Origin of the sequence: Amycolatopsis sp. La24, assembly GCF_029087445.1 — a bacterium.
In the GTDB taxonomy this organism is placed as follows: domain Bacteria; phylum Actinomycetota; class Actinomycetes; order Mycobacteriales; family Pseudonocardiaceae; genus Amycolatopsis; species Amycolatopsis nivea.
Window position 1 is genome coordinate 1 of record NZ_JARACH010000050.1, and the last position, 56,835, is coordinate 56,835.

Here is a 56,835-nt window from a genome sequence, read left to right on the forward strand (position 1 = left end):
GAAGCTTGATTGTGCTGACGGTCTGAGGGTGCTTGTCAAGGCGGGAAAGATGCCTTGACAAGCACCCTCAGACCGCAGGAGAGCTTCGTATCGGGGTGCGGGGGTGGTGTGGGTGCACCGACAGTTGAGTGCACCGGCTGCGGCTTCGTCCGCGGCGGGGCTTGCGCCCCAATGTGGCATTGGGTGCATGCGACGCACCCAATGTGGCGTTCGGTGCATCTGACGCACCCAATGCCGCATTGGGGCGCTTCCCGAGCAGGCAGCGGACGGGCGCGGGGTCGGCGAGCGGGTCGGGAGGGGAACCCTCACGGAATCAGATTCCCTCAGGGCGACCCTCACGTACGCCAAAAAGCCGTGAAGGGCTCCTTCAGGGAATCTAAGTCCCTCAAGGAGCCCCTCACGGACCGGCCGCGGGGAATCAGCGGCTGTGAGGGTGGCCCTCACGGAACGCTACGGAACCGGTTCACCTTCGAGTTCGGGGCCGGACATCTTGACACCAAACACCCGGTACAGCAGGCTTTTCTCACGCCGCCTAGTTAGGAAAGTTTACTAACAAGGAGACCCCGAAAATGCCCGCTTCCCGGAAGGTGGCGTTGTTCGCCGCCGCTTCCGTTTCGCTTACTGCTGCGTTGGCTGGTGCTGGGCCTGCCACTGCGGCTTCCGTCGCGCGTCCGTTTCCGGCGCACGTCACCTATCAGACTGGTGTCCGGCCTTCCGTCAGTCAGGCTGAGCAGGACAACGCGGTCAAGAGACAGTACGACTCCTGGAAGAAAACTTACCTCCGCCAGGCTTGCGGCGGTTACCTCGTCTGGGCGACCGACGACGCGCCCAACAAGGGCACGGTTTCCGAGGCCCAGGGCTACGGGATGAACATCGTCCCGTTGATGGCGGGCTACGACGACCAGGCCAAGACGATTTTCGACGGGATGTGGAAGTTCGTCCAGGACCACCGGGACAGCAAGGGGCTCTTCCAGTGGGTGATCGACGGCAAGACCTGCAAGTACGCCGACGACGGCACCCCTGACTCGGCCACCGACGGCGATCTCGACGTCGGCTACGGGCTGATTCTCGCGGACAAGCAGTGGGGCGGCTACAGCGCCGCCGCCAAGGACTGGCTTGCCAAGATTTACAAGTACGACGTCGCGTCCGACGGGCATCTCAAGATCGCCGACGACGCGGGCAACGACGACACCCGGCCCTCCGACTTCATGCTCGACCACCTGCGGGCGTTCGCGAAGTACGACACCGCGCACGACTGGAACAAGGTCGTCACCCGGACCGAGCAGCTGATCACCCAGTTCACCAGCAAGTATTCGCCGAACGCGAATCTGCTGTCCGACTTCGTGGTCGGTGCGAACACCAACAGCCCGAAGCCCGCGCCCGCGGATCATCTGGAGAACCAGCCGGACAACATCGTCGGCTACAACTCCGTTCGGGTGCCTTGGCACATGGGCACCGACGCGCTGCTGTACGGCGGCAAGGTCGCGACCGAGGTCGCCAAGAAGGAATCGGCCAGCTACAAGAGCCACTCCGGCGCCAACCCGGCCAAGATTTACCCGCACACCAAATTGGACGGGACGCCGACCAAAACCAGTGATCAGTCCGAGGTCGCGGCGAATCCGGTGGGGGTCGCGGCGATGGTCGCGGGCGACCAGGCGTGGACCGATTCGCTGTGGAAATACATGGCGGGCAATCCGTACGACGACACTTACTACGGCGAGACCATCAAACTGCTGGTCTACCTGGTGATGTCCGGCAACTACTGGGCCCCGTGACCCCAGCCGCCCGTACGGACGTCAACCGGCGGCGTCCGTACGGGTGGGCGGGCAGGTGCCGCCCGGGGTGGTCAGCAGTTCGAAGTGCCACATCTCGTTCGCGTACACCTGGCACAGGCCGTATTTCGCGCCGTGCTGGATGAGCCAGTCGTCGGCCCGGGTGGGGGCGACGTCGACCGCCTTGCCGGACACGTGCGTCGATTGTTCCGGCGTGTTCACATACTTTCGTGCCTTCTCCAGGCTGCCGTACTTTTCGATGCCAGCGTCGAGCAGTTTCTGCTGGTACTCCTTCGTCCGCCAACCCGACGCGATCTGAATGTCCACATTGCGCCGACGCGCGTCCGTTGCCGCCTCCTGCAACGCTTTCCGCAACGCCGGATCGAGATTCCCGACGGCCGGGTAGCTCGTGTCGGACGGCCTCAGCGTGACGCCTTCGGGAGCACCGCCTTGAGCCGGGTCGTGGTCCGGATCGCCGTCGAGCACCGGGAGGCCGGAGCACCCGGCGACGACGATCGCGGGCAGCACGAGCAGCACGATTTTGATCTTGTTCCGCAGCACGCCGCAACTATCGCGAGCGGGTATCCCCGGAAGGTTCGGCGAATGTCCGCGCTGCGTAACAAGACCGCAGGATCAGGTAACGCCTCAGGCGGTCAGCCCGATCCCCGCTTCGGCGGTGTTGACCAGGAAGGTCAGCGTCTCGTAGAAGTACAGCTCCACAGTGGACGCGTCGTGGCTGGAGTACCCGATGGACAGATCCTGTCCGAAGTGGAGCTCGTAGTCGCCGCCGCGGGTGGACAGGACGCAGGCACCGCTGATCGCGGGCGTGCGGATGAGTTCGCCGTCCACGATCTGCTTCAGGTGTTCCAGCACCGGATAACCGTGGTTCGCCGCCTCGTACGCGGCGGTGAACTCGTCGTCGCTCAGCAGAACGGTGTACGGACCGGCCACGCCCGCGTCGCGCAGTTCGGCGATCGCGTCGCCGATCGCCTTCGGGTAGCGCGGGGCCTCCGGCGGCAGCGCGATCGGCGAAAGCGACGAAGCCGGGCGGATGCCGGTGATGCCCGCTTCGGCGAAACCGTCGACCACGATCCGGTCCTCGGCGTACGCGATCTGCTGCGCGGCGTCCTTCACCGGCTGCCAGTCCGCGTCTTTCGCGCCCCACTCGACCGAATCGACTTCTTCGCGCGACACCGTGAACGGCACCCGCAGTTCCACGATCCGCTGTGCCGTGCGCAGGCTCGTCGCGACGCCGTCGAACTTGTCGCCGACGCGCTCGCGGCGTCCGGTGCCGATCGCGGCGAGTGCCGGGTCTCCGGTGACGACGACGTCGACCACCCGGCGCGCCGCGGCGAACTCGGCGAAGGTGCGCTTCGCCTCTTCCTCCAGGTCCGCCCACGCGGCGGCGGAGATCGGGGCGAGTTCGCGATGCAGGTTGTTCATGACCGAGTGCTCCTTCGCAGGCTTCCGATGCCCAGCGACGTCCCGGCGGGCGTCGCGGCAGCCGGCGGTTCCGGCTCGGGCGGGGCGTCCGGCGGATCTTCGAGAAAGTCCGCGGTCGGCACGTAGAACAGCGCGCCGGTGTGAGGCGTGGAAAAGTCGAGAATCCGGTCGTAGGTGCCCGGCGGCGACCCGACGAACATGTTCTCCAGCATTTTCTCGATCACCGCCGGAGATTTGGTGTAGCCGATGAAATAGGTGCCGAACTCGTCGTGCCCCGGACGGCCGAACGGCATGTTGTCGCGCAGGATGTCGAGTTCGTTGCCCTCGTCGTCGGTGATCACGTTGAGCGCGATGTGCGCATCGGCGGGCTTTTCCTCGTCCGACATCTCCACATCGGACAGTTTGCGCCGTCCGATCACCAGTTCCTGCTGCTCGGTGGTGAGCGCGTTCCACGCCGCCATGTCGTGCAGGTACTTCTGCACCACCACGTAGCTGCCGCGGTTGAACGGTTCGTCGTCGTCCACCAGCACCGCCTGGTTGACGCCGTTGCCGGTCGGGTTCTCCGTGCCGTCGACGAAGCCGAGCACGTCGCGCGCGTCGAAGTACCGGAAGCCCTGCACCTCGTCGAGCACCTTCACCGAACCGCGCAACCGGTCCATGATCAGCGATTCCAGCTCGAAACACAGGTCGAGCCGCTCGGCGCGGAGGTGGAACAGCAGGTCGGCCTCGGCGGTGACGACGCTCGTGTGCTTGTCGCCGGAGAAAACCGGCAGCTCGTGCAGTTCCGCGGGCCGCGGACCGCCGTAGATCCGGTCCCACGCCGCCGACGAGATCCCGGCGACGCAGGTCAGCCCAGCCCCCGCGGCGCGGAACCCGACCGCGCGCTGCAGCCCGGCGAGATCGGCGAGGAGGTCTTTCGCGACCTGCTCGGCACCGGCGTCGACCTGCACCATCAGGAAGATCGCCGCCCTGGTCAACGGTGCGGAAACGGCCTGCGGTTCAGGCGGTTCAAGGTCCCCCGCTTGCACGCTCGCGCACCCCTTCTCGCCCGGTGACCGTCCGAGCGCATCCTAACCACGGACGGGCCGGCGCACCCGGCATCGCCACTCCGGAGGGGTAACCGTCAGACGAAGTGCGTGAGCAGAGCCGCGACATCGGCCTCCAAGCCGTCCGCGGCCGCGTCCTGACCGGCGAGTTGCTGCAGCAAAGCGCGCTGGAACAGGCCGTCGAAGGCGGCGTACGCGACCTCTGGCGACACCTGGGCCGGCCGGCCGGTGAACTCGGCGTAGCGCCGCACGACGCGCCACACCATGTCCTGGCGCTGTTCGTCGATGTCGAGCACATCGCCGCGGAAAGACTCCTCGAACAGGCTCTGATTGCGCAGGTCGTACCAGAGACGGTGCATCGCCGCGTCGGTCCGCAACGTGCCTGCCATCGCCGCGCCGAAGCCGTGTTTCAGCTCCTCGGCCGAGCCCGCCTCCGCCACTACGTCGTCGTAGCGGGTCACGCAGACCTCTTCGAACTTGCGGACCGCGTACGTGAGCAGCTCGACCTTGTCCGCGAAGTAGTAGTGCAGGACGCCGTGCGAGAAGTCGGATTTCTGGGCGATTTCGCGCAGGCTCGTGCGGGCATAGCCCAGCTCGGCCAGCGCCTGCAGCGCGGACTCGGCCAGCTGCTCGCGGCGCTGGGCGAACTTGTCCACGGCGCGGCGGGAGATGCGCTCCTTCGCCTGTGTCACACCGCGCAGTCTAGCGCGCCACGGATTCTTGACAATCGTCCAAGAAAATCTTGACGACTGTCCAAAATTAGCTACGGTGTGACCTACACCGCACTCGCGGCACGTCTCAAGGAGGAGATGTCGATGGGTTCGTACGACCTGACCGGGCGCACCGCGCTGGTCACCGGCGGCGCGCAGGGCCTTGGCCAGGGCATGGCCGAGGCGCTCGCGAAGGCAGGCGCGGCGGTGGTCATCGCCGACGTCCAAGAAGACCTCGGCCGCCAGACCGCCGACGCGATCAAGCAGAGCGGGGCCAGCAGCGGATTCGTCCGGCTGGACGTCACCGACGACGACAACTGGGCGCGGGCGGTCGAGGCCGTGGCCGGCGAGCACGGCGGGCTCGACATCGTCGTGAACAACGCGGGCGTGGAAATCACCGGGCTCGTCGCCGACCTCGACCCGGCCGACGTCCGGAAGATGCTCGAAGTCAACGTGCTCGGCACCTCGCTCGGCGTGAAGCACGCGTTCCGCGCCATGCGTCCTGGCGGCGTCGCCGGACGCGGCGGCGCGGTCGTGAACATCGCCTCGGTGGCCGCGACCATCGCTTTCCCCGGCATCGCTGGCTATTCGGCGACGAAATCGGCGGTCGACCGGCTCACCCGCGTCGCGGCGATGGAGTCCGGGAAACTCGGCTACGGCGTACGAGTCAACTGCGTGTACCCGGGCCTGGTTCCGACGCAGATGGGCAACCAGCTCGCGGCCGACGTCGTCGACGTCGGGCTGTTCCCGAGCATCGAGGACGCGATCGGCGCGGTGGTCGCGCAGACCCCGGCCGGACGGCTCGGCGAGGTCGCGGACATGGCCGACGCCGTGGTCTTCCTCGCCTCCGACGCCGCCCGCTTCATCACCGGCGCCGGCCTCCCGGTCGACGGCGGCATGGGCATGTGAATCCCCTCCAGCGAAAGGAACACCAGTCGTGACCAAGCCCGTCGTCGTTTACGGCGCGTCCGGCTACACCGGCCGCCTGATCTGCGAATACCTCCGCGAGTACAACGTGGCATTCACCGCCGCCGGCCGGGACAAGGCCCGGGTCCAGGCCGCGCTCGACCACATTCCCGGCCTCGACACCGTGGACCACGAGGTGGTCGAGGTATCGCACGAAACCGGCCCGCTCACCGAGCTTTTCCAGGACGCGTCGGTCGTGTGCAACACCGTCGGCCCGTTCAGCGAGTACGGCCACGAGGTCGTCCAGGCTTGCCTCGAATCCGGGACGCACTATCTCGACACCACCGGCGAGCAGGATTGGCTGATCTCCGCCGAAGAGCGCTACGGCGCGGACATGGCCGCCAAGGGCCTGCTGCTCTCCCCCGGCATCGCGCAGATGTACACCACCGGCGAGATCGCGGCGAACCTCTGCCTCGAGACTCCCGGACTGGACACTTTGGACATCCTGGTGTTCTGGAAGGGTTACCCCACAGTCGCTTCCACGCAGACCATCCTGGTGAACGCCGCGCTGTCCGCCGCGTATTACCTGGAGCAGAACGAATACGCGCCCTGGCCTGCCGACGGCGGGCTGCAAGAGGTCACCGTGCCGGGGCACCACGAGATCGGGCTCGCGCTGCCGTGGGGCGGCACGTCGCATCCGGTGTGGTTCAAGAACGATCCGCGCGTGGCCAACGTGAATGCGGTCGGCGGCGTGTTCGACCGGGCACTGATGCAAGGTGTGCCGCAGATTGTCGCGGCCGTCCTGGAGCAGGTGAAAGACCTGCCGCTGGAAGAAAAGCTCAAGGTGCTGCACGAGCAGGCGGCCGCGGTCCGGGACGAAATGCCGCCGAGGGAAAACCAGCGGATCAATACGTCGCTGGACTCGGTGCACGCGTCCGGCCCGCTCGGTCGCGCGCACTGCGTGATCCACGGGACCTGCAACTACAAGCAGACCGGGCTGATGCAGGCGTACGCGGCGTATTCGCTGCTGCAGCAACCCCCGCGGCGCGCCGGGTTCGCGTCGGCGTGCCAGGCGTTCGGGCACCGCGAACTGCTCGGCGTGCTGCGGTCGTTCGGGCTGGTCTCGAATCCGGTTCTGACAGTGCAGTCCTGAGACGGGGAGACGAGCGGTGCGACTGACCGACTATCTCGACAAGGGCGCCTCGCTGGGCCCGTCGGCCCCGTGTTTGACCACGGACGGCGGATCGCTCAGCTACGGCGAGGTCCAGCAGCTGTCCTGGCAGGTCGCCAGGGCGCTCGCCCGTTCCGGCGTGCGGCCGGGCGACAAGGTGGCGATCCTCTCCGCCAACGACCCGGTGTCGTTCGGGTGCGTCTTCGGCATCAGCCGGGCAGGGGCGGTGTGGTGCCCGGTCAACCCGCGCAACGAAGCGGCGGAGAACCGGGAGCTGCTGGACCTGTTCGACTGCACGTGCCTGCTCGTGCAGGAGTCGTTCGCACCGCTCGTCTCCCGGATCGCCGATCAGCTGCCGAAGCTGACCACGGTGGTGTGCCTCGACGGCTCGTTCCCCGGCGCGATCCCGCTGGCCGAATGGCTCGACGGGCTTCCCGGCACGCCGTGGCAGGCCGGTCCGCCGGACGACACGGTGATGCTCGTGGGCACCGGCGGCACCACCGGGCGGCCGAAAGGCGTGGTGCTGACCGGGCACAACGTCGAAACCATGTCGGCGCTGACGTTGATGAGCTATCCGTTCCAGCCGCGCCCGCGCTACCTCGCGCTGGCTCCGCTCACGCACGCCGCCGGGGTGCTGTGTTTCCCAGTTCTGGCGCTGGGCGGCGAAATCGTGGTGATGCCGTCGCCGGATCTCGGCCGGTTCCTCGAACTGATCGAACGGCACCGGATCACCCACACCTTCCTGCCGCCGACGCTGATTTACCTGCTGCTGGACCATCCGGAACTGTCCGCGACGGACTTCAGTTCGCTGGAATGCCTGTGGTACGGGGCCGCGCCGATGTCCGCTGCCCGGCTGGAGGAAGCGATCGCCCGGATCGGGCCGGTGCTCGGACAGCTGTTCGGGCAAAGCGAAGCGCCGATGATGATCTCGACCTTGGCTCCCGCCGACCATTTCTATCCGGACGGTTCCCTGGCGCGCGAACGCTTCACCTCAGCGGGTCGTCCGACGCCGCTGACGCAGGTGGCGATCATGGCCGAAGACGGAACCCTCCTGCAGCGCGGCGAACGCGGCGAGATCGTGGTGCGCGGACCGCTCGTGATGCCGGGGTACTACCGGAACCCCGACGCCACCGCGGAAGTCAGCAGGCACGGCTGGCACCACACCGGCGACATCGGCTACCTCGACGAGGAGAACTTCCTGTACGTCGTGGACCGGGCGAAAGACATGATCATCACCGGCGGGTTCAACGTCTACTCGGCCGAGGTGGAGCAGGCGCTGATGACGCATCCGGCGGTGCAGGACTGCGCGGTGGTGGGCTTGCCGCACGAAAAGTGGGGCGAGCAGGTGACCGCGGTCGTCCAGCTGCACCAAGGACGTACCGCTGCCGCTGATGAACTGCGGGCCGCGGTGAAGGAGCTGCTCGGCAGCGTGAAGACTCCGAAGGAGGTCTTGCTCTGGCCGGACCTGCCGCGGTCGAAGGTCGGAAAGGTACTGAAGACCGACGTGCGGACGCAGCTGCTGGCCGAACGGCCGGGCGATTAGAACTGCCCGCCGCCGGCGTGCAGCGTCTGGCCGGTGACCCAGCGGGCCTGGTCCGACGCCAGGAACCCCACGATGTCCGCGATGTCGCCGGGTTCGGCGATCCGGCCGAGCGGCGTCTGCTTCGCGCTGTACTCGACCACGCCCGGCGGCCCGTCGGCGAGGAGCGCGTCCGTGCGGACCGCGCCCGGAAGCACGCTGTTCACCGTCACCCCGCGCGGGCCGAGTTCCTTCGCCAGCACGCGCACGAGCTGGTCCCCGGCGGCCTTCGCGGCACCGTAGATCCCGGTGCCGGGCCGGGCTGTCTGGACCACTCCGCTCGACATCACGACGATCCGGCCGCCGTCGCGCACCCGCCGGGCCGCCTCGCGCAAAGCGACGAAGGTGGGGCGCAGGTTGGTGCCGAAGATCAGGTCGTAGATCTCGTCGGAGGCCTCGGCGAGCGGCACGAACCGGGCGATCCCCACGTTCGCGACGACCACGTCGAGACCGCCGAATTCCTGTTCCGTGCGGTCGAAAAGGCCACGCAGCTCGGCGTCGTCGGTGACGTCCGCGCGCAGGGCGACCGCCTGCCCGCCGTCCGCGCGGATCTTGGCGACGACGGCCTCGGCCGAGTCTTGATCGGAGCGATAGTTGACCGCGACGGAGAACCCGTCGGCACCCAGCCGTTCCGCGACCGCCCTGCCGATCCCGCGCGAACTCCCGGTGACCAACGCGACGCCCGTTCCCCTCTGCATGGCGTCAGTTTAGCGGTGCCCGAAGTGCTCTCCTTCGTCCGCGACACCATGCATGGCAAGGAAAACCATCGCCGCTACCGCGAACATCAGCAGAATTCCGACCGCCAGCTTCCGCCGCGGCGGCGCGGCTCCGAAGTCTGTGACCAACTGGTGTCCGGCCAGCAGAAGCAGCGGCTGCCAGCTGGGCCTCGGCGCGGGTGCGGGCAGGTCCGCGACCACCGCGTCCAGCTCGTGCCGGTATTGCGCCGCGTAGACGACCGTGACCCGTTCCTCCACCTCGGCCAGGCTCAGCCGTCCTTCGCCCGCCGCGTTGTTCAGGGCTTTCGTCGTCTGCTCGCGTTCGGCGTCGGAGCAGCGGACGGGTCGATCGTCAGTCATGTTTTCCTCCCGGATACGACTGGAATCAGCCGAACCGCCACCTTCGCCAGCGGTTCGCGGACCACAAGCCCGAGCGCCCCGATTCCGGCGCCGACCACGAACCCCGCGAGCACGTCGTGCGGGTAGTGCGCCCCGACGTACACCCGCGAAATCCCCATCAGCACCGCGAAAACGAGCGCCCAGAGTCCCCATTTGCGGTTGACCAGCAGCAACGCCACCGCGAACGCAGCGACGATGACCGTGTGGTTGCTGGGAAACGCGTAGTCGGCCGGCGGATCGCACGGCAGCAGCGTGTGCACGCCCGGAACCACGCGGCACGGCCGGATCTCGGCGAACACCGACTTCAGCACGGTGTCCACGGCGAGCGCCGCCGCGATCGCGATCGGCACCCACACCGCGGCTGCCAGCGCCGCCGGTCCCCTGGTCCGCGCTCGCCAGAGCAGCGCGAGGATCACCGGTGCCACCAGGAAAACCCCGTACTCGCTGAAGGTCGTCGCGATGCCCGCCAGCCAGTGTTGTGACCAGGCGAAATCCGTGACGTCGCGATACAGGCCAGCGTCGATCATCGCGTAGCACTCCTTCGCGCGCGGACCAGTTCGACCAGCAGCGGGCTCAGCGAAAGCAGCACCACCACGGCGATGATCGGCAGCAGGTATGTGTCGATGTTGGGCACCGACGCCCCCAGCGCGTACCCGGCGAGCGTGACCCCGACCGTCCACAACAGACCGCCGATCACCTGCCACAACGCGAATTTCGCGGCGGGCATCCCGGCGATGCCGACGAGCGGGTTCAGCACGGTCCGGACCACCGGGATGAACCGCGCCAGCACGACCGCCTTGCCCAGCCCGTACCGGCTGAGCAGCGCCGATCCGCGCGCGACGCCCTCGTGCAGGTGCTTGCTGCGCACGCGGACGAGCAGCGCGCCTCCCCCGCGCCGGCCGAGGACGAATCCGGCCTGCGCGCCGAGCAGTGCGCCGGCCGCCGCGGCGACGATGACGGCCGCGAGCGACAGGTGCAGTTTCGACGAGGCCGCCAGCACCCCGGCGGTGAACAACAGCGAATCGCCCGGCAGGAAGAAGCCCACGAGCAGGCCGGTCTCGGCGAACATCACCGCGAAGACGCCGAGCGGGCCGAACGCGGCCAGCAGCCACTTCGGGTCGAGCATGCCCACCTCCAACTACTACACAACTGTCGAAATTCTACATGAACGTAGTAGCGGGCTGGGCTGCTTCGACAAACCGGTAGAATTTGGGCCATGCGCAACGGACGAGGCGAGAGCGCCCGGCGGGCTCCCGGCGAGCTGGAGGCCGAGGTGCTCGCGGTGCTGTGGGAATCCGACGAGCCGATGTCGGCCGCCGGCGTGCAGGAACGGATCGGCGGCGGACTGGCCTATACCACCGTCGTGACGATCCTGTCCCGGTTGTTCGAGAAGGGCGTCGCGACGCGCGAGAAGCAGGGGCGCTCGTTCACCTACCGCGCCGCCGACGACGAACCCGGGCTCGCCGCCCGCCGGATGAGCAAGGTGCTCGACGCCGAAGCCGACCGGTCCAGCGTGCTGGCGAAATTCGTGTCGAACCTGTCCGAATCGGACGAGGCCGTGCTGCGCGACCTGCTGCACCAGAACGGCGGTTGACCGTGAACCTCGACCTGCTCGTTCCGCTGCTGCTGCCGCTGGCGTCCTGGCCGGTGGCGCGCTGGGTCGCGCCCCGGTTGTCGCCGCGGCTGGGCAGCTGGCTGCTCGCCGGTTCCGCGCTGGTGCTCGCCGTCGGCAGCACGGCGACGCTCGCGGTCCTCGCGGCGGCGGGGCTCGCGCAGCTGCCGTTCGTCGGCGAGCTGGGCGATTTCTCCGCGGTCGCGTTCCGCGGGGCCGACGCGGTGAACCTGCCGCTGGCGATCGCCAGCGGGGTCGCGCTCGTCGTCGCCGGGGTCGCGTTGACGCGGGCGGCGACGCAGCACGTGCGCTGGCACCGGAAGGTGCATGCCGAACTGAACGCGCACACCCGCGAGGCTGGCTTCGTGCTGCTGCCGGGCGAGGAACCGGTCGCGTTCGCGGTGGCTGGCGGGGGCGGCCGGATCGCGGTGTCCAGCGGGATGCTCGCGGCGCTGGAACCGCAGGAACGCCGCGCGTTGCTTGCCCACGAACGCGCGCATTTGCGGCTGCGGCACCACGTTTTCGCGGCGATCGTGACGGTGGCGACCACGGTCAACCCCGTGCTGCGCCCGCTCGGCGCGGCGGCCCGGTTCGCGCTGGAACGCTGGGCGGACGAGGCGGCCGCGGACCGCGTCGGCGACCGGAAACTGGTGGCCACGGCGGTCGCGAAGGCCGCACTGGCCAGCCGGTCCCAGCCGTCGCTCGCGCTGGCCGCGACCGGCGGGCCGGTGCCGCAACGCGTGCGTGCGCTGCTTTCCGCCCCGTCGTCCGGTTCGCGGCGGAACCCGTTGGCGGCAGTGGCCGTGGCGGTCGTGCTGGGTGCGTGCGCCTGGTCAGCGGCCAGCACGCTCGACGCGGCGACCGATCTCCACTCCGGACTCGAGACCGCGCAGCACGCCGCTTGCGTGCTCGCGCAGGGGACCCACGGCGAGCCCGCGCTCCCGGCATTCCGACACGAGCACCGGGACTGCGCCGAGCGCTGACCGCCATGCTCCCGGCGCGGCGGCGACGTCGGAGTCGTGCAACAGAATCGTGCCGCCGCCGGTCAGTCGTCGGCACACGGTGCGCACGACCGAGCGCGGAGTGGCGCGACTGGTCCAGTCAAATCCCCAGGTGCTCCACAAAACGGGCTGAAGTCCGAGCACGCGCGCCGAGAGCAGGGCGCTCGCGCTGAATACTCCGTACGGCGCGCGCAACCACTGCGGTCTCGTGCCGGTGATGAGTTCGATCAGGTCGACGGTGTGTGCCAGTTCGTCGTGCAGGGCCTTCGGGGAGCGGCGCAGAAAGCAGCGGTGATCCCAGCCGTGGACTGCGACCTCGTGCCCGGCGGCGGCGATCTCCCGGCCTAGTTCCGGCGCGGCGGCCAGTTCCCGGCCCAGCACGAAGAAGGTCGCGCGGATGTCCAGCTTTTCGAGGATTCGGAGGAATTGCGGCGTGGACTCCGGGTTGGGGCCGTCGTCGAAAGTCAGCGCCACGTGGCTGGGGTCGCCTCGTCCGGCGAGTCTTGCCGTTCGCAGCTGCGGTACGAACAATGCGGCCGGTACTGCGTGCGCGACGGCTGCCGCGGCGAGTCCGCGGATCATCCGGCTGCCTTGACTGGTCGGCGCAGCAACCACTGGAGCGCCTCAGTCAGTTCGCTCGGCGAATGGACCCACGGGACGATGCCGTCGTTGTGCAGCACGGCGGCGTTGGCTCGGCCGTGGCCGGGCAGGCAGCGGTAGGTCAGCACGGGGAGGCCGGTCGCGAGCGCCTCCGACGTCGTCAGCCCGCCCGCGTTCTGCACCACAACGTCGCACGCGCGCATCAGTTCCGGCATCCGGTCGACCCAGCCGAAAACGTGCCGATGTCCGGTTTTCCGCAGTCTTTCCACCAGCGTTTCGTTGCGGCCGCACACTACGACCGGTTCGACGAGACCGGTCGCGAGGAGGTCGTCGGCGGTCTGTCCGATTTGGCCTACGCCCCAGGATCCGGCCACGACCAACGCGAGCGGGCCGTCGTGCGGAAGACCGAAGGCGAGCCGGAGACGCAGTCGTTCGGTGATCCCGGCGGCGGGCCGGAAGGCGGGTGCGACCAGCGGACGAGAGACGAGCGTGCGGCCGGCTCCGAGCGCTCGGGCTTGGCGGGCGGCGGTTTCGTTGGGAGCGACGGTGAGCGACGCGTCCGGGCTCACGCACAGGCGGTGCACTGACGGGTCGGTGAGGTAGGCGACCAGCGGGGCCGTCAGTTCGTTGGACCGCCGCAACCGGGCGACCGCGTGTGTCGCGAGCGGATAGGTCGAGACGACGACGTCGGTGCTCTCCCCCAGCAGCTCGCGCAGTCGCGGCGTGGCGAGGCCGGCGAACCGGCGGGCGGCTCCGGCCAGCGCGGGGGTGCCCAGTGCACTGAGCAGCCAGTCCCAGCTGCGCGGCGCGATGTTGAGCTGCTGGTGGTAGGCGCCGCAGAGCAGTTCGCCAAGTCTTCCCGGCAGCAGGTCCAGGAAATCGGCGCGGACGACGTGTGCGCCGCGGCTGGAAAACCACCGGTCCAGCTCCCTGGCGGCACCGTCGTGTCCCGCTCCGATCCGGGCGGACACGATCACCACGCGGGCCATCGGGCACCTCTTTCTGCTTCTACACGGCTGTAGTAAAACTACATCCCTGTAGAATGAGAGTCGAGCCGGACCGCCCGCGGCGATACACCCTCGGTCCGACATTCCGGGCGCCCTCTCCGCAATTTGGGGTAAGCGGTAACCCGTCCAGGTGAGACGCCCGCTACCGTGGGTCTTTCGACCACCGGATGTGGCAGGAAGAGGAACCCCGATGCGTCGCAAGACTTCCAGCGCGCTCCGCGTCGCCCAGGTGCTCCTGGCCGTCGTCTCGCTGCTGGTCCTCGGCGGCACCGCGTTCGCGTGGTCGAAGCTGAACCAGATCACCGACGGCCTGACCAGGTCCGATGTGATCGGCTCCGGGTCGAACTCGCCGATGGACGAGCAGAACATCCTGATGGTCGGCCTCGACACGCGCACCGACGCGGAGGGCAATCCGCTGCCCGAGGACGTACTCGACCAACTGCATGCGGGCGGCGCCGAGGACGGCGGCGACACGACGGACACGATGATCGTCGTGCACATCCCGGCGGGCGGCGGGAACGCCACGGCCATCTCGATCCCGCGTGACTCGTATGTCCAGCTTGCCGGGAAGTTCGGGAAGCACAAGATCAACTCGGCTTATACGTATGGGCAGACTGCCCGGAAGAACGAGCTGAAGGCTCAGGGGGAGTCCGGACCTCAGCTCGAGACGGACTCGGCGCAGGCTGGGGCCAAGACGGCGATCGAGACTGTGCAGCAGTTGACCGGGTTGACTATTACGCACTATGCGGCGGTCAATCTGGCTGGGTTCTATTACGTGAGCCAGGCTGTGGGCGGGGTTCCGGTTTGCCTTAAGGCTCCGGTTCGGGATTCTTACTCTGGGGCTAATTTTCCTGCCGGACCGCAGAATGTTGCCGGGGCGCAGGCGTTGCAGTTCGTGCGGCAGCGGCATGGGTTGCCCAATGGGGACTTGGATCGGATCAAGCGGCAGCAGGTCTTCATGGCCAGTATGGCTAAGACTATTCTTTCCGCTGGCACGTTGACGGATCCGGGTAAGTTGGACGCGTTGATCGGGGCGGTCAAGAAGGCTGTCGTTGTTGATACCAACTGGGATTTGCTCGGGTTTGCTCAGCAACTGCATGGGATGAGTGCTGGGAGTATCAACTTCGTCACCGTGCCGGTGGTGAGTATTACTTTGAAGACGCCTAATGACGGGGATGCCGTGCAGGTCGATCCTCAGCAGGTGCAGAAGTTTGTTCGAGAGCAGACCGGGGCTGCTACTTCTGCTCCGTCTTCTTCTGCGCCGCCGTCTTCGGCTGCTGGGGATCCGGCGTTGGCTTCGTATGTGGTGGATGTGCGGAACTCGTCTGGGGTGGATGGGTTGGCCAACCGGGTGGCGGACAAGCTTGCTGCTGCTGGGTATCAGCGGGGGTCTGTGACCAATAGCGCTACTCGGCGGACTTCTACTGTCTATTACGGGCGGGGGCAGCGTAGTCAGGCTGAGGGTATCGCGGCGAAGCTCGGCGGGGTTGCGGTGGCTTCGGATAGTTCTTTGGACAAGGATCATTTCCGGGTTTATTTGGGGCAGAAGTATTCGGATGATTCCGGGGTGCATCCGGCTTCCGCTCCGGCGGTTATGGAGCCTCCTGCCGGGGGTGCTCCGGAGATTACTGCTGATGGGGTTACTTGTGTGAACTGACCCTGCTCGTGCTTCGCACATCGCGGGTCGCGCTTGCGGTGGGGCACCCCGAAGCTTGATTGTGATGACGGTCTGGGGTGGCTTGTCAAGGCGGGAAAGATGCCTTGACAAGCCACCCCAGACCGCATTTTGGCTTCGCATCGGGGTGCGGGGGTGGTGTGGGTGCACCGATCGTTGGGTGCATCGGCTGCGGATTGGTGAGCAGGGTGCTTGGCTTGAGCGCACCGGCAGCGGATTGGCGGGCAGGGCGCGCGGCTTGAGCGCTTGGTGAGGATGGGTTCGCGGCCGCCGGTCGTGGGGGTCGTGGAGCGCCCCAATGTGGCATTGGGTGCGTCTGACGCACCCAATGTGGCGTTCGATGCATGCGATGCACCCAAGGCCGCATTGGGGCGCATCCCGCGCGCTGATGAACTGAGGGAAGCGGGCGGTCCGTGAAGGGACCCCTCACGCACCGTCGGTCGGTCGTGAGGGGAACCCTGAGGGAATCAGCGGCCGTGAGGGTGGCCCTCACTCACTTCGTCGTCCGTGAAGGGCTCCTTGAGGGAACCCAAGTCCGTGAAGGAGTCCCTCACGAACCGGCCGCGCGTCGTGAGGGGAACCCTGACGGAATCAGCGGCTGTGAGGGTGGCCCTCACGACCGGCCGCGGGGGCGTGAAGGGCTCCTTGAGGGAATCAGATTCCCCCAAGGAGCCCTTCACGGACTTCCCGGGCGGGGCAGCAAAAACGGGCCGGTCCTAATAGGACCGGCCCGTTGCTAAAGCAGGGTCAAGCAGAGTGAATCAGGCGTTGCTGCGACGACGGCGAACCACCAGGATCATCGCGCCGCCCGCGATGACCAGGGCTGCGCCGATTCCGATGGGCAGGGCGGCGTTCACGCCGGTGTTCGCCAGCGGGGTCTGGCCCGAGTTGTTGCCGGCCGCGGGGGCGGTCGTGGCGGGCGCGGTGGTGACCGGGCCCGTTTCGGTCCAGGTGCCGGTTGCCGCGGCCTCGACCGCGCTCTTCTGCGACTGTGCCACGATCAGCGACTGCGCCGGGTTGCTGTCGTAGTTCTTGGCCACGAACAGGCGGCCGGTGTTGACGTCGCCGGTGGCCTTGATCGCGAGTTCGGCCGTGCCGGGCTTCGCGTCCTTCGGGACGTCCAGGAACAGCTTCGTGCCGTTCTTGATCGCCGAGGACTTGATCTCCTCGCCATTCTCGCCGACGACCTTCACGCCCTCGGGGAGCTTGCTCGTGAAGTCGGTGACGCTGCCGGTGGTGGCGACGGTGAACGGGCCGATCTTGGTGCCCGCTTCGCCGGTCGCCTTCGCCGGGGTGATGCTCAGCGCCGGCTTCTTCTCCTCGACGCCGGTGTTGGCGTCGCCGGTGAGGTACTTGTACAGCGCGAGAACGTCGGCCGCTTCGTCCGGGGAGCCGTTGGCCAGCGGGTTCTCGGCGTCGAGGTCCTTCGCGTCGCTGTAGTGCCACACCGCGGCCTGGGTCGCGGTCAGCGCTTCCTTCGTGGACAGACCGTCGTGGAGCTCGACGCCCTTGCCGGTCAGCGCCTTCTCGATGGAGGCGACGTCCTGCGACGGGTAGCTGTGGTGCAGCACCCAGTTGATGTTCTTGTTGTTCTTGCGGAACGGCGACTTCGCGTCGGGGTAGTCGTTCCAGGCGTGCTCGACCATGGTCTCGCCGAACCGCGCGCCGACCTCGATCTGCACGCAGTACATCTTCGAGATGGCGCCGTCGGACAGCTTGAAGTTGAACAGCGTCGTCTGGACCTTGCCCTTGTCGGCGATGTTGACGTCGAAGCCCGACGTGCCGCCGTACACCAGCTCGCCCGAGGCCGCGCCGCTGCGCGCCGTGGGGGCGTTGTCGTCCGCGAGGGCGACCGGCGCGGCGATCATGAGCGCCGCTGCCGCGGAAGCCGCCGCGGCCCCTCCCCGGACCAGAATTGACCTGCCGTGCATGCTTTCTCCCATCGAGTCCCGAACCACGAACGACGGACCGCGTGAGACCACATCTCCCCGACCACGGCGGCCACCAATTCGGGTGAAGAATCCACCCAGTCAAGCGATGGCGAAGCATACACAGGGCTCACATGTGCACTGTGGGTGGTCCCCTGAATGCGCTTCTGTACCTTCAGGGGGAGTCGTTCCTCCCCTTGCGTTGCTCTGGGTAGATATGCGAAGAGCTGCGGAAACCGAGAGAAAAGGCGCAGAACGTTGAACAAGCAACCATCGGCGGACGTGCTGGACGCGTTCGGCTGCGCCGAGGACCCAGTTCGGTTGGAGGGCGGGAAAGGCGAGACCTGGCGCGCCGGGGACATCGTGCTGAAACCGGTGGAGTTCGCTCCGGAAACGCGATGGCGGGCGGCGGCGCTCGCCGAGGTGGCGGAATCGGCGGAGTTCCGGATCGCTCGTCCGCTTCAGGCTCGCGACGGGGAATGGATCGCGGGAACATCCGTCGGCCAGAATTCATCCGGCGGTCATCCGTCGCTCGGCTGGGAGGCGAGCCGGCTCGTCCCCGGCCGCCCGGACACTTCCCGGCCCGACGACGCGATTCGGGCCGGGATCGCGTTCCATCAAGCGATCGCGCACCTGCCGCGGCCGGATTTCCTCGATTTCCGCACTGACCCCTGGGCCATCGGAGACCGGGTCGCCTGGGCGGAATTGCCGCCCGAAGGCACAGCGCCCGCTCGTGACCTCCTCCGCCCCTTGCTCGATGCGCGCCGTCCGGTCGAGTTGGCCGCGCAGGCGGTGCACGGCGACCTTCCCGGCAACGTCCTGTTCGCGCCGGGACAGCCGCCAGCGGTGATCGACTGGGCGGTCTACTGGCGTCCCCCGGCCTGGGCCGCCGCGGTGGCGGTCGCCGACGCGTTGTGCTGGTACGGCGCGACTCCCGGGCTGATCGACCGCTGGGCGCATCTGCCGGAATGGCAGCAGATGCTGGTCCGCGCGCTTGTCTACCGGATCGTCACGCACGACATCTCCGGCTTCTGGACGCCCGACCAGATCGCCGCCTACCAGCCCGCGGTCGAGGCCGTGCTCAGCTGACGAGGTTCTCCAGCGGCTCGCCCTTCGCGTAGTGCGCGAGCTGGCGTTCGGCCAGCCGCTTCGCGCGCGGGTAGAACGAGTCCGAACCGCCGGCGATGTGCGGGGTGATGATCGCGCCGTCGAGGGTCCACAGAGGATGGTCGGCGGGCAGCGGTTCCGGGTCCACGACGTCGAGCGCGGCGCGCAGGCGACCGGCGGAAACCTCAGCGGTGAGCGCGTCGGTGTCCACGGCGGTGCCGCGGCCGACGTTCACGACCAGCGCGGTGTCCGGCAGCAGCGCCAGTTCCTTGGCCCCGAAAAGGCCGCGCGTCTGCGCAGTGTCGGGCAGGACCAGGACCACGATGTCCGCGGTCGGCAGGAGCTCCGGCAGTTCGTCGATGCCGTGCACGCCGGAGCGCGCGGTGCTGGCGACCCGGACCACCTCGGCCTCGCCGGCCTCCAGGTACCGCTCGATGGCTTGGCCGATCGAGCCGTAGCCGACCAGCAGGACGCGGCAGTCGGCGAGCGAGCGCGTGTGCACCCGGTCCCACGAGCCCTTCTGCTGCTGCGCGAACCAGCGCGGGAAATACCGTTGCGCGGCAAGGATCAGCGCGAGCGCGTGCTCGGCGACGCTGAGGTCGTGCAGGCCCCGGCCGTTCGCCAGCTGCACGCCGGACGGGACGAGCGGCAGCAGATTGTCGTACCCGGCGGAAAGCGTCTGGACCGCGCGCAGCGACGGCAGTTCCGGAATGAGCTTCGCCGCCGCCGGGCCCTGGTCGTAGGGCAGGACGTAGAACTCGACGTCGTCGAGGCCGTCCGGCGGGGTGCCGCGGCCGTCCCAGACGACCGCGTTCAGTTCGGCCGGGACGGAAATGTCGGACCAGGGCACCAGTACACGCGCGGTCATGCTCGCCTTTCCTTCGTCTTCACCGGAACCGCGAGCACCAGCACCGCGGCTGCGGCCATTGTCCCCGCCAGCATCAGGAACGCGGCAGCCGTGCTGCCGGTGGCGGATTCGAGCCAGCCGACCAGGTAGGTCCCGAGGAACCCGCCGAGCGCGCCGGCGGCGTTGACCACGGCCACCGCCACCCCGGCGGTCCGCTGCGGCAGGAGTTCGGAAATCATCGCGAAGAACGGGCCGTACGGCGCGTACAAGGCCACCGCGGCGATCGCCAGCAGCACGAACGCCCACCAGAAATGCTGCTTGCCCAAGAGATACGAACCGTAGAACGCGACCGCGCCGGCAAGCAGCCACGGCCACACGAACCGCCGCCGCGCCCCGGTCCGGTCCGAACCGCGCGAGTTGATCAGCATCGCCACCACGGCGAACGCGTACGGGATCGCCGACAGCAAACCGGTCGCGCCGATCCCGGCCGACGAACCCGCCTTGACGATCGACGGCAGCCAGAACACGAAGCCGTACACCCCGATGCTCCACAACAGATACTGCGCCGCCAGCAGCAGAACCGCCTTGGACCGCAACACTTCCCGCACCGGCCGCGCAGCCGGTTCTGGCAGCTGCGCCTGTTCCGCGGCGATCGCGCTTTCGACCGCGGCGCGACCGGCCGGGTCGAGCCAGGGAGTGTCGGCGGGCCGGTCGCGGACCTGCGCGCGGAACACGAAAGCCCAGATCAGCGCCGGAATTCCCTCGATGATGAACATGCCGCGCCAGGACGTCGCCTCGATCAGATACCCGGAGGCCGCCGACAGCCACATCACCGTCACCGGGTTGCCCAGGATCAGGAAAGCGTTGGCCCGGCCGCGTTCGGCCTTCGTGAACCACCGGGCGAGCAGCACGACGAGCGCGGGCAGGACCGCCGCTTCCACCGCGCCGAGCAGGAACCGGACCACGATCAGCACCGGCACCGAACTGAGCAGGCCCTGCGCGGTCGCCAGGACGCCCCACGCGAGCACCGACCAGAAGATCAGGCTCCGCACGCTGCGCCGGTCGGCGTAGAGCACGCCCGGAACCTGCAGCAGGAAGTAGCCGAGGAAGAACGACGCGGCGATCAGGCCGGACGTCGTGCTCGTGAGGTGCAGTTCCTCGGCCATGCCGCCCGCGGTCGCGATCGAGAAGTTCGACCGGTCGAGGTAGGCGAGGCTGTAGGTGACGAAGACGATCGGGATCAGCCGCAGCCAGCGCTGCCTCCCGAGCGTGCCCGCCTGCTCGACGGTGTTCATCCGGTACTCCTGTCGCCGCTGACCCAAGTCCTTGACGAGCTTTCCGTCATATGGAAAGCTATTCCGCAATGCGGTGAGAGGCAGTGTGCGTCGCCGCGCGCGGGACGTCAAGGGGGTCCGATGGCGGACATGGTCGGCAAGGCTTTGCGGGTGCTGTCCCTGCTCGGCGGCTACCCCGAGGGCGTGCCGCTGTCCGAGCTCGCGCGCGCCGCCGGGTATCCGGTGAGCACCACGCATCGATTGCTCAGCTCCTTGCAGAGCGAGGGATTCGCGCGCAATGACCCGGTGTCGAAGCGGTATTCGCTGGGGCTGCGGCTGTTCGAGCTGGGCCAGTCGGTATCGCAGGCGCGCGGGTTCGCCGGTGTCGCGCTGCCGGTGATGCAGAAGCTGTCCGCGGAGACCGGCGAGCCGACGCTGCTGGCCGTGCTGGACGGGCACAACCAGGTTTACGTGCACTCGGTGCAGGGGTCGCAGCGGCTGCAGATCCGCGGCGAACCGGGCGCGCGCGGGCCGTTGCACTGCACGTCGATGGGGAAATGCCTGGTCGCGTTCGCGCCGAACCGGGATGAACTGGTCGCTTCGCTTGAGCTGCCCGCGCCGGGCCCGCGCACGATCACTTCGCGCGAGGCGTTCGCGACGGAGATCGCGGCGGTGCGCGAACGTGGTTACGCGATCGCTGACGAGGAGCACGAGGAAGGCATCCGTGCGGTCGGCGTTCCGATCCGGACTCCGGACGGGACCGCGATCGCCGCGTTGTCCACCGCGGCACCGGCTTACCGGCTAAGCGTGGCTCAACTCGAGGAGTTCGTGCCCGCTTTGCGTGCTGCCGCGCGGGAATTGGCGGCGCTGCTGCCCCGGTGAGCGCTTACGCGCCGATCTCGCCCCGGATCCACGAGACGAGCTGGTCGACGCGCGCCGCGGTTTCGATGCCGGGCTGAGGGCAGTCCGGCCCGAAGTTCTCGACCGCGATCAGCGTGTTCTTGCCCTTCACCGGCACGAAGAACGGCGAACCCGAGTCGTCCGGGCACGGGCTGTTCTCGACGGTGCGCTTCTTCAGCGGTTCGAGGGTGATCTCGTTCTTGCGCACTTCGTCGACCTGGAAGTCGCCGCGTTTGATGTGGTCGGTCTGCACGATGACCTTCGAGGACAGCGAACCCCAGCCGACGAACGTCGTGTGCTGCCCCGGGTCCGGCGGACCGTCCGGCAGCGCGAGCGGTTCGATGTCGGTGACCGGCTCGGACAGCTTGGCGAGCGCGAGGTCGTTCACCGCGGACTGGCGCGTGTCCACGATCTTCAGCACGTGCCCGCGCGGATCGGAGTCGGTGAGCTTCCCGATCGCGGCGGTCATCGTGTAGTCGGGTTTGCCGCTGACGCGCGTGCCGTCGAGGTCGTGGAAGCAGTGTCCCGCGGTGACGATCCATTGCGGGGCGATCAGCGACCCGCTGCACCCGCCGGTGCGGACGCCGCCGCCCTTCTCCGGAATGTCCTTTGAGGACAGTTTGACGCTGAACGGGGTCGGATGATCGGGCAGCGCGGGCGGCTGCGCGGAGGACTTGCCGCCGGTGCCGCCCGTGCCGCCGCTGACTGTGCTGCTGGCGTTGCCCGCGTTGCCGCCGGCGCTGCGCGCGACGGCGACGTTCGACACCGGTTTGGCCGTCTCCGCCTCCGCCGTCCGGTGCAGGCCGACGTAGGCCCCGGCGAGCCCGGCCCCCAGCACCGTGGCAGCCGCCACGGCGCCCAGCCGAAGGCTCGCCCGCTGAGCGGAACGTGACTTTGCGTGCACCACGGGGTCCAAGATAGCGAAGTTGTTAACCCGAATGAGTGAGAGTGCCCGATTAATCCGGTGACCAGGGTAGAAACTGACGGCCTCGATACGCCGGGTTCGGGGTTGGTCACGGAATGCTAACGGCGGCGGGGTGTTTTGCCTGGAGGCTGGGCCGTTTGGCGGCAGGGGGCGGATTGCGGGGGTTGCTCCCGATCAGCGGGACATCTGCGGGGCTGGCTCAGGCAGGCTCGGTTCGGGCGGGCCTGGCTCAGGCGGGCTCGGGTTGGGCGGGCTCAGGTTGGGCGGGCTCGGGCGGGGCGGCTCGGCGGGCCAGGGTCGGGCGGGCTCAAGTGGGGGCGGGCCCGGCTCAGGCAGGTTCGGGCCGGGCGGGCCCTGGTCGGGTCGGGCGGGCTCGGCTCCGGCGGGCTCGTCAGAGCGGTGGCGGGTCGGGCCGCCTCGATGGGGTTGCTCGGGTGCGCGGAGGGTGAGCAGTGGCGGTGTCGGCCAGAGCGCTGCGGAGGACGGGCCGACGAAAACGTGCCGGACGGCTCTCGCTCTCGCCGAAGTCCGTGAAGGGCTCCTTGAAGGAATCTGGTTCCCTCAAGGAGCCCTTCACGGACCACTGGCATCACAAGCCTGGCCCGCCGCGGCTGGGGCGCGCGCCGGATCTCGGCCGCTTCTCCTCCCGCAGCCGGGAGCCCGGCGGCTAGGCGGCGGGCAGGTACCGAGGAGCCTGCCGCGCGTGTGACGCCTGCTCGTACGCGTAGGCGAAGTTGAGCAGCTGCGCATCGTGATACTTCGCGCCCAGGAACGAGACCCCGACCGGCAGCGGGCCCGCGAAACCGGCTGGGACGGTGATGTTCGGGTAGCCCGCGACGGAGGTGTTCCGCGTGCTGCTCAAGAACTTCGGGTCGCCTGGGCGGTCCAGCGGCGAAGCGGGCAAGCCGCTCAGGGTGATGATTGCGTCGAGGCTCTTCGAGGCAAGGACGTCGTCGATCGACCGTTGTGCGATGCCCGTCGCGGCGGCGCGCTGGCGGCGGTAGGTCTGGTCGGTCAGGTTGCCGTCGGCCTTGTTCGCTTCGATCAGCAGGCTTTGGTCGAACAGCGGCATTTCGGCGTCGCGGTGCTGGTCGTTGTAGGCGATCAGCTCGGACAGGTTCCGCGGGTGGTTGCCGGGGGTCGCGCTGAGGTAGGCGTTCAGGTCGTGTTTGAACTCGGTCAGCAACGCCGGGAAGAGATCCGGTTTGACTGACCAGGAAATGTCCTCGACGTCCGCACCCTCGACGACCGTCGCGCCCAGTGAGCGCAGAGTGTGCACTGTGGACTCGAAGACGCGGTCCGCCTGCTGATCGATGCCGGTGTGGCCCTTGCGCCAGATGCCGATTCGCTTGCCGCGCAGGGCGTTGCGATCCAGGCGGAGGTCCTTGGGAATCGCGGGCGCGGCGGCGACTGAGGCGGGATCAGCGGAGTCGGCACCGGTGATTACGGCGAGGGTGAGTGCGGCGTCGGTGACGTTGCGGGCGATCGGGCCGGGGGTGTCGTGCTGGGTGGTGATCGGGACGACGCCGCTGCGGCTCACGACGCCTAGGCTGGTTTTCACGCCGACGGTCGAGGTCGCGGCCGCTGGGCACACGATCGAACCGTCGGTCTCGGTGCCGATGGCGACCGTCGCCAGACCGGCTGCGGCGGCGACTGCCGAGCCGCTCGAGGAGCCGCATGGGCTGCGGTCCAGTGCGTAGGGATTGCGGGTCTGGCCCGCGACTCCGCTCCAGCCTGGGATTTGCCCGCCAGAGCGGAAATTCGACCATTCCGACAGGTTCGCTTTGCCGAGCACGATCGCCCCGGCCGCGCGCAGGCGCTGGACCAGGAACGCGTCTTTGGCGGGGCGTGAACCGAGCATCGCGGTGGACCCGGCGGTGGTGGTTTGCCGGTCTGCGGTGTCAGTGTTTTCCTTCAGCAGAACCGGAATTCCTTCCAGAGCGCTGCGGGAGGAGTGGGTCCGGCGGCGGGCGTCGCTTTCCTTGGCTGCCGCCAGTGCGTCCGGATTGGTTTGCACGACGGCGTGCAGTTTGGGGTTCAGTTCTTCGATCCGGCGCAGGTAACCGCGCGTCAGCTGTTCCGACGTCAGTTGCTTGCGGTCCATGGCGCGCTGCAAATCGGGAATGGTGGTCTGGTCGAGGAAACGAGCCGGCGAGGCGTCCGCCGCGGCGGGCAGGAGCAGGCCCGCCGCGCTGAGGGCCGCCACCGAAAGCCGTTTCAGCGAGGTGGTGCGCATGGGTTCTTCTTTCTTATTCGCGGAGGCCGATGGCGTCGATGGGCTTGGCGCGCAAGGTGACCCGAGTGGACAGTCCGAGCGAGACCAGGCTGAGCAGGAAAGCTCCGGCGATGATTCCGCCGAATACCGCGGGGGTTCCGGACGGGAGCGGAGTGTCGCGCAGGGCAAGGTTGAGAATTGCCAACGGAATCGCCGCCACCACGGTGCCGATCAGCGCCGCGATGCCCGCGGTCGTCAACGCTTCCAGGCGCATCATCCGCACGACCTGACCCCGGGTGGTGCCGATCAGCCGCAGCAGGGCGAATTCCCGCGAACGCTGCGCAGTGGTCATCACCAGCGTGTTGGCCACCGAGATCACCACGTAGCCGAGGATCACGCCGACCGCGACGAGGTTCAGGTAGAACTGCTGCTGCGCCGAAGCGCTTTCCAGCGCGGAAACCGTGGAGCTCGGAGTCACGGTGAGGCCCGGGTAGCGGGCGCTGAGGTCGCGCAACGCGGCGGTCACTGCGGCCGGGTCCGCGTTCGGGTCTTGGCGCACCAGAACGGAACTGTCCATCCGGTCGCCGGTGTGCGCGCGGGCGAGGTCGGCGGGCAGCACGTACTCGCCGAACGCCTGGTTGTGCGTGTAGACCGCGACCAGTTTCACCTTCGCGGGGCTGCCGTCGCCGAACCAGAAGTCGACCTCGTCGCCGATTTTCTTGTCGTACCAATCGGCTTCGCTCTTGCTCATCGCGACGGTGTCGCCGCGCAGGTCGGCCAGATTCCCGGACACGACGCCGAGGTCGAGCACGCCGCGGACCTGGTCGCCGTTCAGCCCCTGCGCCGGGTACTTCATGACGCGCAGCCGCTGGTCCTCCTTGACCGTGGTGACGACGTCGGTGCGGATCACCGAGGTAGCCGCCGCGACTCCGGGGATGGCCCGCGCCGCCGCGGCGACCTCCGGGGACAGCGCGCCGGTCGTGCTCGTCAGGACGTGGTCCGCGGTCGTCGACCGGACCGCCTGCTCCCGGGTGGCGGCAGCGGACGACGTCTGGCTGTAGAACATCGAGATCGCGAACGCGACCGCCAGCATCACCGGGGTCACCGCCGAGGCGAGCCGCCGGGCGTTGGCCTGGTTGTTCGCCGCGGCGAGGTAACCACTGATGCGCGAGAAGCCGGAGTACAGCGGGCCGATGATTCGGGTCGTGAAGGCGACCACCTTCGGCCCGAGCACCGAGAGCCCGATCACGACCACCAGCGCGGACATCGAGGAGGCGGCGAGCGCGCCCGGTCCGGTCACGTACATCGGGATGGTCGCGCCGCCGAAGCCGAGCACCACCAGCACCCAGCCGACGACGAGGCGGGCCCGGCCGAGTTCGCGGCGTTCGACGGCCGCCTCGCCGAGCGCTTCGATCGGGCGGATCGACGACGGACGCCGCGCCGCCGACCACGCGGCCAGCCGGGCCGCGCCCAAGCCGAGCAGGAACGCGACGACGAGCGGGAGCGGGCCGATCGCGAGGCCGAAGTCCTGCGGGATCACGCCGACCGCGGCGAAGGAGTTGCGCAATCCGTAGCCGACGGCCACGCCGAGACCCGCACCGAGCACCCCGGCGATCGTCGCGACCAGCATGGTTTCGGCGCTGATCAGCTTGCGGATCTGCTTCGGGGTGGCGGCGATCGCCCGCAGCAGCGCGAATTCCCGCCGTCGCTGGTTGATCACCAGCGCCAGCGTGCTCGCCACGACGAACACCGCGACCAGGATCGCGTACCCGCCGAACGCGCCCGCGAGGATGAACAGCAGCATCCGGGTCTGGCTCACGTCGAGGAATTCGACCGTGCTGCGTTCCATCCCCGCGGTCACCGTGACGGGTTCGCCCTTGACCGCCGCGTTGACGCGGTCTTCCAGATCGCCCGCCGCGACCCCGGGAGCGGCGAGCACGCCGATCGCGTGGACTTGCCCGGGCTTCCCGGAAAGATCGGCGGCGCGCGCGGCGGAGAAGTACAGGGCCGACTGCCTGCTCAGCCCGCTGGCGGACTGGGGCGTGGCGATGCCGCTGACCCGGAACTCCATCGGCGTGGACCGGGTCGAGATCCGCACTGTGCCACCGACCGAAACTCCGGCGCGGGCGGCCAGTTCCGCGTCGAGAACGACCTCGTTCGCCGCCTCGGGCGCGTGCCCGTCCCGGATGGAGAGCGGGGCCAGCACGGCCGCGTCCCAGTTGTGCCCGCGCGACTGGGTGCCGTTCGGGCCGGTGAGCACCTTGCCGCCGGACGTCACGACGTTCGCCGGGAAGTCCTGCTCCGGCACCGCCTGGCGCACCCCTGGCACCGACGCGATCCGGTTGACCAGCGTCTCCGGCACCGTGGTCTGTTCGGTGACCTGCTCGGACTCGCCGAAATCCGATCCCGGCGGTTTCGTGGTCTGCACCCCGCCGACCACCACCGACGCGTCGGCGTAGCGCTCGGTCGGGACTCCGGCCCGGAGGCCGGATTCCATGAGGATGCCGCAGCCCGCGACGAGCGCGGTGCCGCAGAGAATCGCGATGAACGCGCCGACGAACCCGCTCAGCCGGGCCCTCGTCGTCTGCCAAGCCAACGACCACATGGCGGTCACCACTCCCCGAGGTGCGTCAGCCGCTGCGCGACCCGCTCGGGGGTCGGCTGCGCGAGGTGGCCGGCGAGCTTGCCGTCGGCGAGGAACAGCACTCCGTGCGCGGCGGACGCGGCGACCGGGTCGTGGGTGACCATCAACACGGTCTGCCCCATCTGGTCGACCACGGTGCGCAACAGGTCGAGCACCTGGCGCGCGGTGCGGGTGTCGAGCGCGCCGGTCGGTTCGTCGGCGAGCACGACCTCGGGCCGGGTGATCAGCGCGCGGGCGATCGCGACGCGCTGCTGCTGCCCGCCGGACAGCTCCGCCGGGCGGTGCTCGAGCCGCTTCGCGATGCCGACGCTGTCGACGATCTCGCGCAGCCAGCGCGCGTCGGGCTTCTTGCCCGCCAGGCGCATCGGCAGGGTGATGTTCTGCAGCACGTTCAGCGACGGCAGCAGGTTGTAGGCCTGGAAAATGAACCCGATCCGGGTCCGGCGCAATTCGGTGAGCGCGCGCTCGCGGAGTCCGCCGAGCTCGGTTTCGCCGAGCAGCACCTTTCCCGAACTCGGCCGGTCGAGCCCGGCCGCGCAGTGCAGGAAGGTGCTCTTGCCGGACCCGGACGGCCCCATCACCGCGGTGAACGAGCCTCGCTGGATCCCGACCGACACCCCGTCCAGCGCGGTGACCGCGCCGTCGCCGGAGCCGTAGATCTTGCGCACCGCTTCCAGCCTCAGGGCGTGTGTTCCGCCTGTGTTCATGTTCGTGTCGCTCCTCGGACCAGCAGATTTCTGTCTCTACGAAGCTATGGCGGCGGGGGCGCGGAAACGATCCCGAGCGCGAGAGTCTTGGGGGTAGCGCAGGCACCACCACGCCCGGTGGGGAGGTCCTAATGGGACACTGTGCGGGTGAAAAGGTGGCTGCGCTCGTGGTGGTCCGGACTCCGCTATTTGCTGGTGGGAGCCGCGACCGCGTTTCTCGCGATGCTGCTCTTTTTCGCGATGGCCATCGTGCTCGCGACGTGTTTGATCGGCGTCGGGATTCCGGCGCTCCCGGTCGCGCTGAAACTGCTCCGCTACCCGCTGCGGTTCGAACGCCGCCGTGCCGGGCGCAGGCTCGGCGAGCCGATCGCGGAGCCGTACGCCAACGTTTCGCCCATTCGTGACCCAGCGAGCCTGCGCGATCTCGCATGGCTCGCGGTGCACGCGGTGGTCGGCTTCCTCGTCGGGGTGCTCGCGTTCGGCCTGCCGCTCGGCGGACTACGGCAGATCCTCACCGGCGTGTTCTGGTGGCTGGTGCCCGGCGGAATCCAGAGCTCGCTGGAATTCATGGTGAACTCGTGGCCGTCGGCCGCGCTCTGCATCTTCAGCGGGATCGTCATGATCGCGCTCACCTTTTGGGCCGCGCCGCTTGCTCGCTGGCAAGCCCTGGCGACGCGGGCGCTTCTCGGCCCGCGGCCCGGCGCCTCGCTGACCGACCGGGTCGTCGAGCTGACCGCGACCCGCGCCGCCGCGCTGGAGGCGCACGGCGCCGAACTCCGCCGTCTCGAACGCGATCTGCACGACGGGACGCAGGCGCGGCTGTCCGCGGTCGTGCTGCAACTCGGGATCGCCGATCAGCTTTTCGAGGGAAATCCAGCCAAGGCAAGGGAATTGCTCGGCAAGGCACAGGACGCGGCGACCGAAGCGCTCGCCGAATTGCGCACGGTCGTACGGAGCATCCACCCGCCGCTGCTGACCGACCGCGGGCTCGACGGCGCGATCACCGCCCTCGCCGACCGATGCGCGGTTCCGTGCACTGTGGACGTTCGCAGCTCGGCGCGCCGCCCGGCCGCGGTCGAGGCGGCGGTGTACTTCATCGTGGCCGAAACGCTCGCGAACGTGACCAAGCATTCGGGCGCCGAACACGCGTCGATTACGCTCGACGGCACCGTCGACACCGTGCGGATCGAAATCCGCGACGACGGCCGCGGCGGCGCGGACGAATCCCAGGGCAGCGGACTGGCCGGGATCCGGAAACGCGCCGAAGCTTTCGACGGGACGGTCACGCTGACGAGTCCGCCCGGTGGACCGACTGTTCTGGAAGTGGAGTTGCCATGCGGGTCGTGATCGTCGAGGACGACGCCCTGCTGCGAGAAGGTTTGGTGCTGCTGCTCGACACCTCGGGCATCGAGGTGGCCGCCGCTTTCGACCACACCGACGACTTCCTCGCGTTCGTCCGAGAGGACCGCCCGGACGCGGTGATCACCGACGTCCGGCTGCCTCCCACGCACACCGACGAGGGCCTGCGCGCGGCTGTGCAGGCGCGGCAGCTGCACCCCGGGCTGCCGGTGCTGGTGCTCTCCGCGCACGTCGAAACCCGCTACGCGGCGGAACTGCTCGCGGACGGCAAGGGCGCGGTCGGGTACCTGCTCAAGGAACGCGTCGGCAAGGTCGCCAAGTTCCTCGATTCGCTCCAACGGGTGGTCGAGGGCGGCACGGCGATGGACCCGGAGGTGGTGACCCAGCTGCTGGCCCACCGCCGCGACCCGCTCGACGCGCTGACCGCACGCGAACGCGAGGTGCTCGGGCTGATGGCGGAGGGCTACAACAACGCCACGATCGCGGAACTGCTGGTGGTCAGCGACGGAACGGTGCTCAAGCACATCCGCAACATCTTCGCGAAACTGGGACTGCCGGAGGACAACGGACACCGGCGGGTGCTCGCGGTGCTGGCCTACCTGAACGGGAAGAGGTAGCGCAGGCGCTACCGTGAAGTTGGGTGCTTACGGCCTGTTTGCGCCCTTCGCCGCTGCATAGTGTTCTCGGCATGGAGACTTCCCGAAGCCGCACCGCCGGCGGCCCTGTTGTGACTACCTTGCTGTGGCTGGTTTTTCTCGCCGGCGCCGCTGCTAACTCGATCGGCCAGTTCGCTGGGTTGGAGGCGACTTACCGGTATATCGGCGGTGGGATAGCGGTGGCGTGTCTGGTGTTGCTGCTCGTGCGTTACTTGGCGCGCCGCAAGGACTGACCAGGGTTGAGGGGCCAGGCAGCGAATGCCCGGCCCCTCAAGCCTCAGGACACCTTCGGCGTCGCCCGCGCGCCGAAGTGCATGTACGGCTCCCCCGTCGGCAGCGTGTAGAACAGCACCGGCGTCCAGAACTGTCCACCCGGCATGCGGAGCAGGAACAGCGTGTCCGAGACCGCCACCAGGTCGAACTCCTGGACCTTCTCCGGCATCAGTTCCGCGAGCGGTCCGGTCGTCGTGTACACGACGCGCAAACCACCTTCGCGCTCTACCACCTCGACATGCGCGCCAGCCCGTTCGTACACCCCGACGTGGCGGCTCGCGTCCACCGTGACCGGCGTGGCCGGAGGTTCGAGCGGGCGCGGCATGGCGACGTCGGCGAGTTCGGCGAAGATTTCTCGGTACAGCTCGGTGTACAGGTCTCGAGCGTGGCCGCCGTTTGTCAGCAGGGTGACCGCGAGGCCCGCGTCCGGCAGCAGGCGCAGGAACGCCGACTGGCCGATCGTGTTGCCGTCGTGGCCGATGACACGGCGGCCTCCCCACTCGTCGCGAATCCAGCCGAGGCCCCACGAATCGCCGAGGGTGTGCTTGTCCGGGACGTCGGCCTGCTTGTCCGCCATGGCCGCGGCCGATTCCGCCGACAGGATCCGCGTGCCGTCCTCGGTCAGGCCGCCGGTGAGGTGCAAGCGGGCGAAGGCGAGAACGTCCTTCGTGCGCGACGTGATCAGACCGGCCGGTCCAGCCGAACGGGGCAGCTGCCAGACCGGAGCCGGAGCCAGTTCTTCGCCCTCCGGCGCGTCGTGGCCGACGGCGGCGCGGAACAGCAGCGCTTCCTCCGGCAGCGTGACGGTGTGCGTGAGGCCGAGCGGCGTGTACAGCTTGTCCCGCATCGCGGCGTCCCAGGTTTTCCCGGTGAGCTTCTCGATCACCCGGCCCATGAGGACGAAACCTGAGTTGCAGTAGGAGAAAGTCGCGCCGAGGGGATGGTTCTGCGCGGCGTCCTCCAGCAAGCCGACGAACTTCTCGACGCAGTCGTCGCCGCGGCCGGTGTCGGTGAAGATGTCGCCGTCGATGCCGCTGGTGTGCGTCAGCAGATGCCGCATGGTGACGCGCTTGGTCACCTCCGGATCGGACAGCCGCAGTTCGGGCAGCACGTCGACGATCGGGGCGTCGAGGTCGAGCAGCCCCTCGTCCACGAGCTGCATCACCACGGTCGACGTCCACACCTTGGAGATCGAGCCGATCTGGAACAGCGAATCCTCGGTGACCTCGACCTCGGTCGTCTTGCTCAGCACGCCGTGGGTCGCGAATACCTCCTCGCCGGTGTCGACGCGCAGGATGCCCAGCGACGCACCGGGAACGTCGTGCTTGCGCGCCAGTTCAGCCAGGCGGCGGCTCCAGTGCGCGGCCTCGATCGGCACCCGCGAACCCGCGTACTGCTCGACCCAGTCGACCACGCGCCGGTTGTAGTCGACGCGGTGCGACGGCGGACCGTCCAAAATGAACAGATGCGCACCGCCCGGGTACAGCACCAGCCGGGATGGCACGTCGCGCTCGCGCAGCGCGGTGAACCACTGCTCGGCCTGCCCGACCGGGCACCGCACGTCTTCGCCGCCGTGCAGGATCAGCGTCGGGGTGCGGACGTTCTCGACCTGCGCGTGCGGGGAGGAGTTCTCGTATTGACCCGACGAGAGTCCGGCGAATTCGTTGACGGCCATGAAGTGTCCACCGTCGGACGTCCCGGCCAGGCTGGTCAGGTCGCTGACCACGCCACCGGCCACCGCGGCGGCGAAACGGTCGTCGCGGCTGGTCAAGTAGCAGGTCATGAAGCCGCCGTAGCTGTAGCCCGTCACGGCGAGCCGGTCCGGGTCGGCGAGGCCTTCGGCGATGAGCTGGTCGATCGGTTCGAGGAAGTCCGGTGCGTCCGCCTGGCCCCACGCGCCGATCGCCGCGGTGTAGAACGCTTCGCCGTAACCGTCGCTGGCTCGCGGGTTGATCAGCAGCACTGCCCAGCCGCGTGCGGCAAGGGTTTGGTGGTACAGGTGAATCGAGTCCGCGGCACCGTTCCAGGCGTTGTGCGGACCGCCGTGGATGTCGATCAGCAGCGGCTGTGCGCCGGTGCGTTCGGTGTCGCGGATGAGCCAGCCCTGCACGACGGTGCCGTCGCTGATGGTGAATTCGCGCGATTCACGGGAGAACAATTCCGCTTCGGACACTGCGTCGCCGTGCTTCGTGCGCACGTCGACCTTGCCCGTGGTGCGGTCGACAACGGCGACCTCGCCGAAGGAATCGTTGGTAGCCAGCACAATCGCGGCCCGGTCGCCGACCAAGTCCATTCCGGACACTACGTTGCCGTCGCCGGTCAGCACCGCGCGCGGCTCGCCACCGGCAAGGTCCACTTCGTACAGATGCGTGCAGCCGCGGTCGCGGATCGCGAACACCACGACGTCGCCCGACTCGGTCAGCTGCGGCAGCGCGCCCGGGTAGCCGGGGCCGCCTGGCATCACGTTGCGGTCGAGGCCGGCGGCCAGGTCGACCGTCTCGCCGCCGTCCAGCGGGACGCGCAGCAGGCCGAGGTGCCCGGTGGCGGTGTCGGTGCGGCCGACCACCAGGAGCGCCGTGCCGTCCTTGGTCCAGTCGGCCGTGCCCGCCATGCCCTTGTCGGTGCCGACCAGGCGCGGTTCGGCGTTCCGCTCGGTGACGTCGAGAACGTAAGCGGCGGAACGGAAAGTGAGGTCGGCGTCGGCGTCGAGGGCCGCGGTGAACGCGACGTGCTTGCTGTCGGGCGACCAGGCGGGCTGGCCCGCGTGCCAGTCGCCGGAGGTGCGCTGCTGGACTTCGCCGGTCGCGACGTCGAGGACGTGCACGTGGCTGCGGAGCGTCTTCAGCAGGCCGGGGCCGTCGGACTTGTAGTCCAGCCGCTCGGCGACGATCGGCGTGTTCGCCGGCGGCGCTTCGACGACCGCGGCGAGATCGATCGCCGCGGAGAACGCGATCTTGCTGCCGTCCGGGCTCCACACCGGTGCGCCCGCGCCGAGCGGCAGCTTGGTGAGCTGCTCGGCCTCGCCGCCGTCCGCCGGGAGGATCCAGATCTGCGGCGGGCCGTCCTGGGCGCGCAGGAACGCGAGCCGGGAGCTGTCCGGGGACCATTTCGGCGCCGCGTCCGCGTTGCCGCGCGTGAGCTGGCGGGCTTCGCCGGAGGAGGCGCCGACCGTCCACAGCGCGTCGACGTTCCGGTCCTCCTCCCGGTCCGCGGTCCGGACCACGTAGGCGATCCGGCTGCCGTCCGGCGAGAGCGCGGGCTGGCTGGGCGCGGCGAGGTCGTAGAGGTCATCGATGCCGAGACGGCGGGTCATACGCTGGCTCCTTGGGAGATCGCGGGCTCGTGGCCCTCGGATTCGGCACTGTGCTGATCGTTCCTAATCCGGCCACAGCCACGGCCTAATGGCTTCTCAGCAACGGTTACGTGCCGAGTGGGGGGCGGCCTTCTTTTGGCCGGATTAGGAAATGGCAGGCCGATGCGTGCCGCCGGGGCGCGGCGTCCTCGGCCGGATCGGCCCGGAGGCAGATGTCGCGGTCGCTGCGCACCAGCGGGCCGACCGGGCAGCGCGGGTGGTACCGGCACCCGGCGGGCGGATGGTGCGGATCCGGCGGTTCCGCGTCCGCGGTCGCGCCGGGCTCCTGGTCGAACAGCGACTTGTGCGCCGACGGGGCGGCGTCGAGCAGGTCGCGGGTGTAGGGATGCTGCGGATCGGTGAGCACCTGTTCGGCCGGTCCGGCTTCGACGATCCGGCCGAGGTACATCACCGCGACGAAATCGCTGAGATACCGGATCACGGCGAGGTTGTGCGAGATGAACAGCATCGACAGGCCGAGCTGCCGCTGCACGGAACGCACGAGGTTGAGCACCGCGCCCTGCACCGAAACGTCGAGCGCGGAGGTGATCTCGTCGGCGATCAGCGCCTGCGGCTGACCCGCGAGCGCCCGGGCGAGCGCGACGCGTTGCCGCTGCCCGCCGGACAACTGCCCCGGCAGATGCGCGGCCCGTTCGGGATCGAGATTGACCAGTTCGAGCAACCGGGCGACCTCGGCCGAGCGGTCCGTCCCGCGCGGCATCGCTTCGGCAATCGATTCGCCGATGGTCATCCTCGGGTTGAGCGAGGAATACGGATCCTGAAACACCATCTGCAGCGGACGCCGGCGCGGCAGCTTCCGCACGTCCACGCCGCCGAGCAGCACCCGTCCCGCGCTCACCGGCGACAATCCGACGGCCGCCTTCGCGAGCGTCGACTTGCCCGAACCCGATTCGCCGACGAGCCCGACGACCTTGCCCGCCGGGACGGCCAGCGACACGCCGTCCACCGCGGTGAGCCCGCGCCGCCCGCCGTACCGGACGCTGACCGAATCGAAAACCAGCTCGCTCATTCCGCCCCTCCCGCCACTGCTTCGTTCCGCCCGGCGCGATGGTCCGTGAAGGACTCATTGCGGGAATCTGATTCCCTCAATGAGTCCTTCACGGACTTTGGCCAGCGGAGGTCAAGGTCGGTCATTTCGTGCCTCCCGAAGCGGCGGCAACTGCTTCTTCCGACAGTGCCGCATCTGGATGCCAGCACGCCACCCGGTGTTCCGGCGCGAGCACGGTCAGTTCCGGGTCCTCCTCGCGGCACCGGTCGGTCGCCACCGGGCAGCGGCTCGCGAACGCGCAGCCGGACGGCATCTGGTCCGGTTCCGGCGGACGGCCGGGGATCACCGCGAGCGGTGCGTCCGGGTCCGTCTCCAGGTCGAGCGTCGTCGCCAGCAGCGCCTGCGTGTACGGATGCCGCGGCGTGATGTCCGGTCCGGCGGCGGGCAGATCCTCCACGATCCGTCCGGCGTACATCACCAGAATCCGTTCGCAGGTCTGGGAAACGACCGCGATGTCGTGACTGATCAGGATGATCGCGGTGTCCCGTTCGGCGCGGGTCTGCGCAAGCAACCGCAACAGCTGCCGTTGCACGGTCACGTCCAGCGCGGTCGTCGGTTCGTCGGCGATGATCAACCGCGGGTCGCCCATCAGGCCCATGCCGATCATCGCGCGTTGCCGCATGCCGCCGGAAAACTCGTGCGGGTACTGCTTCGCGCGCCGTTCCGCGGCCGGAATCCGTACCGCGCGCAGCCGGTCGACCGCCCGCTCGAACGCCTTCACCCGCGAAAGCCCTTGGTGCTGCTGCGAAACCTCGGCGAGCTGACGACCGATTCGCCGGGTCGGGTTGAACGACGTCATCGGGTCCTGGAACACCATCGCCAGCGACGTCCCGAGCAGCGTCCGCAATTCGCGTTCCGGCGTGGTGAGCACAGGCGTCCCGGCGAAGTCCAGCCGGTCCGCGGTCACCGAACCGGGCGATTCGATCAGCCGCGACACCGCGAGTCCGGTCAAGCTCTTGCCCGAACCGGATTCGCCGACCACCCCGATCGCCTCGCCCGCGCGCACGGTGAAGCTCACGCCGCGCACCGGCACCGTCCAGCCCGTCGGCCGGGGGAACGCGACTTCCAGGTTTTCGACCACCAGCACGGCATCGTCAGCGGAAACCTGGTCCACTTTGGACTTCCGCAGCGCCCGAGGAGTCAACCGCGGCAACCGGGTCCGCACCCCGATCACTCCGGCGACGGTCTCCCCGAACAGGTTGAACGCGAGCCCCGCGAGGACCACCGCCACGCCGGGCGCGAGCGCCGCCGCCGGGTTGACGTAAATGCCGTTGAGACCTTCGTTGAGCAGCCGTCCCCAGTCGTAGTCCGGGGCCTGCACACCGATGCCGAGGAACGACAGGCCGGAGAACGCCAGCAGCGAACCACCGGCGCCGATGGTGGCGTTGACCGCCAGCGGCTCGCCGATGTTCGGCAGGATGTGCCGGAACAGCAACCGGATCCGGCCCACTCCGGTGACCCGGGCGGCGGACACGAAGTCCCGTCCGGCCACCGAGGCCGACAACGTCTGGGTCAGCCGGGCGAATTGCGGAGCCACCGCGAACCCGATCGCCATCACCGCGCCTTGGGTGCCCACACCGAAAATCACCGCGAAGAACAACACCAGCAGCAGCCCGGGGAACGCGACCGCGATGTTGATCGCCGCCGTCAGCAGTCTGCCGAGCGGACGCGGCAGCACCGCGGGCAGCATGCCGAGCACCAGGCCGGTCGCGACGCCGAGCGCCGCGGCGATCAGCGCCAGCAGCACCGAAAGCCGGGTCGCCACCAGCACGCGATAGAAAATGTCGCGGCCCAGTTCGTCGGTGCCGACCAAATGGCCGGCCGACGGGCCCTGGCCGATCGCGTTCGTGTCGATCGCCGAAGCCGCGTCCTGCCACAGGATCGGGCCCAGCACCGCCACCGCGATCACCAGCACGAGCAGACCGGCCGAGAACGCGCCGAGCGGGGTGCGCACGGCGGCCAGCCACTGTTGTCCGCGCCGTTTCGCCATCTCAGTTCTCCCGGATCGTCGAACGCGGATCGAGGACCGCGAGCAGCAGGTCCACGATGAGGTTCACCAGCAGCACGCCGATGCCGTACACGAGCACGATTCCCTGCACCAGCGGGTAATCCTTCTGCAGAATGGACTGCGAGATCGTCGAACCGAGGCCCGGCCAGGCGAAGACGTTCTCCACCAGCACGGTGCCCGCGACGAGGCTGGTGAGCATCAGCCCGCCGAGCGTCAGGGTCGCGGTCAGCGCGTTCGGCAGCGCGTGCCGCAGGTAGACGATCCGCGCGGGAAGCCGTTTCGCCCGCGCGGTGCGGACGAAATCGTTGCCCAGCACGGAAAGCGTCTCCACCCGGACGATCCGGGACAGCGTCGAGGCCGGGCCGAGCGCCAACGCGATGACCGGCAGCACGAGCGAGCCCGCGCCGTCGTGGCCTGCCACCGGGAACCAGCCGAGCTGCACCGCGAAGAACGCCACCAGCGCCACCGCGACCAGGAACTCCGGGATCGCGGCGAACAGCACAGTGGTCGAGGTGAACCCCAGTTCGGCACCTCGGTGCCGGCCGCCGCGGGTCAGCACGGCGAACGTCAGCCCGATCGGGATCGCCAGCCCGATGACCACCACGAACGCGGGCAACGCCAGCTGAAGCGTCGCCGGAAGCCGGTCCGAGATGACGTCGCCGACCGGTTGCCCGGTCAGCATGGACGTGCCGAAATCGCCGCGGAAAAGCCCGCCGAAATAGTCGAGGTACTGCTGCCACAGCGGATGATCCAGCCCCAGCGCGGCACGCCGGGCGTTGACCAGCTCGATCGGCGCGGTCAGGCCGAGCGCCGCGCGCACCGGGTCGCCCGGGATCAGCTGGATCATCAGGAACGCCATGGTCACCAGCACCCACAGCGACACCACGAACCGCCCGAGACGGCGGGCGCCGAAGGTCAGCCAAGGACTGACCTTCGGGCCCGCGACGGCGATCGCGCCGGTCATCAGGCGTACATCCGGATGGTGGTCGGCTTGATGTAGCCGTTGACGATGTCGAACTTCGCATTGCTGCCGTAGGTCGAGATCACTGAGTTCGCGAACTGCACGACGTCCTGCTTCTCGAACAGCGCCGATTCTGCCGCCATCCAGTCCGCGCAGCCCGCCTTCCCGGCCTGGGTGGCCGCCTTGGCGACCAGCGCGTTGTACTGCGGGTTCTTGATGTGCGCGAAGTTCGTGCCCTGCGGCGGCTGCCCGCCGGAAATGAACGGCACCAGCTGGCTGGGCAGGGTGAGGCCGAGCGGAGCCATCGAGATGTCCCACTCGCCGGTGGCGAACAGCGCCTGGCTGATGCCCGGGCTGTCGAGGCCCTTGAGCGTGACGTCGACGCCGACGGCCTTCCAGCCCTGCTGCATCAACTCCGCGCCCGGGGGCATCGTCGGACCGGCCTGCGTGCCGTAGATCGCGGTCAGGGCGAGCCGCTTCCCGTCCTTCACGCGGATGCCGTCCGGTCCCGGTTTCCAGCCCGCTTGGTCAAGCGCCGCCTTCGCCGCGGCGACATCGAAGCCGGGGATCTTCCCGGTGACCGAATCGCCCTCGCACGGCCGCGGCTCGATGGTGACCATGCCCTTGACCGGCGCGCTGCCGTCGCGGGTCAGCACCTTCGCGACCTGCGGGAGGTCGATCGCCTGGGTCAGCGCGCGGCGCATCGCCTGGTCTGCGCCGAACCGGCCGGGTGCCTGGTTGAAGAACAGCTCGCCGAACGGGGCGACGATGTCGGCGTGGTACAACCGCTGGGCCTTGAGCCGCTGCTGGTCCTGCCCGATCACTGAGGCGGCGTTGACCTCTCCGGACAGCAGCAGGTTCGACATCGTCGTCATGTTCGGGACGACCCGGATGGTGAGCTTGTCCGGCAATCCCTTCTGCTTCGGGTCGAACTGGCCGGGACCCCACGTGTAGTCCTTGCGCCGGGTCAGCGTGTAGTGGTCGTTCGGGACGATCTCGGTCATGGTGAACATGCCGGTGCCGTTCTCGCCCTTGGCGAGCGTCTTCCGGTCGGCCAGTCCCTTGGCGCACACGATCGGCAGGCCGGCGATGTTGCGGAGCAGGAAGGCGTCCGGCGCACCGCTGGTGATCTTGACCGTGCCCTCGCCGGCGACCGCTTTGGTGCCGCTCTTCACCGTGACGCCCGCCAGCGGTGACTTGTTCGCCGGGTCGCCGATGAAGTTGATGTTCGCCGCCACGTCGGCCGCGGTCAGCGGGCTGCCGTCGGAGCAGGTGACGCCCTTGCGCAGAGTGAAGGACGCCGTCGTCGTGTCGGCTTCCCACTTCTCCGCGAGCGCCGCCTCCGGCTCGCCCTTGGCGTCGAGATTGATCAGGGCGTCGTAGAGGAACCCGTCGAGATTGCGAGCGGCCGACAACACGGTGATCGCCGGGTCGAGCGTTCCCGGATCGGTCGGCAGGGCAAAGGTGAAGGTCTTGCCGTCGACCAGTTTCTGGTTCGCGGTCCGGTCCGTCCCGGATTGCGCTGATCCCCCGCACGCGCTCACGGTCAAGGCCACCACGCCCGCCATCGCGGCGGTGAGCCGGGCAGTTTTCATGGGATTTCTCCTACGGGGTCGCGCTCTGGAGGTGGTCGACAGCCAGCCGGGCGGCGGCGCCGATGGACGCGTCGACCGCGGGAAGGCGGTCTTCGAGAGAATGCGCGCGAGTGAACACCGCGACCGCGAACCGGCGGCCGTCCCCCAAGGTCACCACGCCTGCTTCGTTGCGGATTCCGGGCAGCGTCCCGGTTTTCGCCGCGATCGCCACCCCGGACGGGAAGCCCGACGACAGCCGGTGCGGCCAGATCTGCTGCGCCATGATCGTGCGGACCCGTTCGCACGCTTCGGGTTCGCCCGCGCGGTCGGTCCAGATCGCGTCGAGCAATTCGGTGATCTCGCGCGGCGTGGACGACGTGGTGCGTTCCGGATCCCGGACCGCCAGCTTGTCCAGCTGCTCCGGCGTGGCCCCGCCGAGCAGCGCCTCGAGATCGGACTCCGGCGTGCCGCCGAGATCGGAGACGACCGACGCGAACAGGTCCTCGCAGCAGCCGATCAGCCGGGTGCGTTCGAGGCCGAGGTCGCTCAGCACCCGGTCCACCGTTTCCTGGCCGAGCCGGTGGTAGAGCACGTCGGTCGCGGCGTTGTCGCTCATCGTGAGCATGAAGTGCGCGAGGTCGCGCCAGCTCATCTCGACGTCGTCGGCGCAGCCCGCGGTGCCGATGCCGCCGATCCGGTACCGCGCGGTCACCTTCGTCCGTTCGGTGTCGTCCAGCCGTCCGGCGGCGACCTCGCGGGCGTAGGCGAGCGCCACCGGGATCTTGAACACCGACGCGAGGACGACCGGGTCGTCCCCGCCCGCCGACACCTCCGGGCCCGGCACGCCGATTTCCCGGGCGTGCAGGAACCCTTCCGCGCCGGCGTCGGCGAAGACGGCCTCAATCTGCTCGCGGATCCCGCTCACCGGGAGACCCGTCGGTCCGCGCGTCCAGTGTGGAGGAACTGCGCGCGGCCGTTGCCGTCGTCCCCGACGAACGCGTGTGCCATGTAGACACCCGGCATCTGCTCGGTCTTCGCGACGAACGTGTCGCCCTGGCACGGCAGCAGTTCTTCCTTCCCCGAAGGCGCGCCGATCTCGGCGAAGATTCCCTTCGGGGTGCGTTTCATCCAGAGCTTGCAGTCCTCCTCGGTGACGACGGTGTCGGCGACCATCGACGTGTACTCGCCCACGTAGCGGGAAAAGTCGGCCGGAGCGGCGGCGGGATTCGGCTCGAGCCGCGCCGGAACGGTGACGCCCGCGAGTTCGTCCAGGAGCTTCGTGAAGATCTCCTGGTACACGTGCATCGGCTGACCGCCGTTGGTCAGCAGCGCGACGGCCACGCCCTTCTCCGGAACCACGCGCAGGAAGGCGGACTGGCCGATAGTGCCGCCGTCGTGGCCGATCACCTTGCCGCCGCCCCAGTCGAAGAGCATCCAGCCGAGCCCCCAGTGGTCGGACATGCCGAGGTAAGGCACGTCGACCTGCGGTTCGCGCATCGCGAGCAGCGACTCCGGCTGCAGGACCTGGGTGCCGTCGTCGGCCTTGCCGTCGTTCAGGTGCATTCGGACGAAGGTCAGCAGGTCGCGCGGGCGCATCGCGAGCGTCGAGCCGGCGGGCGAGTTCGAGCGGGTGAGCGCCCAGACCGGCGCGGGCACCGGGTCGTCGCCCGGCTTCGGGGTGACGTGACCGATCGCGGCGCGGTAGCGGATCGCGTCGTACGGACCGGACGCCGCGTGGGTCAGGCCGAGCGGCGCGAAGAGGTGGTCGCGCACGCAGTCGTCCCAGCACTTGCCGCGCAGCACCTCGATGACGCGGCCGAGGACGCAGTAACCGGCGTTGTTGTAGGAGAACCGCTCAGCCGGCGGGAAGAGCTGCGGCACGTCAGACAGCGTCGCGACGAGCTTCTCCACACAGTCGTCGCCGGGTCCGGTGTCGGTGAAGATGTCGCCTTCGAAACCGGCGGTGTGACAGGTCAGCTGGCGGACGGTGATCGCCGCCGCGGCCTCGTCGTCGCCGAGCACGAACTCCGGCAGGTAATCCCGCACCGGCCGGTCGAGGTCCAGCTTGCCCTCGTCGACCAGTTGCATGGCCAGCGTGGTCGTCCACACCTTGGTGATCGACCCGATCTGGAATACCGAGTCCACAGTGGACTCCACGCCGGTGCCCTTGTTCACGACGCCCGCCGCGTGGTCGATCACCTCGCCGTCGGCGAGCACCGCGATCGCGGCTCCGGGAACCTGATGCTTGGCCAGCAAAGCGGCGAAATTCTCCTGAAGCCAGGTCTCGATTTCGGAAATTTTCGACATGCGCACCTTCTGTCCGAGGGATGGTGGACCGGCGTTTCGGAAATGCTAGGTCGGTGGCGGACGTCACTTGTTCGTCCGGACCGAGGAGAGCGCGGGGAAAGTTCCTCCGCTCCGACGAATCAGGCCGTGCGCAGCGACTCCACCGCCGTCGCGGCGGCGAAACCGATGAACGCGTCGCGCTCGGGCACCCGGGAGCGGGAGTCCTCGGCGCGGGTGAACACGGCGACCGAGTACCGGCCGCCGTCCGGGTACTCGACCACTCCGACCTCGTTGCGCACGGCGGGCAACGTGCCGGTTTTGCCGCTCGTGCGGATCCCGTCGTCCGGGAAGCCGGAACGCAGTCGATGCGGCCACACCTGCAGTTCCATCCAGCGGCGGACGTCCGCGCACGCCTCCGGCGCGGCCGCTTCGCCGCGCCAGATCAGTCCCAGCAAGCGGGTCATTTCGGCGGCGGTGGTGCGGCAGGACTTTTCCGGTTGCAGCGCGCGCAACCCGGAAACCTGTTCGTAGGTCAGTTCGGCGAGCGCCCGTTCGTCGTCCTCGTACGAGACGCCGAGATCTTCGCCGATCGTGGCGAGCAGTTCGCCGCAGTCCTGCGGCACGACGGTCTGTGTGAATCCCAGGCGGCGCAACGTGCTATTCACCGCGTCTTTGCCGACCTCGGCGAGAATCAGGTCGGTGGCGACGTTGTCGCTGATTCCGATCATCAGGATCGCCAAATCGTGCCAGGACATCCGGACTTCGTGGCGGAAGGTGGCGAGACCGTACGGACTCGGCGTCGGGTGCCCGGGTTCGACGGTGACGGGGGCGCCCAGATCGAGCGTTCCTTCGGCGGCCTGACGCGCCAGCTCCAGCGCGATCGGGACCTTGAACACCGACGCGGGGACGACCGGGACGTCCTCGCCGATGCCGAGACTTCGGGTCCCGTCGACCTCGGCGGCGTGCAGCCGGACCTCGACGCCGACCTCCTCGGCGCGGCGGGCGATCGTTTCGGATGCGGTAGCCATGACCCTCCTGTCTACAGTGGACACTTCGGGCAGGAAGTTCTTGGCGTGAACCGGGAATCGCCGCCTGCCGGTCTCCCATTGTCTCGGCGGGGGCCGGTGCCGGGGTTGCTGCGTTCGCGGGAAGGTCGCGGTCCGTTTCCCGTCAGGAGAGCAAGACTCAGGCCTCTTCGGGCTTCTCGATGCGCGGCAGCAAGTGCAGTTGCACCATCGCCGCGAACCGGTCCCCCGGATCGTCGAGATCGATCCCGCCGACCTCGGCGAGCCGGCGCAACCGGTACCGGAACGTGCTCGGATGCACGTACGCCGCCGCCGAAGCCGCGCTGATGTCCCCGAACGAATCGAGCCAGCACCGCAACGTGTGCACGAGCTGGGACTGATGTTTGGTGTCGTACTCCAGCAAGCGCGCGATCGGCCCCGTCGCGACGTCGCCGCGCGCCGCGGAAAGGTCGGCCAGCTCCAGCATCAGCGCCTCGATGTGCGCGTCCTCGGCGGCGATCACCCGCTTCGAGCCGCCGTTGGTGAGCAACACCCGCAACGCACGGTCGGCCCCGTCGCGAGACGCGCGCAACCCGGATCCGTCGAGAGCCAGCGGGCCGATGCCGATCGCCGCCGCGACCCGGCGGCCGGTGCGCTCCAGGAAGGTCGACGCGACGCGTACCGAGCGTTCGCGGCAATCGCCGTGGTTCCCGGGCATCGGGACGATGCCGTAGGCGACGTCGCCGACCAGCGCTACCGCCGATCGGGGCTGGACCGCGCTGAGGTGCATGGCGAACGCGTCGGCGACCCGCTGGCGTTCCGCGACCAGCCGGAGGTCGTCGTCGGGCACCTCGAGCAAGCCCATGGCGAGCACGATCGTCGGCTGTCCCAGCAACCCGAGCCGCGCGATGGCTTCCTGCGCACCGGAGCCGCCTTCGAGCGCGGTGCTGACCAGATCGGCCCGCAACCGGCGTTCGACGTCGGCACCCGCGCGGAGCCGAAGCATATGCAGCGCAACGATTTTCGAAGCGTCGATCAACGCCGCGGTACGTTCTTCGCTTAGCTCTTTGTCGACAGCGGCCCAAATCGACCCGAGCACTTCGTCGCCGGCCCGGACCGCGAGCGCCGCGCGAGGCATGACGATCTTCTTGTCGTAGCCGTCTCCCGGATAGACGTAAACCGGGCCCTGATCGCGGTACAGCCGCTCGAAAACGCCGTCCTTCTCCAGCTCGCGAGTGAACCGTTCGGGCACCTGGCGGCCGAGGATCGTCTCGACGCGCGAGGGGTCGGCTTCGTCCTGACGGCCGGAGAACGCGAGCACGCGCGAGTTGCGGTCCTCGATGGTGACCGGCGCGTCGAGCAGCGCGGCGATGGCGTTGGCGAGGGCGAAAAGGTCGCCAGACGGCATCCCGCCGAGCGTCTGCGGGGAAACGTCGCCGACGTCGCCCTCCGCGAGCAGCGTGCGGAGCATGGCGGCCAGCTGCGCCCAGGACGCGCCACTGGCGAGCCCGAGCAGCGCGACCCCGGAGGAATTAGCCGCCCGCGCGAGTTCTGTCGAGGCGGCCACCGGCGACCGCACGACCAGCGCGGTCGCCCCGCGCGCGGCGACGGCGTGCATGAGCTGCACGATCTCGTCGGATTCGCGGACCCCGACGCCGAGGACCACCGCCTGCGCCGGGAACTCCGCGTCGTCGTGAGGATCGTGGATCACCACCCCGCCGAGGTGGCGGCGCGTGTCGCGGCCGACCGCGACCGGTTCGAGGAGCACGTCCCCGAGCGCTTCGAGGACGCGTCCCAGACTCGTGTGCGGCTTGCTCGGCACCGGTGTCAGCACCCCCCGAAGGTAGATCCGGCCTCGCCCGGACCGGCTGGTCCGATTCGACCAAATCTACCTCCGGAATTCGTAGCGGGCTACGAACCGATCCACACCTTTGCCGTGGTCACCTCGTCGAGCAGGTCCGGAATCGGCGCCACGCCGAGTCCCGGTCCGGTCGGCACCGGCAGGTGCCCGCCGTCCAGCACGAACGGCTCGGTGATGTCGGTCCGGTAGAACCGGCCGGACGCCGAGGTGTCGCCGGGCAGGGTGAAGTTCGGCAGCGAGGCGAGCGCGACGTTCGCCGCCCGGCCGAGGCCGGTCTCGATCATCCCGCCGCACCACACCGGGATCCCGTGCGCCGCGCACACGTCGTGCACCCGCCGCGCTTCCAGGTAACCGCCGACGCGGCCGGGTTTGATGTTCACGATCTGGACCGCGCCCAGTTTGATCGCGTCCGCCGCCGCGCGCGCCGACACGATCGACTCGTCGAGGCAGATCGGCGTCTGGATCCGCCGGGCGAGTTCGGCGTGGCCGAGCACGTCCTCCTCTTCCAGCGGCTGCTCGATCAGCAGCAGGCCGAACGGGTCGAGCTTGGCCAGCTGCGGTGCGTCGCCGAGGGTGTAGGCGGTGTTCGCGTCGACCTGCAGCAGCACGTCGTCGCCGAAGCGTTCGCGGACCGCTCGCACCGGCTCGACGTCCCAGCCGGGCTCGATCTTGAGCTTGATCCGCACGTAGCCCTCGTCGAGGTATCCGCCCACGACGTCGATCAGCTGCGGAATGGTGTCCATGATCCCGACGGAAACGCCGCAGGGCACGGAATCGCGCACCGAGCCGAGTTCGGCGGCGAACGACCGTTCGTGCGCGCGGAGTTCGGCGTCGAGCACCGCCATCTCCAGCGCGCCCTTGGCCATCCGGTGGCCCTTGAACTTCGCCAGCAGCGGCGTCACCTTCGCCGCGGTGATGTCTTCCGCGGCCAGCAGCGCCGGGATCAAGTGGTGCCGCAGCACGTGTTCCGCGCCGTCGTTGTACTCCGACGAGTACACCGGCCCGGCCATCGTCACGCATTCGCCCCAGCCCTCGCCGGCTGGCGTGACCGCGCGCAGCAGCAACAGCTCGCGCACGGACTGGGTGCCGAACGAAGTCCGGAACGGGGCGACGAGCGGCATCTGCACCCGGCGCAGTTCCACACCGCTGAGTTTCACTGCTCCTCCTTGGAGATCACGTAGAAGCCGGCTCGGTCGAAGCCGGTCACCCGGCCGCCGTCGGCCATCAGCCCGCCGAGAGATTCGCGCAGCGCGGCCCGCCACGCGTCCGCCCGGCCGGGATCGGTGCCGCGCAAGCCTTCGATGTCCGGCGGGACGGCGACGAGCACCACCGGGGCGTCCGCTTTGCCGTCGGCCGGACCGCCGTCCGCGGCCACTTCGAGCGCTACTGCCGCGCCTTGCTCGAGCAAAACCTTCGCGTCCGTGCGGATCGGTTCGCCGAACGCGGCGGTCCGCACGGACGGGCTGGCCAGGTCCCAGGACACCATCAGCCGGTCGGTGTCGCCGGAACCGTTGATGCCGTCCGCCATCGGCCCGTAGAAGTCCCGCAGATACCGCACCGGGAGCGCGCCGAGTTTGCCGAGGTTGAAATAGGCGTTGCGGCGCACCAGCGGATCGAAGGTCCATTTGATCGCCGAAACGTCCTGCGCCAGCGCCCAGCCGCGCTGATGCAATTTCAGCGCGTACCCGATTCCGCGACCGGCACCGGCCTTGGAAACTCCGGCGATGTGACTGTGCAGGCTGCCTTTTCCGGGGTTTCCGAAAAAGCCGACGCAGGCGCCGAGCATTTCCCCGTCGGCGAACGCACCTGCCACGTAATTCCCCGCCGACGACAGCGCGCGCAGCAGTTCCGTGGTCACCGGCCGGGTTCCTGGCGCGGAGCGCCAGATCGTCTCGAACAGCACCCCCACCGCGGTCATTTCCGCGATCTCGGTGATTTCCCGGACTTCGACCCCCGAAGCGGCGGCCGCCGCCTGAGCGGCCGCGACCGCCTCGTCGCACGTTTCCGCCGCGACGGGTCTTTCCGTGTTCATCGCAAGATTCGTCACGGGATGATCCTTTCCCGGCTTCCCCCGAAGAGTCACCGTCGTGCTCGACCAGAATCGTCCGCCGGATTCGTCGGAACCGACGGACTCCCCTTCGTCAGCACGTTCTCCACCAGCGCGGCCAGCAACGCCGTCCGCCGCGGCAATTCCTCGACCAGGACATGTTCGTGATCGGCGTGCGCGCCGCCGCCTACCGCACCGAGACCGTCGAGCGTCGGCACGCCCAGCCCGGCGGTGTAATTGCCGTCCGAAGCACCGCCGACGGCCGCCTCGGTCAATTCCGGCAAGCCCAGTTCTACGGCCAATTCCTTGGCCAGACCGTACAACGCGGCCGACGAGACCGCGTCCAGCGGCGGCCGGTTGATGCCGCCGGTGACCCGGACTTGCGCGTCTTCCAGCACCGCTTCCAACGCGCGCACCGCACGGTCGACGCGAAGCTGTTCTTCCTCGTCCCACACGCGTACGTCGACCTCAACCGCGGCTGCGGCGGGAACGGTATTCACCGTGGTACCAGCCGAAAGCACCGTCGGCACGACACTGGTTCCCCGCTCCGGGCTGGCGAGCGCGGCGACCGCGAGCACCTGATGCGCGATCTCGATCCCGGCGTTGATCCCCTTCTCCGGCTCGAGACCGGCGTGCGAGGCACGTCCGATCACCTCGATCCGGTAGTGGGACACGCCTTTGCGCCGGGTCTTGATCGCGCCGCCGTCCGCCGAAGCCTCCAGCACGAACGCCGCCGCGCAGCCCTGCGCCTCTTCCTCGATCAGTCCCCGCGACGACGGCGAACCCAGCTCCTCGTCACCGGTGACCAAAATGGACAGTCCACTTCGGTCTGCCAGCGAAGCCGCGACGTGCAGCGCCATCACGACGCCGGTCTTCATGTCGAAGCAGCCCGGACCGCGCAAGACCCCGTCCTGCACGGAAAACGGATGCGTCTCCAGCGAGCCCATCGGCCAGACCGTGTCGTGGTGACCGAGCAGCAGGACCCGCGGCGGACCGTCACCGAATCGCCAGCGCAGATGCGTCCGTCCATCCAGGACGATCCGCTCCGGCTCCACGCCAAGCAATGCCTTGCCGACGCCGGTCAGCACGTCCGCGCTGTGTGCCACCGCGTCGAGGTCGGACGATGGGGATTCACAGCACACCAACGTTTCGATGTCGGCGAGCAGAGCGTCCACATTGAACTCGGTCATCGCGGCTCACCTCGCAGCGGCTGGCCGGGGAACGCGTCGGTGAGCAGCTGCCCGTCACGCACCACCGGGGTGCCCGCGACGAACAGGTGCCGCACGCCGACCGCGGGCCGGGTCGCGTCGAAATACGTTGCGGTGTCGGTGATCGTGGCCGGATCGAGGACGACGATGTCCGCGTCCGCGCCGACGTTCAACCGGCCCTTGGTCCGCGCACCGGGTGCGACCTCGTCGAGCACCCGCGCCGGCAGGTAGGAGCAGCGCCGGAACGCCTCCAGCCAGGTCCAGGCCCCAGCTTCGCGCACCATCAGCCGCAGCGACTTCGAGAACGTCCCCGCGGTCCGCGGATGCGTCGCCCCTCCCGGCGGCAACGGCCATTCAGTGGATTCGTTCGCCCCGTTCTGCCAGTACACCGGCATGGCGTCGCTCGCGACGATCGAGTCCGGGAAGGCCAGCGCCTGGTGCAGCAGAGTGCGGTCGACCGGGTCCTGCTCGTCGAGGAACTCGAGGATGCACGGCGCACCCGGCGTTTCGGCGCGAACCTGCAGCAACCGGCCCTCGTCCGCGATCCGCTCGCCGGTCTCCAGCAGGATCACCCGCGACGGGTTGAGGCCCTTCATCTTCAGCCGCTCCGGCGAGATGAAAGCCGCGCCGACCGCGGTGCTGCCCGCACCGTACGGATAGGCCTCGACCGTCACCCGCGACCCGGCGGAACGGCCCGACTCCAGCGCGGCGAGCACGCGGTCGATGTGCCGTCCGGAAGTGCTGTTGACGTGGCAGTGGTGCATCGCCGCACCGGTCTCGGCCGCGACGATCGCGATCTCCTCCGACCCGTCGGCAGGCGTGCCCGGATCGACCTCGACCAGCTCGCGGACGTGCGTGTACGTCGGCGCCTCGGCCTGCTTGGCGAGCTTCGCCAAGGCCAGGAACTCCGCCGGATCGCTGGCCGGCGCGTACCCGAGCAGCACGCCGACGCCGAGCGCGCCCGCCGCCAGCTCACCCTCCACAAGGGACAGCCACGCGGCCAGTTCGGTCTTCGACGACGACCGCTGCCAGGCCGGATTGCCGAGCACGGAAAGCCCGGTGTTGATGTTCGCGTCCGGCTCGATGCCCGCGAGCACCTTCGCCCGCGCGGAACCCCACGAAGCCGAGAAGCCGTAGTGCAGCGGACGCCCCGCCGCGGCGGCCTCGGCGTAGGCCCGTTCGACCGGCATCAGCCCGGCCTCGAGGTCGAGCGCCGTCGTGACGCCGTCCATCGCCTGCAGCCGCTGTCCCGCGATCGAATGCACGTGGCTGTGCAGATCGATGAACCCCGGTCCCACGATGTACCCGGCGACGTCGATCTCGACCTGGTCGTCCGCGCTCGGCAGTCCCGGTCCGACCGCGATCACCTCGCCGTCGGATACCAGCACGTCAGCCGTACCGTCGAAGCCCGTAGCCGGGTCGATGACGCGACCGCCACGCAGCAGTGTCCGCATGCTTGCCTCCTCGCCTCGCTGCTGGCGACCCTAGGAGGTTTCCCGGGCAGTACGTTCGTGCGCGCGGACGAATCCGGGGCGGCAGATCTCTCCGCGCGCACAAACCGGAATTCGCTGGGCTGGGGTGCGCGTAGGCCCTAAGCTCGCGCACATGGCCTGCCGGATCACCGAACTCGTCCTCGACTGCGCCGACCCCCAACGGATGGGTGATTTCTGGTGCGAAGTCCTCGGCTACGTCGAACTCGGCTGGGACGGCGAAGACCTCGAGATCGGCCCGCCCGAAGCCGGTTTCGGCGGCCCGCAGCCCACCTTGATCCTCAGCCGCAGCACCGACCCGAAACCGGCGAAACTGCCGCTGCACCTGGACGTGAACCCGACCGACCGGGACCAGGACGCCGAACTGGAACGCCTGCTCGCGGCCGGCGCGCGGCCCGCCGACGTCGGGCAGACCGGGGAGGAGTCGTGGCACGTGCTGGCGGACCCGGAGGGGAACGTGTTCTGCCTGCTCCGCCGCCGGGTCGACCCGGTACCCGGCTGAGCGGCTACTCCCGGTAGCGGAACTGCCCGGACCGGAGCAGATCGGCGGCGAACTCGAAGCCGTGCCCGTCCCGGCCGCGCCGGACCCGCCCCGCCGAGGGTGCCGGGAAGTGCGTCGGGAGCAGGACCGAATCCTCTGCCTCCGCAAGCAGGCGGCTCCGGACCCGTGCCGCCTGCTCCGGATCAACGCAGTACCTCGTGCTCAGCTCCGGATGCCGGATCTGCACCCCATGGTGCATCGTGTCGCCAGCAAGCAGCACGGTCCCGGCACTGCCGCGAACCCGCACGCACACGTTCCCCGGCGTGTGCCCAGCAGCGGGTACGAGTTCGGCGTGCTTGCCGACTACCGCGTCCGGGGCGACAAAACTGAGCTGGCCAGCCTGCTCGATCGGCAGCACGCTGTCGGTCAGGTAGTCCCCAGTCCGGCGCATCGCCGCCCCGCCAACCTCGCTCGACCAGTACCGGAGCTCCTCCTCGACCACGAAGTGCGGGGCGTCCGGAAACACCGGCTCCCGCTGCACAGTGACGGCCCCGACGTGATCGGTGTGCAAGTGGGTGAACACCACCGCGTCGACGTCCGCGGGCCGCAGCCCGGTCGCGAGGAACTGCCGCATCCATCGGTCCGGCAGGTGGTCGAACTCCGCGCGCTGGCGCTCCTTCCCCGCCCCGACGCACGCGTCGACCACCAGCACCTCGTCCGCCGAGCAGACGAGGAACGACTGGATGACGAAGACCAGCTTCCCCGCCGTCCGGTCGAACCACGGCTCCTGGGCGTACCAGTCGGACAGGTCCGGCTCGAGTCCCGGGAAGAACTCCCCGGGCTCGATCAGCAGCCGCTCGTCCTCGACGAGCGGAACGACCGCGACGTCACCGAGATCGAACCAGTGCGCCATCGCGTTCCCTCCTCGCCTTCGACCGCACCCGGCTCAACCCGACCGCGCAAGCGATTGCGACCAGCACCGGAACGGCGGTCACCAGGACGATCGTCTGCGCCGACAACGCCAGCGCGAGCAACAACCCCGCGACGCCCGGTCCGACGATCGACCCGATCCGCCCCAGCGCCGCGGCCCAGCCGACGCCGGTGGTGCGCGTGTGGGCGGGATAGATCGAAACCGCGAGGGTCAGCTGGCCGATCTGCCCGGCCGTGACCCCGAAACCGGCACCGGCCAGCAGCACGAACAGCAGCGTCTCGCCAACCGGCACGGTCGCGACGAGGACCATGCACACCGCCCCGATCGCGGGCATCAGGATCAGCGCACGGGCGATCCCGATCCGCGCGGCCAGCGGGATCAGCACCAAGCCGCCCGCGATGCCGCCCAGGGTGAGGAACGCGAGTCCCAGCGGGGCCTTTCCAGCCGCGAAACCGTATCCGGTGAGCAGCGTCGGAACCCAAGAGATCAGCACGTACGCGGTGATGAAGATGAGGAACGAGAACGCCCAGATGAGCGACGTCGGCAGGCGCAGTCCCGGTCCGAACAGCCTGCTCACCTTGGCTTCCTGCTTCGCGCTGCTCTCCACCGAGGGCTCGCGACCGGGCAGCACCACGGCCATGACCGCGGCCAGCACCAAGGGAGCCAGCCCGGCGACGTAGAAGACCCCGGCGGACCCGACGCTGTGCAGCAGTTTCCCGCCGAAGAACCCGCCGAGGCTGCTCCCGGAAGCGAGCCCGAGGGTCACCGCCACCGAGACCAGTTCCCGGCGGCCTTCCGCGCTGTGTTTCGTCGCGAGCGACACCCCGGCGGGCAGCACCAGCCCGAGGCCCAGCCCCGTGACCAGGCGTGCCGCCGCGAAGACTGGCATGGACTTCAGGTGCAGGATCGCAGCGGTCAGGACGGTCGCGCCCGCGAAGATCAGGACGCCGGTGAGCACGACCGACCGCGCCTTCATCCGGGCACCGATGTAACCCGCGGCCAGGTATCCCATGACGACCCCGATGTTGGTCAGCACCAACGGCAGGGTGAAGGCGGCGGGAACCGCACCCCATTCATGCGACAGCGTCGGGATCGTGAACGAGAGTGCGGCGGTGTCGAAGCCGTCCAGCAGGACAGCGAGGAAGCAGAGCAGGACGACGGGCCAATGAATGCTCTTGCTCATGGCGTGTTCTCCAGTGTCTGAAGGGAATTCCCGATCCGGACGCTGCTCCGCGGTCCTGGCGAGCCCGATCGCGCGAATTCCGTCCACCACAAGCGCATTTGAGCACCGAGGCGTTCGACCTCGGCCCAGCTGGTTTCGCCCAGCATCGGGCTTCCCCGCCAGGATTCCGGAGTGCCCAGCAGGAACGGCAGCTCGAGACAGTGGATCGCTCCGTAACCGCCGTGTTCCGGAGCCCAGTCGAATTCGTAGGAGTACGCGCCGTACTGCTGTGCCAGCTCACGCGCCGGACGACCGAAAAGCGGATCGGTCTGATCCAGGATCGCTTGCCGGATCGCCTCGTCCGGCAGCCCGATCGCGAACGCCGCGCACTCCCGCGTGGTGTATCCGATCATCAAGTCCGGCAACGGATCGGACAGCCGCACGTCCAGATCGACCAGCCCGAACGGCGGCCGGGTCGACGTCGGGTCCTTCGCGGCGTTCCATCGGAGCGTACGCAGCTGCGCGGCCAGCAACTGGTCCACCGAAGCGGTGGCCGGGTCGCCGTCGACCGCGTCGGCGAAATACTGGCCGATCTCCAGCGCCGTCGCACGTTTCTGAATGATCCCGGGGTCCGGGGAACTCTGGACGATCGCCCGGCGGATGAGCGGCCGACTGTCCGGTTTGGACAACAGGGCGAGCGTCGACAGCGCGCCGGCGGACTGCCCGAAGAGGGTGACGTTGCCCGGGTCACCGCCGAACGCCGCGATGTTGTCGCGCACCCATTCAAGCGCGAGCGCCTGGTCCGCCAGGCCGAGATTCCCCTCGCTGACGCCGTCGCAGACCAGATAGCCGAACGCCCCGAGCCGGTAGTTGACCGACACGACCACCACGTCGCCGTCCGCGGCGAGCCGTCCTCCGTCGTACCAGGGAAGGGTGCCGCCTCCGCTCAGGAAACCGCCGCCGTGCAGCCATACCAGCACCGGACGTGAGCCGGTCAGCGCAGGCGTCACGACGGCAAGGTTGAGACAGTCCTCGGACTGCGGCGGTTCATCCCGCGGCGGCCCCATCGCGGCTTCCAGACGCGAGCCGAGCTGCGGGCAGATCGGCCCGGGCAGGCTGGCGTCGGAGCGAGGCTCGGCAGGCAGCGGCGGCTGGAACCGCTCGGCGGTGCCGTACCGCACGCCGCGGAACCGCAGCAAACCGTCGTCGCTGTGCTCGCCGATGACCGGACCGGACGGCGGCTGGGCAGTGACAGGCTGGCATTCGGTCATCTCGGCTCTCCTTTGAGCGGGTGTCCGGCACCTTCGACCCGCTGTCAGGCTAAGAAAGTCCGGAATGCCTGACCAATGCTCTTTGCCGCCCGAGACATGTTTGCCCGGCTATACCTCACCGCCCAACGCGGCTCCCTGCCTCAGCGCGCACCACCCGCGGGGCAGGCTCGACCCGCTTGCCACCGCCGGAGAACGCGTCCGAGAGCTTCCCGATCAGCATTCCGAGCAGCGGAAGCCAGATCGGGCACAGCATCAGCACCAGCAGTGGTCCCATGATCTTGAAAATCTCGAGGAATCCGTGCATGCCCTCACGCCTTCTCGGTCTCGGCCAGCAGCGTCGCGAGCGTGCGCACCGCACGGTGCTGCAGCGCCCGGATGCTGTTGGGGTTCTTGTTCATCGTTTCGGCGACCTCGGCGACGGACAGTCCGGCGAAAAACCGGAGCCGCACGCACTCGCGCTGCGGTTCGCTGAGGTCGGCCAGGCATCGCCGAAGCGCCGCCGCTTCGATGCGGGCCAGCGCGAGCCGGTCGGCTCCGCCGCGGAGGTCCGGTCCGTCGTGGTCTTTCCCGTCGAGGAGTTCACGCCGGTAGCGGGCCGATTTGCGGTGGTCGCGCAGCAGGTTGTCGGCGATCGTGTACAGCCAGCCGGTGAACGAGCCGACGTCCGGCCGGAAGTCCGGCAGTTTCCGCCACGCGCGCAGGAAAGCTTCGCTCGTCAGGTCTTCGGCGACCGTCGCCGTCGGAACCCGCAGCCGCAGGTAGCGGAAGACCGGCGGCGCGTGTTCCTGGTAGATGACGGCGAACGCGGCCTGGTCGCCCGACCCCGCCCGCCCGAGCAGTTCCGTCTCCACCGGACCTCAATCCTGCAGCCGCAACGCCGCGACCGGACACGCGCGCACCGCCGCGTCGACGAAGTGCCGATCCGCCTCGGGCGGGGTCTCGTCGAGGACCTGCACCACTCCGTCGTCACCGACCTCGAAGAACTGATCGGCCATCGCCTCGCACATGCCGAGGCCCTCGCATTTGCCGTGATCCGCGACGATCTTCATCACGCCGCCTCCCGCACCACAGGCACGAAGTCGACCTTGTCGCGCACGCCGCAATCGGGGCACGTCCAGTCGTCCGGGATCTCCGACCACGCGGTTCCCGCGGCGAAGCCCTCCAGTTCGTTGCCCTCCGCGACCCGGTAGATGTAGCCGCAGCCAGGGCACCGCGCGGCGTCCACGTCGTCGGCCAGCTTTGCCCGCGTGTCCGCGACGGGTTCGTCCGCGGCAGCGGCGACGACCGGGTATTTCTTCAGCAGCGACGGGAGTTTGCCCGGCTGCACGTTCGCCTGCCGGATGTCGCCGTCGAAGTGCCGGTAGACGCGCGGGTCCATCACCTTGCGGAACCACGCCGGGACCAGCGCGACGACCATCATCCCGGTGTAGCCGGTCGGCAGAACCGGGCTTTCCTTGAAGTCGCGCAAAGTCTGGAACCGGCGCGTCGGGTTCGCGTGGTGATCGCTGTGCCGTTGCAGGTGGTACAGCAGCACATTCGTCGCGACATTGTTGGAGTTCCAGGAATGCGCCGGAGTGACCCGCTCGTACCGGAGCTTGGCACCGTGGGTGACCTGCTTGCGCAGCATCCCGTAATGCTCCATGTAATTCACGATCTCCAGCAGCGAGAACCCGAACACCGCCTGAATCACCAGATACGGCAGGATCCCGACGCCGAGCCAGGCGATCAGCACACCCCACAGCACCACGCTCATCAACCACGCGTTGAGTACGTCATTGCCGAGGCGGAACGGGTGAGTTTGCTTGCGGGCGTACCGTTTCCGCTCGACACCCCAGGCACTGCGCAGCGAACCGAAGACTGTGCGCGGCCAGAAACGGTAGAAGCTTTCGCCCAGCCGGCTCGACGCCGGATCCTCCGGAGTGGCGACGCGGACGTGGTGGCCGCGGTTGTGCTCGATGTAGAAATGCCCGTAGAAACACTGCGCCAGCGCGATTTTCGCGGCCCAGCGCTCGGTGCTTTCCCGTTTGTGGCCGAGTTCGTGCGCGGTGTTGATCGCGATTCCGGCGACCGTGCCCAGCGTGAGCGCGAGGCCGATTTTGCCCCCGACGGACAGTTCGCCGCGCGCGAGCATCCACGCACCCGCCACGAAACCGGCGTACTGCAACGGCAGGAACAGGTAGGTGATCCAGCGGTAATAGCGGTCTTCCTCCAGCGCCTCCATCACCTCGTCCGGCGGGTTGGTGTGGTCGTATCCGGCGACGAGGTCGATCAGCGGCACGAGCACCAGCACGACGAGCGGGCCGAGCCACAGCACGGCGTCGGATCCGGTCGCGGCGTGCAGTCCGATCGCGCCGAACGGCAGCAGCGGCACCACGAGCCCGAGCAGCCACAGGTGCCGCTTTCGGTCGTGCCAGGCGGTTTCGCCGTTCGGTCCGGCGAGGCGGTACTTCTTCATGGCGGCCTCCACGCGGGTCTGTCGTTTTCCTGAAGGTAGGAATTCGCGGGCGGCGGGACACTGTGCGCGAAACCGAAACGCCCGGCTGCGTTGGGTCTCGGGCACGAACCGGGCGTACGGTGCTGCCTGTGACGTCGACGGCTGCCGCCACGCTGGCCAAGGTCGCGGACTCGGTCCTGGCCGAGCTCGCGCTGCTCCGCGCGCGGATCGTGGCGGAGGTCTCCGCCGAACTGCCCTCGCTCGCACCGGACGCGCAGGCCGCCGAGCTGCTGGACAGCACGGTCCGGGAGAACCTGGTCGCCGCGCTGAGCGTGCTGGGCGGCGCGACCGAACCGGTCGACGTGGGGGCACCGCCGGTCGCGCTGGAGTTCGCCCGGCGGCTGGCCCAGCGGCGGGTGCCGATCACCGCGATGCTGCGCGCGTACCGGCTCGGCCAGGCGGCCTTCCAGCAGGAGATGATCGCCCGGATCGCCGCCGAGCCGGTGGAGGCCGCGGACGTCGCGGTCGCCGCCACCGAGCTGTCGCAGGTCGCCTTCACCTACATCGACAAGATCTCCGAAGAGGTCGTCGAGGCCTACCAGCTGGAACGCGACACCTGGCTGCGCCACCGCAACGCGGCCCGGCTCGCGAAGGTGCAGGCAGCGCTGTCCGGCAAGCCCGTCGACACCGCCGACGTCGAGAAGACCCTCGGCTACGCGCTCTCGGACCGGCACGTCGGCGCGGTGCTGTGGTGCGGCCCTGAGCTGGACGAAAGCACCCGGCTGACCACCCTCGAACGGCATGCGGCCCTGCTCGCGAACGCCCTCGGCGCCACGCCGCTGGTCGTCGCCCCGGACGCCTCGACCGTGTGGGCCTGGTTCCCGGCCGCGACGCTCGACCTCGACGCGGTGTCCGCCGCGCTCGCCGGCTCACCCGATCCGGTGCGCGTCGCGCTGGGCGACCCGGCGAGCGGGCTGGCCGGGTTCCGCACCACCCACCAGCAGGCCCGGCAAGCCGAAGCCGTCGCGCAGATGACCGAGCGAACCCAGCCGCGCCCGGTCACCGCGGCGGCGCAACTCGGACCGTTGGCGCTGGTCGCGGCGGATCCGTCGGCGGTCGCGGGCTGGGTCCAGTCGGTGCTCGGCGCGCTGGCCGACGACGACGAGGGGCACCACCGGATGCGCGAGACGGTGTGGGCGTACCTGTCGAGCGGGAGCAGCCTGA

Annotated in this window: 50 protein-coding genes and 1 pseudogene (1 of these 51 only partly in view); 14 read left to right on the plus strand and 37 right to left on the minus strand. The window is 69.0% G+C overall.

Going from position 1 to position 56,835, the window contains the following annotated elements; genetic code table 11:
* Positions 1–569 precede the first annotated feature (569 nt).
* A complete protein-coding gene (locus tag PUT80_RS33915) occupies positions 570–1,775 on the plus strand; it encodes a glycosyl hydrolase family 8 (protein ID WP_134732435.1) in 1,206 nt (401 codons plus the stop codon).
* 21 nt (positions 1,776–1,796) lie between these two features.
* Here the strand turns inward: PUT80_RS33915 and PUT80_RS33920 are convergent, their stop codons facing one another.
* From PUT80_RS33920 to PUT80_RS33935, 4 genes are all read right to left on the minus strand, one after another.
* Positions 1,797–2,333, minus strand: coding sequence for a D-alanyl-D-alanine carboxypeptidase family protein (locus PUT80_RS33920; RefSeq protein WP_275294564.1), 537 nt, complete (start codon positions 2,331–2,333; stop codon positions 1,797–1,799).
* 84 nt (positions 2,334–2,417) lie between these two features.
* Positions 2,418–3,215, minus strand: coding sequence for a family 1 encapsulin nanocompartment shell protein (locus PUT80_RS33925; RefSeq protein WP_037816798.1), 798 nt, complete (start codon positions 3,213–3,215; stop codon positions 2,418–2,420).
* Entirely contained in the window at positions 3,212–4,243 is a 1,032-nt protein-coding gene (locus PUT80_RS33930; RefSeq protein WP_275294565.1) for a Dyp-type peroxidase, read from the minus strand. The genes PUT80_RS33925 and PUT80_RS33930 overlap by 4 nt, the downstream gene beginning before the upstream one ends.
* 95 nt (positions 4,244–4,338) lie before the next feature.
* Positions 4,339–4,953 carry a TetR/AcrR family transcriptional regulator gene (locus PUT80_RS33935; protein ID WP_043828030.1) on the minus strand — a complete coding sequence of 205 codons (615 nt, stop codon included), beginning with the start codon at positions 4,951–4,953 and terminating at the stop codon, positions 4,339–4,341.
* Positions 4,954–5,031: 78 nt separating this feature from the next.
* Here PUT80_RS33935 and PUT80_RS33940 point away from each other — a divergent pair, with 78 nt between their 5' ends.
* Genes PUT80_RS33940 through PUT80_RS33950 form a run of 3 tightly spaced genes read left to right on the plus strand, consistent with a single transcriptional unit; the run spans position 5,032 to position 8,591 of the window.
* Positions 5,032–5,880: an SDR family NAD(P)-dependent oxidoreductase gene (locus PUT80_RS33940; protein ID WP_275294566.1), complete on the plus strand. Its 849-nt coding sequence runs from the start codon at positions 5,032–5,034 to the stop codon at positions 5,878–5,880.
* Between the two features lie 28 nt (positions 5,881–5,908).
* Complete coding sequence (locus tag PUT80_RS33945) at positions 5,909–7,030, plus strand: DUF5938 domain-containing protein (RefSeq protein ID WP_275294567.1); 1,122 nt, start codon at positions 5,909–5,911, stop codon at positions 7,028–7,030.
* A gap of 16 nt (positions 7,031–7,046) precedes the next feature.
* Positions 7,047–8,591 carry a long-chain fatty acid--CoA ligase gene (locus PUT80_RS33950; RefSeq protein WP_275294569.1) on the plus strand — a complete coding sequence of 515 codons (1,545 nt, stop codon included), beginning with the start codon at positions 7,047–7,049 and terminating at the stop codon, positions 8,589–8,591.
* Here the strand turns inward: PUT80_RS33950 and PUT80_RS33955 are convergent.
* The 4 genes from PUT80_RS33955 to PUT80_RS33970 are packed head-to-tail and all read right to left on the minus strand — an operon-like array spanning position 8,588 to position 10,868.
* Positions 8,588–9,325 (minus strand): SDR family oxidoreductase, encoded by a 738-nt coding sequence (locus tag PUT80_RS33955; RefSeq protein WP_275294571.1) that lies wholly within the window; start codon positions 9,323–9,325, stop codon positions 8,588–8,590. The two genes, PUT80_RS33950 and PUT80_RS33955, sit on opposite strands and share 4 nt — an antisense overlap.
* Positions 9,326–9,334: 9 nt before the next feature.
* Entirely contained in the window at positions 9,335–9,703 is a 369-nt protein-coding gene (locus PUT80_RS33960) for a DUF1707 domain-containing protein (protein WP_275294572.1), read from the minus strand.
* On the minus strand, positions 9,700–10,269 hold the full coding sequence (locus PUT80_RS33965) for a phosphatase PAP2 family protein (RefSeq protein ID WP_275294573.1): 570 nt from the start codon (positions 10,267–10,269) through the stop codon (positions 9,700–9,702). Before PUT80_RS33965 ends, PUT80_RS33960 begins: the two co-directional genes overlap by 4 nt.
* Positions 10,266–10,868, minus strand: a complete 603-nt coding sequence (locus PUT80_RS33970; RefSeq protein WP_275294574.1) for a DedA family protein — start codon at positions 10,866–10,868, stop codon at positions 10,266–10,268. Before PUT80_RS33970 ends, PUT80_RS33965 begins: the two co-directional genes overlap by 4 nt.
* A 90-nt stretch (positions 10,869–10,958) precedes the next feature.
* On the opposite strand from PUT80_RS33970, the gene PUT80_RS33975 reads away from it, so the two are divergent.
* Entirely contained in the window at positions 10,959–11,336 is a 378-nt protein-coding gene (locus PUT80_RS33975; protein WP_275294575.1) for a BlaI/MecI/CopY family transcriptional regulator, read from the plus strand.
* Between the two features lie 2 nt (positions 11,337–11,338).
* Positions 11,339–12,337, plus strand: a complete 999-nt coding sequence (locus tag PUT80_RS33980; RefSeq protein WP_238608242.1) for a M56 family metallopeptidase — start codon at positions 11,339–11,341, stop codon at positions 12,335–12,337.
* A gap of 156 nt (positions 12,338–12,493) precedes the next feature.
* Here the strand turns inward: PUT80_RS33980 and PUT80_RS33985 are convergent.
* Positions 12,494–12,937: pseudogene (locus PUT80_RS33985) on the minus strand (polysaccharide deacetylase family protein); the annotation flags it as partial.
* Positions 12,934–13,944, minus strand: coding sequence for a glycosyltransferase (locus PUT80_RS33990; RefSeq protein WP_275294576.1), 1,011 nt, complete (start codon positions 13,942–13,944; stop codon positions 12,934–12,936). The pseudogene PUT80_RS33985 and the gene PUT80_RS33990, both read right to left, overlap by 4 nt.
* 208 nt (positions 13,945–14,152) lie before the next feature.
* On the opposite strand from PUT80_RS33990, the gene PUT80_RS33995 reads away from it, so the two are divergent.
* On the plus strand, positions 14,153–15,619 hold the full coding sequence (locus PUT80_RS33995; protein WP_134667476.1) for an LCP family protein: 1,467 nt from the start codon (positions 14,153–14,155) through the stop codon (positions 15,617–15,619).
* Positions 15,620–16,398: 779 nt separating this feature from the next.
* Here PUT80_RS33995 and PUT80_RS34000 read toward each other — a convergent pair.
* Positions 16,399–17,568 (minus strand): thioester domain-containing protein, encoded by a 1,170-nt coding sequence (locus PUT80_RS34000; RefSeq protein ID WP_043828165.1) that lies wholly within the window; start codon positions 17,566–17,568, stop codon positions 16,399–16,401.
* Positions 17,569–17,823: 255 nt separating this feature from the next.
* Between PUT80_RS34000 and PUT80_RS34005 the strand changes: the two genes are divergently transcribed.
* On the plus strand, positions 17,824–18,654 hold the full coding sequence (locus PUT80_RS34005) for a TIGR02569 family protein (protein ID WP_275294577.1): 831 nt from the start codon (positions 17,824–17,826) through the stop codon (positions 18,652–18,654).
* Here the strand turns inward: PUT80_RS34005 and PUT80_RS34010 are convergent.
* Both PUT80_RS34010 and PUT80_RS34015 read right to left on the minus strand, forming a co-directional pair.
* On the minus strand, positions 18,647–19,540 hold the full coding sequence (locus PUT80_RS34010) for a 2-hydroxyacid dehydrogenase (RefSeq protein WP_275294578.1): 894 nt from the start codon (positions 19,538–19,540) through the stop codon (positions 18,647–18,649). The genes PUT80_RS34005 and PUT80_RS34010 overlap by 8 nt on opposite strands.
* Positions 19,537–20,814, minus strand: coding sequence for an MFS transporter (locus PUT80_RS34015; protein WP_037816824.1), 1,278 nt, complete (start codon positions 20,812–20,814; stop codon positions 19,537–19,539). The genes PUT80_RS34010 and PUT80_RS34015 overlap by 4 nt, the downstream gene beginning before the upstream one ends.
* 120 nt (positions 20,815–20,934) lie before the next feature.
* Here PUT80_RS34015 and PUT80_RS34020 point away from each other — a divergent pair, with 120 nt between their 5' ends.
* Entirely contained in the window at positions 20,935–21,675 is a 741-nt protein-coding gene (locus PUT80_RS34020) for an IclR family transcriptional regulator (RefSeq protein ID WP_275294579.1), read from the plus strand.
* A gap of 4 nt (positions 21,676–21,679) precedes the next feature.
* On the opposite strand, the gene PUT80_RS34025 is transcribed toward PUT80_RS34020, so the two are convergent.
* The 4 genes from PUT80_RS34025 to PUT80_RS34040 form a co-directional block, all read right to left on the minus strand.
* Complete coding sequence (locus PUT80_RS34025; protein WP_037816828.1) at positions 21,680–22,546, minus strand: trypsin-like serine protease; 867 nt, start codon at positions 22,544–22,546, stop codon at positions 21,680–21,682.
* Positions 22,547–23,285: 739 nt separating this feature from the next.
* Positions 23,286–24,854 carry an amidase gene (locus PUT80_RS34030; protein ID WP_275294580.1) on the minus strand — a complete coding sequence of 523 codons (1,569 nt, stop codon included), beginning with the start codon at positions 24,852–24,854 and terminating at the stop codon, positions 23,286–23,288.
* Between the two features lie 13 nt (positions 24,855–24,867).
* A complete protein-coding gene (locus PUT80_RS34035) occupies positions 24,868–27,438 on the minus strand; it encodes an FtsX-like permease family protein (RefSeq protein WP_275294608.1) in 2,571 nt (856 codons plus the stop codon).
* Between the two features lie 5 nt (positions 27,439–27,443).
* Positions 27,444–28,184: an ABC transporter ATP-binding protein gene (locus tag PUT80_RS34040; protein WP_037820432.1), complete on the minus strand. Its 741-nt coding sequence runs from the start codon at positions 28,182–28,184 to the stop codon at positions 27,444–27,446.
* Between the two features lie 147 nt (positions 28,185–28,331).
* Here PUT80_RS34040 and PUT80_RS34045 point away from each other — a divergent pair, with 147 nt between their 5' ends.
* The 3 genes from PUT80_RS34045 to PUT80_RS34055 all read left to right on the plus strand — a co-directional run bounded on the left by PUT80_RS34045 (position 28,332) and on the right by PUT80_RS34055 (position 30,432).
* Positions 28,332–29,531 (plus strand): sensor histidine kinase, encoded by a 1,200-nt coding sequence (locus PUT80_RS34045; RefSeq protein ID WP_167754307.1) that lies wholly within the window; start codon positions 28,332–28,334, stop codon positions 29,529–29,531.
* The gene (locus PUT80_RS34050) at positions 29,519–30,160 is read left to right on the plus strand and encodes a response regulator transcription factor (RefSeq protein ID WP_043836645.1); all 642 of its coding nucleotides are present in this window, start codon (positions 29,519–29,521) and stop codon (positions 30,158–30,160) included. Before PUT80_RS34045 ends, PUT80_RS34050 begins: the two co-directional genes overlap by 13 nt.
* A 71-nt stretch (positions 30,161–30,231) precedes the next feature.
* Positions 30,232–30,432: a hypothetical protein gene (locus PUT80_RS34055; protein ID WP_037820428.1), complete on the plus strand. Its 201-nt coding sequence runs from the start codon at positions 30,232–30,234 to the stop codon at positions 30,430–30,432.
* A gap of 44 nt (positions 30,433–30,476) precedes the next feature.
* Here PUT80_RS34055 and PUT80_RS34060 read toward each other — a convergent pair whose 3' ends face one another.
* From PUT80_RS34060 to PUT80_RS34120, 13 genes are all read right to left on the minus strand, one after another.
* Positions 30,477–33,785, minus strand: coding sequence for a serine hydrolase (locus PUT80_RS34060; RefSeq protein WP_275294581.1), 3,309 nt, complete (start codon positions 33,783–33,785; stop codon positions 30,477–30,479).
* 106 nt (positions 33,786–33,891) lie between these two features.
* Positions 33,892–34,854, minus strand: a complete 963-nt coding sequence (locus PUT80_RS34065; protein ID WP_275294582.1) for an ABC transporter ATP-binding protein — start codon at positions 34,852–34,854, stop codon at positions 33,892–33,894.
* A gap of 121 nt (positions 34,855–34,975) precedes the next feature.
* Complete coding sequence (locus PUT80_RS34070; protein ID WP_275294583.1) at positions 34,976–36,883, minus strand: dipeptide/oligopeptide/nickel ABC transporter permease/ATP-binding protein; 1,908 nt, start codon at positions 36,881–36,883, stop codon at positions 34,976–34,978.
* 1 nt (position 36,884) lies between these two features.
* Positions 36,885–37,865 (minus strand): ABC transporter permease, encoded by a 981-nt coding sequence (locus tag PUT80_RS34075; RefSeq protein WP_275294584.1) that lies wholly within the window; start codon positions 37,863–37,865, stop codon positions 36,885–36,887.
* Positions 37,865–39,457: an ABC transporter substrate-binding protein gene (locus PUT80_RS34080; RefSeq protein WP_275294585.1), complete on the minus strand. Its 1,593-nt coding sequence runs from the start codon at positions 39,455–39,457 to the stop codon at positions 37,865–37,867. Before PUT80_RS34080 ends, PUT80_RS34075 begins: the two co-directional genes overlap by 1 nt.
* Positions 39,458–39,467: 10 nt before the next feature.
* Positions 39,468–40,361 carry a serine hydrolase gene (locus PUT80_RS34085; RefSeq protein ID WP_275294586.1) on the minus strand — a complete coding sequence of 298 codons (894 nt, stop codon included), beginning with the start codon at positions 40,359–40,361 and terminating at the stop codon, positions 39,468–39,470.
* Entirely contained in the window at positions 40,358–41,743 is a 1,386-nt protein-coding gene (locus PUT80_RS34090) for a serine hydrolase domain-containing protein (RefSeq protein ID WP_275294587.1), read from the minus strand. Before PUT80_RS34090 ends, PUT80_RS34085 begins: the two co-directional genes overlap by 4 nt.
* A gap of 119 nt (positions 41,744–41,862) precedes the next feature.
* Positions 41,863–42,750, minus strand: a complete 888-nt coding sequence (locus PUT80_RS34095; protein ID WP_275294588.1) for a serine hydrolase — start codon at positions 42,748–42,750, stop codon at positions 41,863–41,865.
* Positions 42,751–42,907: 157 nt separating this feature from the next.
* Positions 42,908–44,560, minus strand: coding sequence for a helix-turn-helix domain-containing protein (locus tag PUT80_RS34100; RefSeq protein WP_275294589.1), 1,653 nt, complete (start codon positions 44,558–44,560; stop codon positions 42,908–42,910).
* Positions 44,561–44,637: 77 nt separating this feature from the next.
* Positions 44,638–45,744: an o-succinylbenzoate synthase gene (gene menC / locus PUT80_RS34105; RefSeq protein WP_275294590.1), complete on the minus strand. Its 1,107-nt coding sequence runs from the start codon at positions 45,742–45,744 to the stop codon at positions 44,638–44,640.
* Entirely contained in the window at positions 45,741–46,619 is an 879-nt protein-coding gene (locus PUT80_RS34110) for a GNAT family N-acetyltransferase (RefSeq protein WP_275294609.1), read from the minus strand. Before PUT80_RS34110 ends, menC begins: the two co-directional genes overlap by 4 nt.
* Before the next feature lie 47 nt (positions 46,620–46,666).
* Positions 46,667–47,824 carry a M20 family metallopeptidase gene (locus PUT80_RS34115; RefSeq protein ID WP_275294591.1) on the minus strand — a complete coding sequence of 386 codons (1,158 nt, stop codon included), beginning with the start codon at positions 47,822–47,824 and terminating at the stop codon, positions 46,667–46,669.
* Positions 47,821–49,296 (minus strand): amidohydrolase family protein, encoded by a 1,476-nt coding sequence (locus PUT80_RS34120; protein WP_275294592.1) that lies wholly within the window; start codon positions 49,294–49,296, stop codon positions 47,821–47,823. The genes PUT80_RS34115 and PUT80_RS34120 overlap by 4 nt, the downstream gene beginning before the upstream one ends.
* A 151-nt stretch (positions 49,297–49,447) precedes the next feature.
* On the opposite strand from PUT80_RS34120, the gene PUT80_RS34125 reads away from it, so the two are divergent.
* Positions 49,448–49,834: a VOC family protein gene (locus PUT80_RS34125; RefSeq protein WP_275294593.1), complete on the plus strand. Its 387-nt coding sequence runs from the start codon at positions 49,448–49,450 to the stop codon at positions 49,832–49,834.
* A gap of 4 nt (positions 49,835–49,838) precedes the next feature.
* On the opposite strand, the gene PUT80_RS34130 is transcribed toward PUT80_RS34125, so the two are convergent.
* From PUT80_RS34130 to PUT80_RS34160, 7 genes are all read right to left on the minus strand, one after another.
* Complete coding sequence (locus tag PUT80_RS34130) at positions 49,839–50,726, minus strand: MBL fold metallo-hydrolase (protein WP_275294594.1); 888 nt, start codon at positions 50,724–50,726, stop codon at positions 49,839–49,841.
* The gene (locus PUT80_RS34135; RefSeq protein WP_275294595.1) at positions 50,701–51,927 is read right to left on the minus strand and encodes an MFS transporter; all 1,227 of its coding nucleotides are present in this window, start codon (positions 51,925–51,927) and stop codon (positions 50,701–50,703) included. Before PUT80_RS34135 ends, PUT80_RS34130 begins: the two co-directional genes overlap by 26 nt.
* Entirely contained in the window at positions 51,924–53,177 is a 1,254-nt protein-coding gene (locus tag PUT80_RS34140) for a carboxylesterase family protein (RefSeq protein WP_275294596.1), read from the minus strand. Before PUT80_RS34140 ends, PUT80_RS34135 begins: the two co-directional genes overlap by 4 nt.
* Before the next feature lie 115 nt (positions 53,178–53,292).
* Entirely contained in the window at positions 53,293–53,481 is a 189-nt protein-coding gene (locus PUT80_RS34145) for a hypothetical protein (RefSeq protein WP_275294597.1), read from the minus strand.
* Between the two features lie 4 nt (positions 53,482–53,485).
* Positions 53,486–54,028 carry a sigma-70 family RNA polymerase sigma factor gene (locus PUT80_RS34150; RefSeq protein WP_275294598.1) on the minus strand — a complete coding sequence of 181 codons (543 nt, stop codon included), beginning with the start codon at positions 54,026–54,028 and terminating at the stop codon, positions 53,486–53,488.
* Positions 54,029–54,034: 6 nt separating this feature from the next.
* Positions 54,035–54,226, minus strand: a complete 192-nt coding sequence (locus PUT80_RS34155) for a ferredoxin (protein WP_200864442.1) — start codon at positions 54,224–54,226, stop codon at positions 54,035–54,037.
* Positions 54,226–55,632, minus strand: a complete 1,407-nt coding sequence (locus PUT80_RS34160) for a fatty acid desaturase (RefSeq protein WP_275294599.1) — start codon at positions 55,630–55,632, stop codon at positions 54,226–54,228. Before PUT80_RS34160 ends, PUT80_RS34155 begins: the two co-directional genes overlap by 1 nt.
* 128 nt (positions 55,633–55,760) lie before the next feature.
* Here PUT80_RS34160 and PUT80_RS34165 point away from each other — a divergent pair, with 128 nt between their 5' ends.
* On the plus strand, positions 55,761–56,835 hold the 5' portion of the coding sequence (locus tag PUT80_RS34165; protein WP_238604241.1) for a helix-turn-helix domain-containing protein. The gene runs 167 nt beyond the window's last position; only the first 1,075 of its 1,242 coding nucleotides appear in the window; its start codon is at positions 55,761–55,763; the stop codon falls past the right edge of the window.

What these genes read in the sequence shown, in the direction of transcription:
- PUT80_RS33915 (WP_134732435.1), top strand. Translation starts at nt 570, where the DNA reads ATGCCCGCTTCCCGGAAGGTGGCGTTGTTCGCCGCCGCTTCCGTTTCG.
- PUT80_RS33925 (WP_037816798.1), bottom strand. Translation starts at nt 3,215, where the DNA reads ATGAACAACCTGCATCGCGAACTCGCCCCGATCTCCGCCGCCGCGTGG.
- PUT80_RS33955 (WP_275294571.1), bottom strand. Translation starts at nt 9,325, where the DNA reads ATGCAGAGGGGAACGGGCGTCGCGTTGGTCACCGGGAGTTCGCGCGGG.
- PUT80_RS33960 (WP_275294572.1), bottom strand. Translation starts at nt 9,703, where the DNA reads ATGACTGACGATCGACCCGTCCGCTGCTCCGACGCCGAACGCGAGCAG.
- PUT80_RS33965 (WP_275294573.1), bottom strand. Translation starts at nt 10,269, where the DNA reads ATGATCGACGCTGGCCTGTATCGCGACGTCACGGATTTCGCCTGGTCA.
- PUT80_RS33970 (WP_275294574.1), bottom strand. Translation starts at nt 10,868, where the DNA reads ATGCTCGACCCGAAGTGGCTGCTGGCCGCGTTCGGCCCGCTCGGCGTC.
- PUT80_RS33975 (WP_275294575.1), top strand. Translation starts at nt 10,959, where the DNA reads ATGCGCAACGGACGAGGCGAGAGCGCCCGGCGGGCTCCCGGCGAGCTG.
- PUT80_RS33990 (WP_275294576.1), bottom strand. Translation starts at nt 13,944, where the DNA reads ATGGCCCGCGTGGTGATCGTGTCCGCCCGGATCGGAGCGGGACACGAC.
- PUT80_RS33995 (WP_134667476.1), top strand. Translation starts at nt 14,153, where the DNA reads ATGCGTCGCAAGACTTCCAGCGCGCTCCGCGTCGCCCAGGTGCTCCTG.
- PUT80_RS34000 (WP_043828165.1), bottom strand. Translation starts at nt 17,568, where the DNA reads ATGCACGGCAGGTCAATTCTGGTCCGGGGAGGGGCCGCGGCGGCTTCC.
- PUT80_RS34010 (WP_275294578.1), bottom strand. Translation starts at nt 19,540, where the DNA reads ATGACCGCGCGTGTACTGGTGCCCTGGTCCGACATTTCCGTCCCGGCC.
- PUT80_RS34015 (WP_037816824.1), bottom strand. Translation starts at nt 20,814, where the DNA reads ATGAACACCGTCGAGCAGGCGGGCACGCTCGGGAGGCAGCGCTGGCTG.
- PUT80_RS34020 (WP_275294579.1), top strand. Translation starts at nt 20,935, where the DNA reads ATGGCGGACATGGTCGGCAAGGCTTTGCGGGTGCTGTCCCTGCTCGGC.
- PUT80_RS34030 (WP_275294580.1), bottom strand. Translation starts at nt 24,854, where the DNA reads ATGCGCACCACCTCGCTGAAACGGCTTTCGGTGGCGGCCCTCAGCGCG.
- PUT80_RS34035 (WP_275294608.1), bottom strand. Translation starts at nt 27,438, where the DNA reads ATGTGGTCGTTGGCTTGGCAGACGACGAGGGCCCGGCTGAGCGGGTTC.
- PUT80_RS34040 (WP_037820432.1), bottom strand. Translation starts at nt 28,184, where the DNA reads ATGAACACAGGCGGAACACACGCCCTGAGGCTGGAAGCGGTGCGCAAG.
- PUT80_RS34050 (WP_043836645.1), top strand. Translation starts at nt 29,519, where the DNA reads ATGCGGGTCGTGATCGTCGAGGACGACGCCCTGCTGCGAGAAGGTTTG.
- PUT80_RS34055 (WP_037820428.1), top strand. Translation starts at nt 30,232, where the DNA reads ATGGAGACTTCCCGAAGCCGCACCGCCGGCGGCCCTGTTGTGACTACC.
- PUT80_RS34060 (WP_275294581.1), bottom strand. Translation starts at nt 33,785, where the DNA reads ATGACCCGCCGTCTCGGCATCGATGACCTCTACGACCTCGCCGCGCCC.
- PUT80_RS34065 (WP_275294582.1), bottom strand. Translation starts at nt 34,854, where the DNA reads ATGAGCGAGCTGGTTTTCGATTCGGTCAGCGTCCGGTACGGCGGGCGG.
- PUT80_RS34070 (WP_275294583.1), bottom strand. Translation starts at nt 36,883, where the DNA reads ATGGCGAAACGGCGCGGACAACAGTGGCTGGCCGCCGTGCGCACCCCG.
- PUT80_RS34075 (WP_275294584.1), bottom strand. Translation starts at nt 37,865, where the DNA reads ATGACCGGCGCGATCGCCGTCGCGGGCCCGAAGGTCAGTCCTTGGCTG.
- PUT80_RS34080 (WP_275294585.1), bottom strand. Translation starts at nt 39,457, where the DNA reads ATGAAAACTGCCCGGCTCACCGCCGCGATGGCGGGCGTGGTGGCCTTG.
- PUT80_RS34090 (WP_275294587.1), bottom strand. Translation starts at nt 41,743, where the DNA reads ATGTCGAAAATTTCCGAAATCGAGACCTGGCTTCAGGAGAATTTCGCC.
- PUT80_RS34095 (WP_275294588.1), bottom strand. Translation starts at nt 42,750, where the DNA reads ATGGCTACCGCATCCGAAACGATCGCCCGCCGCGCCGAGGAGGTCGGC.
- PUT80_RS34110 (WP_275294609.1), bottom strand. Translation starts at nt 46,619, where the DNA reads ATGAACACGGAAAGACCCGTCGCGGCGGAAACGTGCGACGAGGCGGTC.
- PUT80_RS34115 (WP_275294591.1), bottom strand. Translation starts at nt 47,824, where the DNA reads ATGACCGAGTTCAATGTGGACGCTCTGCTCGCCGACATCGAAACGTTG.
- PUT80_RS34120 (WP_275294592.1), bottom strand. Translation starts at nt 49,296, where the DNA reads ATGCGGACACTGCTGCGTGGCGGTCGCGTCATCGACCCGGCTACGGGC.
- PUT80_RS34125 (WP_275294593.1), top strand. Translation starts at nt 49,448, where the DNA reads ATGGCCTGCCGGATCACCGAACTCGTCCTCGACTGCGCCGACCCCCAA.
- PUT80_RS34130 (WP_275294594.1), bottom strand. Translation starts at nt 50,726, where the DNA reads ATGGCGCACTGGTTCGATCTCGGTGACGTCGCGGTCGTTCCGCTCGTC.
- PUT80_RS34135 (WP_275294595.1), bottom strand. Translation starts at nt 51,927, where the DNA reads ATGAGCAAGAGCATTCATTGGCCCGTCGTCCTGCTCTGCTTCCTCGCT.
- PUT80_RS34140 (WP_275294596.1), bottom strand. Translation starts at nt 53,177, where the DNA reads ATGACCGAATGCCAGCCTGTCACTGCCCAGCCGCCGTCCGGTCCGGTC.
- PUT80_RS34145 (WP_275294597.1), bottom strand. Translation starts at nt 53,481, where the DNA reads ATGCACGGATTCCTCGAGATTTTCAAGATCATGGGACCACTGCTGGTG.
- PUT80_RS34155 (WP_200864442.1), bottom strand. Translation starts at nt 54,226, where the DNA reads ATGAAGATCGTCGCGGATCACGGCAAATGCGAGGGCCTCGGCATGTGC.
- PUT80_RS34160 (WP_275294599.1), bottom strand. Translation starts at nt 55,632, where the DNA reads ATGAAGAAGTACCGCCTCGCCGGACCGAACGGCGAAACCGCCTGGCAC.